Origin of the sequence: Haliscomenobacter sp., from assembly GCF_041740695.1 — a bacterium.
GTDB lineage: Bacteria > Bacteroidota > Bacteroidia > Chitinophagales > Saprospiraceae > Haliscomenobacter.
Genome location: NZ_JBGSLK010000020.1, coordinates 1 through 57671 on the forward strand (window position 1 = coordinate 1; position 57671 = coordinate 57671).

The window sequence follows — 57671 nt, forward strand, 5'->3', positions numbered from 1 at the left end:
TGAGAAGGTTGAGGCTGCCGCAGCGGCTCGGTCACCGAGCGGAGCCGAGGTGCAAAGTCGCTGCGGTAGCCTCAACCTTCTCAACCTCCCTCAACCATTTATCTAACCATACTATCCACAATCAATTCCGCCAAATCATACACCATCACGTCATCCTGCTTGTCTTTGGCTTTGACCCCATCTTGTATCATGGTCAGGCAGAAAGGGCAATTGGCGGCAATCACGCCCGCTCCGGTAGCCAGGGCTTCTTCGGCCCGCTCCAGGTTGATGCGTTTTTCACCGGGTTCGTCTTCCTTGAACATCTGAGCACCGCCCGCTCCACAGCACAACCCATTGGTTTTGCAACGTTTCATTTCCACCAACTGGGCATCCAGGGAAGCCAATACGCTGCGCGGTGCTTCGTACACCCCATTCACTCGCCCCATGTAACAGGAATCGTGGTAGGTGATTTTTTTACCCTTAAAAGTTCCCCCCTCCTGCATTTTGATCCGACCTGTGTTGATCAGTTCCTGCAAAAGTTGACTATGGTGCACCACTTCGTAGTTGCCCCCCAAAGCCGGGTATTCGTTCTTCAAGGTATTGAAACAGTGCGGACAAGCCGTCACTATTTTTTTGACATTATAGCCGTTCAGGGTTTGTACGTTTTGCAGGGCCAGCATCTGGAATACAAATTCGTTGCCCGCCCGCCGAGCGGGGTCGCCCGTACACATCTCTTCATTGCCCAGAATGGCAAAGGGCATCCCCACGGCATCCAAAATCTGGCAAAAAGCCTTGGTCACCTTCTGCGCCCGGGCATCAAAACTCCCCGCACAACCTACCCAAAACAATATTTCCGGCTCGCGGCCTTCGGCGGCCATCTCGGCCATAGTGTAAACCTTCATAATGATGAATTATGAATGATAAATGATGAATCCCACTTAGGCATTCATCATTCATCATTCATCATTTATAATTCTTGTTTCCACGCTTCCCGTTCAACCGACATCGCCCAAACGGCTCCGTTGTTTTCCATGCTGTTGAACATCGGCAGCCATTCCGAAGGACCTTCGGAGAGGCTGAGTATTTCGTAACGGCGCAATTTCAGGATGGGCTCCAAGGGATTGATCAGCACCGGGCAAGCTTCCACACAGGCATTACAAGTGGTGCAGGCGTGGATTTCCTCGCGGCTGATGTAGTCGAAAAGGCTACGGCCATCCTCGAAGTTGCCGGCACTGAGGGCTTGCGATTTGTCTTTGGCGTATTGCACATCTTTGCTGTCGAGCTTTTTGCCAATTTCGTCTGCACGGTCGCGAATGTCCATCACGATTTTGCGCGGCGAGAGTTTTTTACCCGTCAGGTTGGCCGGACAAACGGAGGTACAACGTCCACATTCGGTGCAGCTATACGCATCCAACACATTTTTCCAGGAAAGAGAAAAAACATCGTTGGCCCCAAATTCCAGGTTCTCCATGTTGACTTCAGCACCCGTATTTTCGACCGGTAAACCCAACATGTTTTTCACCTCATTCATCACCTCGGGCATGTTTTCCATTTCACCACGTGGTTGCAAATTGGCAAAGTAGGTGTTCGGAAAAGCCAAGATGACGTGCAAGTGTTTGGAAAAAGGCAGGTAATTCAAAAAGGCAAATACCACCAGGATATGCCCCCACCAACCGATGCGCTCCAACAAATGCAAGGTACCAGCACCCGTGCCATCCAATATTGGCGACAAAAACTGGCTCACCACAAATCCATATTCATTTTGATGGCGGGCCATATCGGCGCTGTTCATCAAAAAGATAAAGAAGATGAGGGCAAGCTCAAGAAAAAGGATGTAATTGGCGTCTTTAAACGGCCAACCTTTCATCTCTGGTTTGTGAAACCGCGGCAGGCGTAGGATGTTGCGCCGGGCCAAAAAAGCGATCGTCGCCACCAGAGCCAGTACCGATAAAATCTCAATAAAACTGATCACAAAAGTGTAAAAACCGCCCAGAAGCGGCCAAAACACCCGGTGTTGTCCAGTGATGCCATCTACAAAAATTTCGAGCAACTCCACCTGGGTAATCACAAAAGCCACATAAATAAAGAGGTGCAACACCGCAGGAATCATGCGGCTGAACATCTTTTTTTGGCCCAGAGCGATCAGCAGTACATTGCGCCAGCGTTCGGCGCTGTTGCCACTGATGGAATCGTCTTTACCCAGCTTGATGTTCCGGCGGATTTTGAGGAACTGCAAGGCAGCGTACCCCATGGAGGCTCCGGCTATCAACACAAAAAGGACTTGTTGTATCATCGATGTATGTTCTGTTGGCTCAAAATTAGCGAATTTTCGCTAAGTAAAGGAAATGAAATCCTGACATTTTTTTCCAAAATTCCCGACAGGATGAATTAATTTTGATGCAAAATAGGAACTGTAAGTGCGCGATCATAATTATTGGCACTTATTAAACATTTCTGCATGAAAATTCTGGAGCACAAGCAGATTGAGCAAAAGGTAAGCCGATTGGCGATCGAAATCCTGGAGCACAACATTGAGGAAGAAGGGCTTATTCTGGCGGGCGTCAACGGTCGGGGCATGGCTCTGGCGAAGATGCTGGCCGAACGGATCCAGAAGATCAGCAAGTTGCCGATTCTCCTCACCAATATTCGCCTCAATCCGGCAGCGCCAATGGAAAAACCGGTGGAAATCGATTTGCCAATTGCCGAGTTGGCAGGCAAAGCCATTATTGTGGTGGATGATGTGGCCAGTTCCGGGCGTACCTTATTGTACGCTTGCAAGCCCATTCTCGAAACCTTACCCAAAAAACTGGAAATCGCCGTATTGGTCGATCGCACCCATAAATCTTTTCCAGTTCGAGTCGATTACGTAGGCCTTTCTTTAGCGACTACGCTAAAGGAAAACATCCTGGTTGAAATCGGCGAGGGCGAAATGTCCGCTTTCCTGGAATAGTAGACTTTATGAACAAGACTTTATGAACAGAACTTCTAGTGAAATATCCAAGTTCTATTTTCGTTTTTTGACAAAACTTTCCATGAATATGTACTTCAAGAACATTTTAATTACCCTGATTTTCCTGGCTTTTGCTGGAGTGAATTTTGCCCAATCCAGCGCGATCACCTTAAAGGCAGAGAAAAAAACGGCTGCTCCGGGCACCAAGGTTTGTATCAACATCAGCGCGGATAATTTCATCAAGATGTTGTCTACCCAATACACTCTGCGTTGGGATCCCAAAGTACTGGAATACACCGGGGTGCAGGGCTTTAAATTGCCCTTCTTGACCAAGGACAATTTTGGGACAATTGGCATAAAAAAAGGGTTCCTGACCGTGGTTTGGATTGAAAATAACCTCAAAGGTGCTGATTTGGCCAATGGCGCAGCGATGTATCAGGTTTGTTTTACGGTCAAAGGTAAAGCGGGCAGCACCAGCAGCATTGCTTTTTCTCCTACACCTACTCCATACGAGGCGGTCAACAGCAAGGAGCAGTTGGCGAAGGTTTCGGTGGTGAATGGATCGGTAAGTGTAAAATAAATAGGTTAACTTTCACGGATTAAGTCTGTTACGCTGGTTTTCCGGAAATCACCAAAGCGACATTTTTAAGCACAAAGGACACAGAGGCAGCACAAAGGGCACAAAGACCGTCAACGTCTAACTTTGTGTCCTTTGTGCTGCCTCTGTGTCCTTTGTGAAAATATGTCGCTTCAGTCTTCTAACCTCAGTGAAACTACCACACAAACCAAAAACAAAAACAATGTCATCCTTTGCACCTCTTCACGTACAAGTTGAGAACAGCTTTCAGCATCATTTTTCGCGTAAACCCCTGGTAGTCAGCTCCCCTGGCCGGGTCAATCTCATTGGTGAACACACCGATTACAACGATGGGTTTGTCTTACCAGCCGCAATCGACAAAGCTGCATACATCGCCATCTCCCCCAGTGGAAGCACCCATGGCAAATGGATTTCCCTGGATTTCTCCGAATTTGTGACCATTGATTTTCAAAACATCACCATCAATTCCGTCGGCTGGGCCAATTACATCCTGGGCGTAGTGGATCAGGCTCAGAAATTGGGCAAACCCATTCCTGCTTTTGATTGTGTGGTTGTTGGTGATGTACCGATCGGTTCAGGCATGTCTTCCTCCGCCGCACTGGAATCGGCGGTGATTTTTGCGCTGAATGAACTGTACGACTTGGGTTTGAGCCGTTGGAAAATGGCGCTTTTGGCCCAGCGCGCCGAAAACGAGTTCATCGGGGTGAAGTGTGGCATCATGGACATGTTTGCCAGTCTGCACGGCAAAGTTAACCACGTCATTCGCCTGGATTGTCGCGATTTGAGTTTTGAATACTTCCCCATCGAATTGGGTGACTATAAAATTGTATTGTTTGATACCGGAGTCAAACACTCTCTGGCCGATTCAGCTTACAACACCCGTCGGTCGGAGTGTGAAACCGGGTTGCGTTTTTTCCAAAAACACTACAACCCGAATTTCAAGGCACTGCGCGATGTACCCATTGCGATGGTACAAGCCAATCGCAGCCGTCTGCCCAAAGAAGTTTACGATCGCTGTCTTTATGTTACCGAAGAAATCCAGCGCACCCTGGCCGCTTGTGAAGACCTAAAAAATGGAGACCTAGCCGCCTTTGGCCTCAAAATGTATGCCACCCACGAGGGCTTGCGCCACTTGTACCAGGTGAGTTGCCCTGAACTGGATTTTCTGGCGGATGCCACGCGGGATGAATCCAGCGTATTGGGCGCACGCATGATGGGCGGCGGCTTTGGCGGTTGTACGATCAATATTGTACACCAGGATGCCATTGAAGGCTTGAATGAACGTTTGGCCAAAGCCTACCAGGAGGCGATGGGGCACAAATTGGGAATGTACATGGTGGTGACTGGCGATGGCGCAAAAGTTCAAGCATAAAGCGGCGGACATCATTCAATAGTGTGAAAAATTTCCTATTTTTCGTTTTTTGATTGATGTCAAAACCACTTCGTCATGGCCAAAGCCCAAAACAAAAAGAGCGCCACAGGGAAAAGCAAAAAGAAAAAACCAGAAACCGTTCCTTACCATAAAAGACCGGATAAACTAGAAACCAAAAAATGGCAAATTGCCCTGCGCCGCCAGTTTGCTGAAACGCAAAGCTATTTCATTGTCAATGAAGGCGATCACCCCGTTTATAGCGACTTTCAGGTGTCCAACCCCACCTACGAAAGCACCTACAAAGTCGCCATTCGCAGCAAGGACATTGGTTTGAATTTCTGCTCTTGTCCCGATTTCAAAACCAGCAACCTCGGCACTTGCAAACACATCGAATGGACATTCCGCCACCTCCACAATAAACGAGGCACTAAAAAATACTTCAAAACGCCGCCTGCTCGTGCTTATTCCTCGGTATATCTGCATTACGATGACCAGCGCAGCATTCGCCTGCGGATTGGCACTGAAGCGCAGACGGAACTAGAAGCGCTGGCCAAAAACTACTTTGACGAGCACGGCGTAATGTACCCAAATGCTTATCTGGATTTTGAACACTTCCTGGAAAAAGCCCGCGCTATTCAGCCTGATTTGCGTTGTTATGAGGATGCCCTGGAATACATTTTGAAACAAAGAGAAGATCAAAGTCGTGAACGCCGGGTAGCAGAAATTGCGCAACACAGCGAAGCGTATTTCAAAAACCTACTCAAAGTTGAACTTTTCCCTTATCAAAAGGAAGGAGTGCTTTTTGCCTCCAAAACCGGACGTTGCCTGATCGCCGATGAAATGGGTTTGGGCAAAACCGTTCAAGCCCTTGGTGCAGCCGAATTGCTCCGACAAGAACACCGCATCGGCAGCGCTTTGATCGTTTGCCCAACTTCGCTCAAGTACCAGTGGAAAACTGAAATTGAAAAATTCACGGGTGCCAGCGCCCTGGTCATCGAAGGTTTGCAGCACAAGCGCAAAGCACAGTACGAAAACGACCAGAGTTTTTTCAAAATCATTACGTACAATGTTGTAGTGCAGGATGCCCGCCTTATCAATAGCATCCTCGCCCCCGATTTGATCATCCTGGACGAAGCGCAACGCATCAAAAACTGGAACACCAAAATTTCCCGCGCCGTCAAGTCACTCAACATCCGTTACCGTTTTGTGCTCACGGGCACGCCACTGGAGAATAAAATTGAAGAGTTGTATTCCATCGTGCAGTTTGTGGATCCCTATGCACTCGGGCCGCTGTACAGCTTTTTGGAACGCCATCAGGTCAAAACCGAAAATGGCCGGGTAGTGGGTTATCAGGATTTGGGCGCTGTCAACCGGGCTTTGCAACCCGTAATGGTGCGTCGCCTTAAAAAAGACGTGCTCAAACAATTGCCCGAACGGATGGACAAAAATCTCTTTGTGCCCATGACCAAAGAGCAAAATGACATGCACCGGGCCTATGCCGATGAAGTGGCCAAATTGGTGGCCAAGTGGCAACGTTTCCATTTTTTGAACGAACAAGACCGGCGACGCCTTTTGACTTTTATGAACCTGATGAAAATGTGCTGCGCCAGCACCTTTGTGGTCGATCAAAAAACCCGGCACGATACCAAGATTGATGAATTGATGTGCATCCTGGAAGAAGCACTGGTAGATGATGAGGTAAAAGTAGTGGTCTTCAGCCAGTGGGAACGCATGACCCGTCTGGTCGCTCAGGAACTCCAGGAGCGCGAAATTCCTTTTGAAAGCCTGCACGGCGGCATCAGTAGTGAAGAACGAGGCAAGATGCTGATCCGCTTCAACGATACGCCCGAATGCCGGGTCTTTTTGTCCACCGATGCGGGCGGAGTGGGACTCAATCTGCAATCGGCTTCCTTGCTCATCAATCTGGATGTGCCCTGGAATCCAGCGGTGCTGGAGCAACGCATTGGTCGCATTTACCGCATGGGCCAGGAACGGCGGGTGAATGTCATCAACCTGGTCTCGATTGCTACCTTGGAGCACCGCTTGCTCGATACCCTTAAGTTTAAAGCCTCCATGGCTGCCGGGGTACTGGACAATGGGGAAGAAAACATCTTCCTCGGTGAAGACCGCTTCAAGGAATTTATGAACTCAGTCGAAAACCTCACCCAGCGCATCGATGCCGAAGCAGAAGTGGACGCCATCAGCCCGGTGGAGGATACGGAGGAATTGATCGGCGCGGGTAAAGTGGAGGAGCAGCCAGTGCCGGAATATGAAGACAATACTGAATTGTTAGAAGAAGAAAGTGCTACTCCTGTTGCTACACCAAGCCAAAAGGAAGAGCCCAAGCGCAGCAGTTCCAGCAATAATCCAAAAGAAAGTAGTCCTAAAACAAGTCCAAGCCCACAACGCCAATCAGCGGCTGGAGGTGGTGGAGGGAATGGCGGTAATACTCCAGGAAATGGCGCCAGTGCCGGAGAGCTGGCCCCTCCCTCCTCCCCACAAGCATTGGTCAGCATGGGCGTCAGTTTTTTAAGCGGCTTGAGTCAAACCCTCGCCAGCCCTGAAAAAACCGCAGAATTGGTGAATTCATTGGTGCAAAAAGACGAAGCAACGGGGCAAACCTTTTTGAAAATTCCAGTGCAAAATCAGGAAGTGGTGAGCAATGCCTTGCAAGTATTGGGGGCGCTGTTTGGGGGATTGGGTAAGTAATTTTTCAAAAATTAACAATAACCTATGCACAATCGTCCTTACGACATTATTCTTTGGGGTGCGTCCGGCTTTACCGGACGGCTGGTTGCCGAATATCTGGGACGACAGTACCAAGGCCAAGATTTACGTTGGGCGGTAGCCGGGCGGAATGAGGAAAAATTGAAAAGTGTCCTCAACGAATTAGGTCTACCCCATATCCCAATCATCCTGGCCGATGGTTTTGACAAAAACTCCTTGTTGGCCATGACCACCCAAGGCCAGGTCATTTGCACCACCGTCGGGCCTTATTCCCAATACGGTAGCTTGCTGGTAGAAGCCTGTGTAGAAACGGGCACCCATTACTGCGACCTTTGCGGCGAAGCGGGCTGGGTGCGCCAAATGATCGATCGACATCACATCGAGGCAGCGCAAAAACAGCTCAAAATTGTGCATTGCTGCGGTTTCGACTCCATCCCTTCGGATATGGGGGTTTATTTTTTGCAAAAAAATATCCACGAACAATACGGCCAATACGCCCGCCACATCGGTATGCGTTTGAAAGCAGCCAAAGGAGGTCTGAGCGGAGGTACTTTTTACAGCATGCTAGGCATTTTGCAACAAGCCCGCAAGGATCGGGCTTATGCACGTAGCATTGCCCGCCCCTACACGCTGAATCCTGATCCAGAATTCCCAGGACCTGATGTGGCTGACTTACAAAAGGTCGTTTACGATCCGGTAGCCAAATCCTGGATTGCGCCCTTCATCATGGCGAGCATCAATACCCGGGTCGTGCGCCGCAGTCACGCTTTGCTGGGTTTTCCGTACGGCCTCAACTTCACTTACGAAGAAGCGATGCTGAGTGGACGAGGACTCAAAGGGCGATTCAATGCATGGATGATTCTCCTGGGCCTGGGTTTAGTCATGGCTGCCAAACCCGGTAGCCTACTCTACAAACTCCTGCTGAGTCGCATGCCCAAACCAGGGGAAGGCCCCAGTCCCGCTGCTCGTGAAGCTGGATTCTTTTATTTCCTACTCTTTGGCCAGTTGCCAGATGGGCAGATTGTGACCGCCAGCGTCAAAGGCGATCGGGACCCTGGTTATGGTTCTACCTCCAAAATGCTGGCCGAATGTGCGGTGTGTTTGGCCAAAGATGGAGCTACTTTACCTGAAAATTTTGGCCTATTGACCCCATCTACCGCGATGGGCGACGTACTGTTGGAACGATTGGTAAAAAACGCCGGCTTGAGTTTTGAGTTGAAATAAATGCCCAACCCAATGACGAATAAAAAGCAAATCGTATTGACCTCAGATACCAAAGGGCTTTGGATGCGCTTTTTGTCTAAAGTTGTTCCCTTTTGCTTGGCGGTGGTACTCTTCTTTTACCTACAACTCAGCTCTGGTGAGCCGATCCTTTCGCCCTTCAACTGGGGCAAGGTGACGACTATCCTCCAGGTTTTGCTTTGTTGTATCGCCATCAGCATTTTGTTTTTCCCAGATTACCCTTTGCGTTGGGACAATACGGTCGTTTTTGATTTTGAACAAAAAGCAATCAGCATTTACAAAAGCCGGGATATCCGCCTGGATCAAGACATTTTGGATTTCCCTGAAGAACATACCATCATTAGCAACCCAAGCCACATCTATTCCAAGCAGTACGAAAGCTTCCTGTTTGAGCCTTTTTACCTGATCCGGGTATCCAGTGAGGGAAAGGACATTCCTCTGGTGTCGATCCAGAACCCGATGGAATACACCCAATTGATCGATCGCCTTTACCACGAAATGGACCTACCTTTAGGAACGATAAAAAAATAACTACCCCATTTTCACTTTGCTCTTTTGCCCTTATTCATCCTATCTTTTTCGTTAAATAGGCTTGCTATTCGCCTCAAAAGATAGTTGACTAAGCTCAAAATAGCTGCGTTTAAATGTGCCATTTATTTCTTCATCGTTCCTTAAAATGACACTTCTTTCTGGGTCTCATTTTTCCCTTTACTTTTTCCGATCCAGCCCAGATGAGTGTGGTCAAAACTGTCAAAATATTTCAGACCATAACCCGCCACCCGGTCAAAACTGCTGTGCGCCATAAAGATTAGGCCAATCTGGGTAAAAAAGTCGTTATGCAGGTACAAACCCAGCAGGATTACCAACGCCATGACGCCCTTGTGGTGCATAAAATTGTAGCCAATCGCGCCCCATTTGGGGTTGATCAAATACAAGAAAAAAGCTAGGTCGGGTAAAAAAAATAGGCCCAGGTACAAACCCCAGCCGCCTTGCAGGTACTGAAAATAAACAACTGAAAACAACAGCAACAAAGCGAATTCTTCTCCTTTCAACAAATTTTTCATCGCACTCGATTTTTGTGTGTTAATTGAATGACACAAAGATGGAGGGGATTGGGGGGAGTCCGCTTGACATAAATCAAGAAAGTGAAAAGTGAAAAATAAATAGTGTGCTCTTCACTTTTCACTCTTCACTTTTCACTCTTCACTTTTCACTCTTCACTCTTCACTCCTTAATGTCTCCCACACAAACACCGCCCAACACTCTCAGTCTCCTCATGCAGCAGCGGCTCGTATTGCGCATTTTTGTTTAACTCCCAGAAAAATTTGCTGCGCTTCTTCGGCTGATTGCCCACCTCGTTCATCGACTCGGCATCGTACAAGCGGCCATTGACCATCGTGTAGCGGATGAATTCGGTATTTTGAATGCTCTCCAGCGGATTTTTGTCCAACACCAACAAGTCGGCCAGTTTGCCCACTTCCAGGGAGCCGATGTGATCATCCAAACCCAGGCTGAGCGCCGGATTGATGGTGGCGGTTTTCAGCGCCTGGTGGTTGCTCATGCCGCCTTGGGCCATCATCCAGGTTTCCCAGTGGGCACCGAGTCCGTTGAGTTGACCGTGTGCGCCCATGTTGACTTTCACGCCGACATCCATCAGTTTTTTCAACTGCTGGGAGATCAGGATATGCCCTTTTTCGTATTCCTCTTCGGGAATCATGGTGCGGTAGCGGCTGCGGGTGTCAATCACACTGCGCGGTGTGTAAGTCAGCAAGCGTTGTTTTTCCCAAACGTTGCTGTGCTGGTACCAGTAATATTCGCCAGTGACCGCGCCATAGGCCACGATCAAGGTAGGCGTGTAGGCCGTATTGGACTGTTTCCAAAGCTGGATCACGTCGTTGTGCAGCACGTGGATGGGCAGGTTGTGCTCCAGGGTGGTGTGCCCGTCCAGGATCATCGACAAGTTGTGGTAAAAGAAAGAGCCACCTTCGGGCACTACTTCCATTTCCAGTTCCCGGGCTGCTTGCAGGATCATTTGGCGTTGTTCCCGGCGCGGTTGGTTGTAACTTTTTACCGAAAAAGCCCCAAACACTTTGGTGCGGCGAATGGCACTACGCGCATCTTCCAGATTGTTGACCACCGCTTTAAAATTGCCTTCTGCTCCGTAGAGGATGGTCCCGGTAGAGAATACCCGCGGCCCGGCAATCGCACCCGTTTTTTGTAGTTCACTCATCGCAAAAACCCATTCGGTGTTCGCCGATGGGTCGTGTACGGTAGTGACGCCGTAAGCCAGGTTCACGTAATAAGGCCAGTATTTTTGTGGCGTCAAACCCGAGTTAAAATGGCCAGGGTGAGCGTGGGCGTCAATCATCCCCGGCATGATCGTTTTGCCCGCACAATTGATGATCTTGGCGTCTTTAGGAATGGTTACCGCCGATGTAGTTCCCACTGCTTTGATGATGTTGCCTTCCACCAAAATTGTCCCTTTTTCAATTACCTGCTCCCCTTTCATCGTGATGATGCGGGCGTTGGTGAAGGCAATCACTCCGGTAGGTTTGTCCATGGCCACTTTTAAACCAATATCTATGCCTTTTTCAGGCATTTTGAAGCTAGAATCCGGTTTACCCGCGATGAATTCAAAGCGGTCTTCCAGTGGAATATTGAAGTATTGGTTGCCGAGGGTATAGGACAAGGACTTGCTATCCGCGCTCCAATGCAGGTTGATGCCCGCGTCTTTGGCCACTTGTCTGACGGGAAAATCAGCCGTGCTGCTGCCCAGGTTGAGCGTCGTTCCGGAATGAGGAAAAGCGGCGATGTACACCTTGTGCAAATCCACAAAAGCGATCCATTTTTCATCTGGCGAGAGGGTGAATTGGCTGCCGTAAGTACTGCGCACATGAATCCGTTCGTCGGAACCATCCAATTTGCAGCTGGCCATCATGGTGCCCGCGTTGTAATAGAGGCGATCACCTTTGAGGTTGAAACGGGGATCTTCGCCCTGAGCTTTTACAAAAGTAGCGGGGCCACCGCTGGCCTTTATCACATAGATGCCTGGTTTGGCGGTATTGGCTGGGCCCATGGCGGAACTGGAACCGTCTTTTCGAAACACCAGCATTTGGCCATCGTTTGAATAGGCCGGATTGCGGTAATTGCCTGGATCGGAACTCAACTTGCTGGGGGTATTCCCGTCCAATTGCAGGCGTTGCAGGGTGCCAGAAGTGCTGTCATTGTGGGTCACAAAAACCAGCGACTTGCCATCTGGCGAAAAGGTGGGTTCGAATTCAAAATCCGAGCCTTTGGTCAAACGTTGCGGAGTGCCCGAGGGCAGGTCTTTTTTCCACAGGTAACCGACCGCGTTGAACACCACATATTTGCCATTCGGGGCGGTCACCGCGTTGCGGATGACTTTAGCGTCAAAGTTGGCGGGATTCAGGGCCTGTTTGAACCGAACCGCATCGTATATCCGTTGGTTGACTTTACAAGTGAAAGGAATCTCCACCGACTGATTGAAGCCATTCACATCCACTTTATTGATTTTCCCATTGGCCCAAACGATGATGGACTGGTCATCGGGCGACCAGGCAAAACCAGGATAACAACCAAAGATGGTCCAGGATTCCTGTTGGTCTTTGGACAACTTGTGGTAAATCGGCCATTCACGGCCAGTTTCCAGATTGCGGATGTACAACACCGATTGGGTGCGCACCCGCCGTACATAAGCCAGTAATTTTCCATTGCGCGATACTTGTGGGCGCACCGCGCCGCCTGCACCACCGGTGATGGTTTCCATTTTACCAGTTTCCCGATCGAATTGTTTGATCGCAAAAATCTGGTTGTTGGGGTCTTTGTTGTATTGAAAAAAACCTCCTGGGTAAATGTCTTCACTGTAGTACACGTAGCGGCCATCAGGGGAAGCACTGGGCTCGTTGAGGTCTTGCTGGTCGTTTTTGCGGGGGGTGAGCTGAATGCCCTTGCCGCCACTCAGGTGGTACATCCACAACTCGCCAGCGCCCAGGGAGCGCGAAGAGGTGAAGTGTTTGCGGGTGATGATGTATTCGCCATCGGGAGTCCACACACTATTGTTGACCAGTCGGAAGTCTTCTTTGGTGATCTGGCGGGCATTTTTGCCGTCATGATCCATCACCCAGGCATTGTCGCCGCCACCGGCATCGGAGGTGAAGAGGATTTTTTTGCCATCGGGGCTAAAACGGGGCTGCACTTCAAAGGCGTGGCCAGGGCGCAGCACTCGTGCTTCGCCTCCCTGGATGGGTAAGATGTAGATGTCGCCCAGGAGGTCAAAAGCAATTTCTTTGCCATCGGGGGAAACATCGAGGTTCATCCAGGTGCCTTCGTTGGTGCTGAAGGAAACGGTTTTGTAGGTGCCAGGCGGGTTGTTGACGTCCCATTTTTTGGCGTCCTGCGCGTGGGTAGTTGAAAGCTTGAGGGCAAACAAGATCAAGGCCCCGAGCACTGTATAAATTTTCATACAATCTGGCTTATTTGGTTTTGTAGTGATGAGTCGTAAACTTACAAATTATGCAGTTTTAACCTAAGAGCTTGTCTGAATTTTAGTGTAATTCTTGAATTTGTCTATTTTTGTAACAACATATATCATTCATAAGCATTTCTAATTCTTCCAATGCAATACCAAAAAATCACCTCAGAAGCAACCACCATCGAATTCCACAACAACTGGATGGGAGAAGAAACCGTAATTGTCAAAGGGCAGGTTGTTTCCAAAAAATCCTCGGTTTGGGGCATCGATCATTCATTCACCGTCCTGGAAAAAGGTAAAAAGGTAAAATTCGTCCTGACGACCAAGGTAGACGCCAATATGCAAGTTTTGCTGGATTTGCGCCGCAATGACAAGCTGGTGGTTAGTGACCTGCGCGTTGGGTATGGATTTATGCCAAAAAACACCAACAAAGCCAAACAACTGGGGGTTCAAAAGCTCAAAAATTATCAACTCAACGAAGCCCTGGAAGATTTAGAAAAAGCGCTGAAAGAAAATGATGAAGACCCTGAGATTTATTTCCACATGGCCTGCGCCTACTCGGTGCTGGAAAAGCCGCTGGAGGGTTTTGAAAGCTTGAAAAAAGCAGTGGCGAACAACTTACAGAATACCGAGATGATCCTCAACCACGATATGTTGGCGTATTTGCGCCTGCACGATGCCTTTGATGGATTTTTTGAGAGTGGGTTTAAGAAGTATGATAAGGCATTGTTGAAGGGGTAAAACAATGAAAAAGGCAGCACAAAGAACCCAAGCGAAGCGTCGTCAACGTCTAACTTTGTGCCCTTTGTGCCCTCTTTATTTTTCTTTGTGCTAAATAAAATGCCGCTTTAGAAAACTTTGAGGTACTGCCTACCCCGCCCGATGCCCCCGCATCGCAAAATACAACACGTACAAATAACAAGGCAGCATCGTCACCATAAAGGCCATCTGGAAGCCCATACTCTTCGACAACTCCCCGTAAATCAAAGGAATGATCGCACCGCCTGCAATACCCATGATCATGATGGCCGAACCAATCTTGGTGAACTTACCCAAGCCATTGATGCCCAATGGGAAAATAGCTGGCCACATCGGAGCGTTGGCTAATCCCAGCAGCGCAATAAACGTCACGGAGGTTTGCCCCTTAGTCAAAAATGCGGCAACAGTAAACACAACCCCCAAAATGGCGGCGTACTTCAAGCTGCTTTCCTGAGAGATGTATTTTGGAATGGCGATGATACCAATGATGTACCCTGCCAACATAGCAATCAGGGTGAATGAAGTGAAGTATTTGGCTTGATCCAGGGAGAAGCCCAGGTTTTTGCCATAAGTACCAATCACATCCCCTGCCATCACTTCCGCGCCCACGTAGGTGAAAATACAGAGTGCCCCGAGGAGCAAGTGTGGGTACTGGAATACGCTGGTTTTGCTAGCGCTTTTGGCATCAGTAACTTCTTCACCATCCATGTCGATATCAGGCAACGCTGATCTGCGAATCCAGAGGGCCAAGATCACCAGAATTACCGCCATGACTGCATAAGGCATGATCACCCTTTGGGCCAATTCGTCCAGCAGGGCAGCTTTTTGCAATTCGTCTTGGGCTGCGACTACATCTGCTTCGAGCTTGGAGGCGTTTTTTAGCACAATTGCGCCCAGAATAAGTGGACTAAGTGCTCCCGCTATCTTATTACAAATCCCCATGAAGCTGATGCGTTGCGCCGCACTTTCAATGGGGCCAATGATGCTGATGTAGGGATTGGAAGCCGTTTGTAAGAGCGACAACCCTGCACCTTGTACGAACAACCCAGTGAGAAACAAAGTAAAACTACGGGCATTGGCGGCAGGAATAAAAATCAGCGATCCCACTGCCATGACCAGGAGTCCAAGCGCCATCCCGTTTTTAAAACCGGTGCGTTGCAAAATGCCGGAGGAGGGAATGGCCAGAAAAAAGTAAGCCATGTAAAAGGCCGAGGTGACAAAAAAGGCTTGAGTATCTGTCTTCAGCTCACAAGCCAGCTTGAGAAACGGAATCAGGGTTCCATTGAGCCAGGTGACAAATCCAAAGATGAAGAACAGTACCCCAATGATCAGCATTGACGTGAAGTAATTGCCTGCTTTCTGAGTAGTGCTTGAACTCATACGTTTTAAAAGGTTAGGTGAGGAATAGCTCCGAAGGTAGTAAAAAAAATTTCACAGTAGAACAAATCCCCTTTGGTCTGCACCAGATTTTCACAATTTTATCATCTCAAAGGGGTGACAAAAATCAGCCCCCTCTATTTTGGGCACGGGTACTTTTACAAGCAGTTTAACAATCAGAAAACAGTCATCAATGACGGCGAATACCACCCTAAGATCAAGTGCCGGAAAAGTACGTGTAGACCAGCACACCCAATGTTACCATTGCAGTGAGCCTCTACCCAGCGCCCCCATCCCATTTGATGAAAAAAACTTTTGTTGTGAAGGTTGCCGTACCGTATACGAAATCCTGAATACCAATGGCTTGTGCCAATATTACAGCATCGACGAAACCGCCGGGATCAGCCTGCGCGGCAAACGTAAAGAAGAATATGCTTTTTTGGACGACCCCGAAGTACTCAAAAGGCTGGTGCAATTCAGCGATGGCAAAACGAGCCGGATCACCTTGTTTTTGCCCCAAATTCATTGCGCTTCCTGCATTTGGTTGTTGGAAAACCTGTACAAACTGACCGATGGCATTCATACCTCACAAGTCAATTTTTTGAAGCGAGAGTTGCACCTCGTTTTTTCCGAAACACAAACCAGCCTGCGCAAAATCGCCGAAACCCTGGCCAGCATAGGCTATGCTCCAGCCATCAACCTCGGAAGCCTGGATGAAAATACCCGCCCAGTCATCAACCGTGGGTTTGCTTATAAAATTGGCGTAGCTGGCTTTGCTTTTGGCAACATCATGCTACTAAGTTTTCCCGAATACCTGGGATTGAATCAGCTCACAGAAACCGGTTTTGTCAAATATTTTGGCCTGCTCAATATCCTCTTGTCACTCCCCGTGATCTTTTTCAGCGCCCAAGATTATTTTCGCTCCGCTTATCAAAGTTTAAAACGGGCGCAACTCAACATCGATGTACCCCTGGCCCTCGGGGCTGCCGTACTTTTTTTACGCAGTGTGTATGAGATCCTGAGCCATACCGGAGCGGGCTACATGGATAGCCTGGCGGGTTTGATTTTTTTCTTGCTGATTGGCAAATGGTTTCAGCAGCGCACTTATCACCACATCTCTTTTGAACGCGACTACAAGTCCTATTTCCCCATTTCGGCCCGCAAAAAAGTGGGCCAAACCGAGCAATCCGTTGCCCTCGACAAACTGGACGCTGGCGACATCATCTACGTCCGCAACGGAGAATTGATCCCTGCCGACGCCATCATCCTGCGAGGAGAAGCCAACATCGACTATAGTTTTGTGACGGGTGAAGCCGAACCAGTACGCATTCCGGCTGGGGAAAAAGTATTCGCAGGTGGCCGTCAAATGGGCGGGGTGGTTGAGTTGGGTTTGAGCAAAAAAGTCAGCCAAAGTTACCTCACCCAGCTTTGGAATGAAGATGCGTTCAACAAAAAACAGGAAAGTCAGGCGAGCGTACTGGCCAACAAGGTGAGTAGGTATTTTACCACCGCTATTTTATTGGTTGGTTTTGGCACTTTGATTTATTGGTTGCCCCGCGATACGGGTATTGCCATCAATGCTTTTACAGCTGTATTGATTGTAGCTTGTCCTTGCGCCGGGGCACTGGCAGTACCCTTTACGCTCGGCAACGCATTACGCATTTTGGGGCGCTACAATTTTTTCCTCAAAAATACCAATGCCATTGAAGCCCTTTACCGCATTGATACCATTGTGGTGGATAAAACGGGGACAATTACTTCTGGGCAATCCAGCACCGTGCAGTTTGTAGGTGAACCATTGACTGCTACGGAAAAACAATTGATCATAGTATTAAGTGGTCAGAACAATCACCCGGCTAGCAAACTCATCCATGTAGAGTTGTCCAAAGAAATCAATGAAGAGACGAACTACCCGATTGGTGATTTCCAGGAAACGATTGGTAAGGGTGTTGAGGCTTTGGTCGGGCACCGCAAAATCAAACTGGGTTCTCGAAACTTTATGGACGAAGCACTCCTGAATCCAAATTTGGACGGTGAAGGAGTTTACGTCCAAATCAATAATGAGGTAAAGGGATACTTCGTATTGGAGCACTTCTTACGGCCCCAGGCCATCGAAACGCTGCAGTATTTCCAAAGCCTCGGCGAAGTCTATTTGTTAAGCGGCGACAATGATCGGGAAGCTGAATTGTTGGCGCCCATTTTTAAAGAGCGCGGCAACATGCATTTCCGCCAAAGCCCCAAAGACAAACTTCAATTCATTCAAGAACTCCAAAACGAAGGCCACCGGGTACTCATGCTGGGTGATGGACTCAACGACGCCGGGGCGCTCCGCCAGGCGGATGCAGGTATCGCCATCACCGAGGATACCGCCAATTTTACGCCGGCTTCCGATGCGATTCTGAGTGCCGATCGTTTTCACCGTTTGCCTGCTTATATCGATTATGCGCGTAAGAGTGTGGTCTTGGTATTTGGGGCGTATAGTCTGGCCCTTTTGTACAATATCGTAGGATTGAGTTTCGCCGTTCAGGGTGCCTTGTCGCCTGTAGTTGCCGCCATTTTGATGCCGTTGAGCTCGATTACGATTGTTATTTTTGGGACGATTGCGAGCAATTGGTTGGCGGCGAGGGTATTGAGTAAATAGTTGAGAAGCTTGAATTACGAGCTCCGGTCACTGAGCGGAGCCGAAGTGCCGGAGATCGTAATTCAAGCTTCTCAACTATTTTTTCCCACCCACTATCTCCTTTCCAAGAAATATTACTATTTTTGAACAATCTTTCATTTTTAGGGGCATACATCTACTTACCATTCCATTTGTTTTACTGGATTTTACTGATTCCGGCGTGTTGAACGACCCGGAAAATCACAATTCATTGTCCCATGAACAACCGATTAAAAAATGGAAAGCCCCTACTTTCCCCCATTTTTCAATTACCAATTGTTGTCCTGGCCCTGCTTTTGTCGGGCTACCTCTCCCCTATTTTTGCACAGGAAGCTCCGGTAAAAAAGGGTTTGATTCGTTTCCGCGAGTGGCAATATGCGCTGGGCGTAAGCCTCGGCACCAAGGGCGCAGGAGCAGACATAGCCTTTCGGGTGCGGCCTTCCTGGCACCTGCGGGCAGGTTTGAATTATCTGCAAGGCAGTTTTGGTCAACAAGCGTTTGATTTGGGCAATTTTGGCCTAAGCGACAATACCTGGCTGTTTGCTGGGAAAATCCGTCAGCATTCCGCAGAAATCATGGTTGATTATGCGGTGCTGCATGAGCAAGTAAGAGCAGTAGTTGGATTAGCCATCCACCCTGGCAATCGCATCAATGGAACTTTTATACTGCGAGACTCTGTCCAGTTCAACGAAGTAAAAATTGCCCCGGAAGAAATGGGCCAAATTGACGCCAGCCTTCGTTATGGACGTTTTGCATCGCCTTATCTGGGGGTAGGTTTGGGCCGGATGGTGCCTTGGCGGCGTTTAAGCGTGGGTTTGGATGCAGGCGCTTATTTTCGGGGCAAACCCAGCACCGATCTTCAGGCTACTGGCTTGCTTGAAACAAATGAAAACAACCGCCAAAGCCTACAAAACAACCTGCAGAACAAGCGCATTTGGCCCGCCGTGAACCTCCGCGTTGGCGTGCGATTTTTATAAAAAAAGACCATCCCTCCCATGAAATACCGCAATTTTTACATCCTATTGCTCAGCTTATTTTGCTGCAGCGCTTGTGAAAAAGCCCTGGATCAGCTCAAAGACGATACGTTGGACGGCCTCCAATTCGAGGTAAGTACCGGGGTATTGCACCAACCCCTGACCCTACAAATCCTGGATGAACTGACTGGCGAGCCCGCGGATGGCGTTAATTTGGAACTAATCAGCAGCGATTTTTCGAATTTGTACTCCAACAGCGGCAGCAAAACCTTACAAATCCAAGGAGGGCTCCTCACCCTGGGTACGCTCAAACGGGAAGCGCCCAGCGAAAGTGCACCACGCAAAGTACGTTTCCGCTTTCAGGGCTCTGGTTATTTAACCGTGGAAGAAGAATACCTGCTCAACGATACCTTGGGGCAACTGGCGACGGTTTGGATGCGCCCAATGCGGGCCTCGGCACATATAGATGTGTTGGAAAAAACCCTGTCCTCAGAACGCAATTCCAGCCTGACTTTTAGTACACCCAATCAACAAGCCAGCTTGCGCATCGACCCTTATGTGGAGTTCCGGGAAGGCCAGGCCAGCATTACTGGCACCTTGGCCCTCAAACTTATGGCGATGCCCGGCACCCCAGCGAATAAAAACTACCTGGAGTCCACTTTGATTCGGGCACCATTCCGCAAAGCCGATGGTAGTTTGGGCAAACTCAACCTCAATCCGGTTAGTTTGATTGATTTTCAGGTAAAGTCCGGTAGTGAGTCAGCCGATCGTTTGAGTTTCCCGGCCCAATTGAGCATTCCGATCAGTCCTGATTTATACAATCCATTGACGCAGGCTAAAATCAAAACGGGGGATTTGATTCCCGCGTTTTGGCAAAATCCAGATGAGGGAATCTGGCAAGCCAAAGCCTTTGCCACAGTTAGCAACCGCAATGGCAAACTGGAAGCCAGCATGCCTCTGGTCTACACAGGTCGCTGGGCACTGGGTTTTATGGAACTGTGGCCGGAAGAAAAAATTTCGGAACTTTGTCAGGTTTTTATCCAGGTACAAGCCGATATGCCCGATACGCTGAAGGGGGTGTATTATCGCGGGACTACTCCAGTCCGGTATCTCTACACGAGCAAAGCCAATCTGAATTTCATGCAGGTTTTTCCCAGTTGCCGCTCGGGTCAAGGTTTTGATATGGACGCTCTGGTGCGCAGCGTACGGGAGCAAACCCGGAGTTATTTTCTACAACAAGACAGCACAGTTTTTGCTGACGTGAATTTCCAACCGCAGGTCAGTGTATTTGTCATTCAACCCTTGCCTATTTGTTCAGAATACAGTTTTCAAGAAAAAAACAATATTCCCATTTCGGTTAACGCCGATGAGGCAACCGAAGGCTGGTTGTACTACCAAATTGGCAGCAGTAGCGGGTATCGCTTTATGCGTTTGAACAAAGGCATCAATAATATACAGGTAGCCTATCCACGAAATCCTTTGTTCACACCGGGTGGTTTTTATGGCACCCAGGCCCAGTTTATTTTTTATTACGAAGAAGGCTGTCAGTTGCGCAGCAGCACCCGCAGTTTTCCCGTTTGTGAAGTGCTCAACCAGGGAGCTTTGTTGCGCGTACGCCCGAGCAGTAGCAGCATTTTATCTAGCGTTGACCTGAGTCTGAATGCCGCTTGTGGGGGCACTTACCAGCCTGCCATCCGCCCTACCCTACCCATTTTTTACCGCAGTGCTTGCAACACGGGAATGGAAATGCCTTATAAAAAACTGGGCGACCTCAACGCTGGGACTTTGCTAGCCAATTTACCGCTACGGTTGGGTGAGCGCTACGATTTTAAAATCCAATACGGCCGGGAATTGCAAGAATTTCAAAGTATTCGGCTGAGTGCGGACTCGCTGGGCTTTGGGAAATTTTACACGATGAGTAAAAATGGGCGGATCAGGGTGCATTTTGGGGAGCTGGAGTTGCCAAAGGGCATTTGTAGCTTAGTGAAGTAAAGCTTTTTGTTAAAAATAAAGTAACAAGAATTTTTTAACTGAGTAAAATATTTTTCAAGCATTTAATTTCAAGTGCAATATCTTGCGCTTTGTAGCGAAATTTCGCTAATGATCAACCCATAGCACCATGCTTGAACAATACATCAGTTCCCGAAACCTCCACTTCATGCTCCATGAAGTGCTTGATGTCACCCAGCTCCAAAAAATCGAACACTTTGAGGCATACGATCGTGAGGCCATTGACATGACGCTTGAAGCCGCCAAACAAATTAGCGACCAATACCTCTTTCCTTTTTACCGCGTCATGGACAAGGAGAAAGCACGTTACGAAGACGGCGTAGTACATGTACATCCCTGTATGAAGCCCGCCATTCAGGCACTGGCCGAAGGGGGTTGGATCAATGCCCACGAAGATTTTGAGGCCGGTGGCCAGCAGATGCCTTATACCGTGCTCAATGCGGCTACGCTCATTTTTCACGCGGCCAATGCCAATATTGCCTGTAATGCTTTTCTTACCACCGGGGCAGCCAATTTGATTCGCACTTTTGGGTCAGCCGCGTTGAACGAAACGTATATTCCCCAACTCTACAGCGGCCAATGGCAAGGTACCATGGCGATGACTGAACCGCAAGCGGGAAGTTCCTTATCCGACCTCAGTTCCAGCGCTGAACCCGTCAACGATGGCGAATATTATACAATCAAGGGCCAAAAAATCTACATTTCCGGTGGCGACCACAATGCAGTGGACAATGTAGTGCACCTGCTCCTCGCCAGGATCAAAGGGGCACCAGCAGGCACCAAGGGTATTTCTTTGTTTGTTGTGCCTAAATACCGCCCGGAAAATGGGCAATTGGTTTTCAACGATGTCACAACCGCGGGCATTTATGGCAAAATGGGCCAAAAGGGTTACGTTGCTGCGCATTTGATGTTGGGTGAACAGCAAGACGATTGTCGGGGTTATCTGGTAGGTCAGCCCAATCAAGGGTTGCGCTACATGTTCCAGATGATGAACGAAGCCCGCATTGGCACCGGAATGGTAGCTGCGGCAACCGCTTCCGCAGCCTTTTATGCTTCCTTGAAATATGCCCATGAACGCCCGCAGGGCCGTCATCCTTCCAACAAAGACAGTAGCCAGCCACCAGTGTTGATCATTGAGCACGCGGATGTGCGGCGGATGCTCTTGTTTCAGAAAGCTATTACAGAAGGCAGCATTGCGCTACTTTTACAATGCAGCTTGTACGGCGATCTCGCTCATCGTGCTCAGGGTGAGGAAGCCAGCAATGCCCATTTGTTGCTGGAGTTGTTGACTCCTATCGCCAAATCTTACCCTTCCGAGATGGGAGTACAATCGGTCAGTCAAGGGATGCAGGTATTGGGTGGTGCGGGTTACACCGATGATTTTCCGCTGGAGCAGCACTACCGCGACATCCGGGTCAACTCCATTTACGAAGGCACGACCACCATCCACGGCATGGACCTGCTGGGCCGCAAACTGACCATGGAAAATGGTAAAGGACTGCAATTGCTGAGCCAAGAAATGCAAAGTGTGATTGAAGCAGCACTGCCCAGCGCAAGGTTGAAACCCTATGCTGAACAACTCATGAAAACCGGGGCTAGTTTGCAAGAAACTACCCTGAATCTGTTCCAATTGGCCCGTACAGAAAGCCCAGAGGTTTTTCTGGCCGATGCCACCTTGTACCTCGAATATTTCAGCACCATGATCATCGCCTGGATGTGGTTGAAACAAGCGGTTGCCGCAGAAAAAGGGCTGGCGCAAAACCCTGCTCAGGGAGATAAAAATTTCTATGAGGGCAAGCTTCAGGCCTTTAGTTTCTTTTTTGAGTATGAATTGCCGAAAATGGTGGGTATGAAGATCCGTTTGAACAGTCAGGTGAGGGTGACCATGGATACCACCCCCGATATGTTGGTGTAGGGGCGACCCTATGTGGTCGCCCCTGGGCGGCCACGTAGGCGGGCGGCCACAAAGGGCCGCCCGTACGAGGAGTGCATATTAATCCGGATGGGCGGCCACATAGGGCCGCCCCAACGATGGTCGCCCACACCAATCACCAATGCAAACTCAGGGCCAAAATCAAATTCCTTCCCGGTGCCACAATCCCCGAACTATACGGCCGATACCGCTGATCTGTGAGATTTTCCACCCCGGCCGTGAGCGTAAACCGTTCCGAAAGCGGATAGAGTGCCTTAAAATTGAAGGTATACCAACTCGGAGAGTAAGGTTTACCGTTTTTGTCGATGGCATAAATATAATCGGTAGCTCTGCCTTCTTCTGATAGTTTCTCGTAACTCACCTCACCACTGTATTGGGCATAAAACTGCAAATTGAGTCCACTTGCGGTGAAATTCAAGCGAGAAATACCAAACCAAGGTGCCGCATGCCGTGAGGGGCTTTTTTCGCCATTGTCCAATTCTTCTTCACCATCCTGCAGGTTAAACTGGGAGGAAAAAGACAGACCTTTGGCAATTTTCAATTCCAAACCCGCCTGCAAACCGATTACGTTGGCCACCGCTGCATTTTGAATGGCCTGCACCTGGCTTAGCATTCCATTGTAATCGATTTGGCTTTGTCCATTGAGGGTGTAATCCCGTCGGACCATGGCATTTTCCAAAGTGGTGTAAAAGCCGGTTAGGTCAATTTTCAGGGCCTCTCCAAAAACTTTGGCTATACCCAACTCGAAATTGTAGGCGTATTCTGCTTTGAGGTCAGGATTGGGGATAACCACCGAGCCTGGCGTAGAATCAAATACTTTTCCTACATCATCCACATTTGGAGAACGGAAACCCGTAGAAGCATTGGCCCGAATGCTCAAGTCCTCATTGGGGTTAATCACAAACCCGAGGCTACCTGTCAAAGCTGAATTGTCCAGTTTTGCGGTGGAAAAGGGAAAGGGATAAAAAGCCAGGTTGTTGCTAAAATCTGCGTCCAAGGCGAAGTTGTTGTAGCGCAGCCCTCCCTGGAGTACAAATTTTTCACCAGCTTTCCATTGATAATTCAAGTAAGCCGCATAGGAAGACCAAGTGGATTGTGGATACCGAGAAGGGCCAACAACCGACTTATTGTTAGAAACATCTACATTGGTACCTGATGATTCGACATCGTCAATCACCCCTTCCAGGCCATAGTACAATTGGCCACTGGTGCCCAGGGTTTTGGTAAAATCCAGGTTTAGTGAAGAGGCCTGCACTTTTTCCACCCGAATGCGCCGCTCGGTACGGTTCAAATCCCGATCTACCCGACTTTCTTCAAAAAACTGGTGAGCAAGGCGAATGGTCATTTGATCGTACAGCCCATCCTTGGCCGAATGGCTGATGTTGAGGTGGTTCATCGCCCACACCTGCGGGCCATAATAAAATTCACCACTGCGGGGCAGACCATTGCGCAGGCGAATGTGCCGATCATAACGGGAATAATCCGAAGTCGATGAATAGTGGAACGCGTATTGAAAATCCCAATTTTCGGAAGGTTTAAAGCGCACTTTTTGCATCAAGTTGATTTGGGTGTAGCTCGTGGGCCGCTGTACGAGTGGGTCATCGTTGGTCACTACGATATCGGTGGTGCCTTGCCTTTGTACATAAAATGGTCGTAGGTATTCATCAGGCCCAAAACGGCCCATGCGCAGGTCGCCGTAGTCAAAACTGGAAAAACTGCTTACCAGTGCCCATTTTTTCCAACCTACATTCACATCAAAATGAGCGGTTTTTTCCTTGTTCGCCGAGGAAAACCGACTCGTGGCCTTGCCCGTAATGAGCGTATTTTCATCAGTAGCCAGTTTGGGACTTAAGGTTTCAAAACTCATCACCCCTCCAATGGCATCGCTGCCATAAATGATCGAACCCGGGCCAAAAAACACCTCGGTGCGCTCAGTGGCAAAGGGATCCAATGAAATCACGTTTTGTAAATTGCCACTGCGGAAAATGGCGGTGTTCATCCGCACGCCGTCCACGGCATACAACAAACGATTGGTAGAAAAACCCCGAATCATGGGGCTACCCCCACCCTGCTGGCTTTTTTGGATAAAAACCTCGCCAGAAGCCCCGAGCAAATCGGCAGCGGTTTGAGGATTTTGTAAGGCTACCTCCCGACTCGTAATGGTGCTCACCTTGGAAGGGATGTCGCGCTGATTTTGGTTCCAGCGACTGGCCGAGATGACCACCTGATCGAGTGAAATCCGGGTGGAGTTGAGAACAATCAGGTAGTTTGCCTGCGTTAATTCGGTAAAACTTGTCGCAAGTGTTTTGTAGCCGAAATAGCGGATTTCAATTTTTTCAGCCCCAGCTAAGGCAGCAATGTCACACTGTCCCTTGGCATTGGTGGTCAGTAGTATTTTAGGATTGTTGCTCGAAAGGGTGGCATTTTCCAGTGGCAGCTTACTTTCGCCGTCTTGTATGGTGATCACCTGTGCAGAAACAAAAGATAGGGCCCAAAAGGCTATACAAGTAAAGAATAGTCTTTTCATGTTGATTGGTGTAAACAGTTCCATCAAATAAAATTAGGTTCAGGTACAACACCGTGCCTGAACGAAATCTAAACTAAAAACATGGAGGGTTTACACCAGTTTGGGTGGTGGAGAAGGCGGCGGTTGTTTCCAGGATTGATGACCGTTTTTTACTTTCCAATTTTGACTTTGGGCAAAATCATCCAGAGAGTGAGAAAGGAATGACTTCAAGGCATCTGGAATAGTATAATAAATGGATTTAAAATACTGGAAGAGTTGATCTTGGGCCTTTTGTTGTTGAGGATCACTAGTGAAGGCTTTTTGGGCAAGGTCGTCCAAATGCCGGTTCAGCAGGGTTTCTTCCTGATCCCACCAACACCAGTAGACCATGGAATCGCCTTGCTTCTTTTGTTCCAGCACATCGTACATTTGGTTTTGAAACTCAAATTCCTTGGCATGTTCCCACCGTAGTAAAGTATCAACCTGCCCTTCAGTAAATGCCAAACGCACCAAACGTTCCCTGCTCATCCCTTGCATCATTGCCTGTTTCACTTCCTTTTTGACCCTCAACTTTTGAAAGTGTAACCAGGTGTAAGTACCCAGTACAGGCAGGCTCAAACAAGCCAAAAGGAATATGCCAGACAGTTTTTTCAAGCTTGTATTTTAGCCAAAATCAATAAAACCAGTGGTGTAAAGCAAATATAAACGATTGTATACAAAGCGTGCTTTTTATTTCAAAACACAGCTTTCCACTTTTCATTTTTCACTTTTCACTTCCCCAGGTATTCGATTGGGATAATCCGTAATGATCCCGTCTACCCCCATCTCGATCAGTTTTTGCATTGCGCTGGTTTCATTGACTGTCCAAGGGATCACTTGCATACCCATAGTGTGAGCCTTTTGAACAACTTCAGCCGAAAGCAAGGCGAAGTAAGGACTATAGATATTGGGCGTAAAGCCAAGTTCTTGCACATTGGCTTCCATCCCACGGCGGTTTTCCACCAATAAAGCCAGGGTCATTTTAGGTGCAATAGCCCTAACTTCGCGCAATACCCGAGGATCAAAGGATTGGATGCAGCAGGAGTTGGTGATACCAAGATTTTGGATTTCATGAAGCACCAACTTGACAAATTCGGCTGGAGGGGGCGTTCTTTTTCCATCCCAATCAGGCTGGCTTTTGATTTCAATGTTGTAGCTCGGCAGGCTTCGTTTGTTTTTGGCACAGTAGTTTTGTACCGCTTGTACAACTTCTTTCAGGAGCGGTTTATGCGCGGCCATCGCTTGTTGTTCAGGGAAACGTTCATTTCCTCTCCGGCCACAGTCGTATTGGGCTATTTCCGCATAGGGTAGCTGATACAGCAATAGTTTACTTTCGTCTTCTGCTTTGACCGCTGTGCCAGCAGGGGTAGAACAAATAGCGGCCGACATCCAGGGCTCATGTGAGATCAACACCTGTTTGTCGGCCGACACAGCAAGGTCCAGTTCCAAAGTTTGAATACTCGGAAATTCCAATGCCTTTAAAAAAGCTGGCAATGTATTTTCAGGGGCCAAACCTCGTGCACCGCGGTGGCCTTGCCAATCAAATGTATTTTGTATTTTTGTATTGCTCACTGCGCTTTTTGAGGAATGACAAGCTGAGCAACAAAATAGGAAGATTGTGAATAGGAAGGGAAAGGAAAGGGTGGAACTTTGTTCTAGCACATTTTTCATACCTTGTTTTTTGCATACAAGGATATAAAAAATTTAAAGGGAGTAATCAATGTTCATTAAAAAAATCAAAACAAAAGTCATTCAGTACATCAGGTAACGTGTTGTCAAGATACAGTGTAGATGGGGACTGGTTTTGTAAGGGTCGATTTAAAGTAGTGGAGCAATAATATCCACCACTACAATCCCCTTTTTGCACCATTGGTACGGGTGTTTGTTAGTAGCAAAGACTTTCATAGAACTAAATTGTAGTAAAGTGTTCAGTGCCAAATATTCAGCATGTTCTTCAGTGTTCAAAGTGCGACATAAAGATAAGACTACTTTTTATTTAAAAATCAAGATTTTTAAATAAAATTAAATCGAGAAAAAAGCGTCTTAAATTCATACATTTTATCATCAAATATCAGATTTTCAATGCTTTATTGAACACAAATTCCACTTGAAAAGTTAAAATTTAAGCAATAAAAAGCCAAAATGAATTATCATAAATGCGTCATATATGTCAAAAAAACTGTTTTTGGGTTGTTAGAACATTTTTTTGATCTCCACTTTGATTTCAAGGATAGCATTTCCGCTCAAGCCAGAGGTTCCACACACTGCGCCATCCTCCGCTGAAACCATCGAACTTCTCCCCTGCAATTTAGCCCAGTACTGCACTTTAAACAGACTAGCCTGGGCCCCCAACAAGGAAATTTGAAAACCAATTACTTTACGTCTGGCGTCTTCTGTACCTGCAAAAGCACCATTTTGCACAAAGGCGGTCGCACCCAACTTTTGAATAAACAGGCGGTATTGAATGCCGATATTGCTGCTTTCAGGTTCCACTTTGAGCTCCAGGCCCAACAATCGATTGCTGGCAAAAGCATCTTTGGTCCATTGCCCCTCTTGCAGCACCACGCTGGACTCCCGATTGAAAAAAGCCTTACCACTTATGTTCAGGTCTCCCAATGGAGTCGTTCCGCTATTTTTTGCTATTTGCACTGCTTTGAGTGCATTGATGCGGCCATACCCGTAAAGCTGGCTATGTCCTTGAACATCGTAACTGCCGCCACTTGAGTCAATTTTATCACAAGCAGATTTGATGAGGGTTTTCACTTGGCTTGCACTCAACTCTGGATTGGCTGATAGCATCAGTGCAACTACTCCGGCTACACCGGGGCAAGCGCTCGAGGTACCGCCAAAAGTAGCGGTGTAATTGCCTTCTTTATCTCCAATGGTGTTTTCTGCATTGTTGACTCCAACGTTGTAGCCTCTCCCCCCCATCCGATCCGTGGTCCAAATACCTGGAGTCAGGGGGCGGGTAGGTTCAAGATTCGGTGCAAAAATATCATTGCTCGGGAAGGCGCACCAGATGGCTTTCCCAAAGTCGCTGTACACGCTGCGTCTGCCTCGGTCGTTGCAGGCTGCGACCGCAATAATCGGTGCATAAGCCCCATAACCATCCAGGTCAACACTTTCGTTGCCATTACCCGCCGCCCACACGATGACACAACCTTTTCCTTTACGTCCTTTTTTTAGCGCATAATCGATGGCCAAACGCGCACTGTCCGGCAGCGGAAAATTAATCAAGTGCATGGGATCATTGGGGTTGCTCCAGTCACCATCCGCGGGTCCCCAACTACAGGAAATCACGTCGGCACCGTTGTCGGCAGCCCAGGCAAAGGCTTTTGCCTCCGCCATGGAGCCTAGTCCACCCGAACGGATGGGCATTAATTTCGCCTCCGGCGCTACTCCTGTCGCTTTGCCAACACCCGCGGCACAGGCCACTCCTGCACAAGCAGTACCATGGTTGTCACCAAAGCCACGTGGGCGTGGGTCATCTGTATTGCGAATGGTATCACGAGGAGCGACCACTTTTCCTGTCTGGTTGAATTCGGGGTGATCGATGTCTATCCCATCGTCGATTACGGCAATAGTAGTGCCTAGCCCACGACTTATCTTCCAGGCGTCCTCAGCATACACGTTTTGTTCGATGGTACTGCCGTTGATTTTGGTATTGATCAGGTGCCACTGCATGGGGTGAATGGACTTAGAGCGTTTTTCTTGTACCAACTCGGGATGGCAATACTCCATCTCCGGCAACTCGATCAAAGTTTCGGCGATTTTAAAAATATCTAAACCCGTGCCTTCGGGTGCTTTGGCGAAATAAGCATTGGTAGCAAAAGTGAGTTTTTCGGCAATCTCCAATTGCTGCTCTTTTAGAATGGCTTCACAACGTTCGGGAGAAATTTCGTCTTTAAATTTGACGAAAAAATTTTCAGTATATACATATATGGTACCTGTCTGGGCATCTTTCAATACCCGTCCGGCAAAACGAATGCTCGGTTCTTCTTTGAAGAGCCGACGAATCGTGTTGCGCAAGGCTTTGACCAAAGAGCGCTTGGCTTCCAAAATTTTGTACACCACAACATCTGCTTCTGGGAAAGCCGCCACTGGTGATAAAGCGGAAGCAGCTTCCCGGGAAGCTTCCGATAGCTTGACATCTGCCAAAGATTTGCCTGTTTGAGTACGCACCACCACGAGGTCGGTGGCTTCAACCAATTGAACGAGCTGGCCGTCGCGGCCTCCGTAACGAATAGAATACATTGTGTTTGGGTTTTAGGAGCACTTAAGCCCCGGGTATTAGTTCAAATTTGAGCCTTGCGTTTTCGGTAGCTGTAAAGTTTTGGACGACAATACCAATGCTTGTATCAATAAGGCAATGATCACCAAAATGGCCATTTCAAAGTAAGAGGAGGAAATGTTACCCAGCATAATCCGTTTGGATTGGCTACGCAAAACTTGCCCTTCGGTCGTTTGAATCTCGGAGAGCTCGGTCAACACAGCAAATGCCTTTGCGGTGCTTGCTTCGCTCGTTTCGATCAAATTGGCCTGAACCAGTCCGTGGCGTTTCGTTTGAGCCATCACTTGGGCATCAATTGCCGTCATGTTGGCCAGGATAGCCTTAAAACGTTGATACGTGGCTGCTTCTTCTGTGGTGAGATGGGTTTTTTCATATTTATCGATGATGGTGTTCAATTTCTGTTGGTACTGATCAAAATCATATTTGTCCGTCGCAGGGTGATTGCCCAGCAAACTGGCCTGGAAAAGTTCACTTTTTTGCTGCAATTGATCGTACAACTGAAACAGGTAACTCTCCGCCATTAATCGATCCTCGTACATGGAAGAGAAGGATTTGTCCAAGCGGCGGATTTGGGATCTTTCAACCAGGTTGTTCCACATCACCAATCCCAATACCAACGCGAGCAATACTGATGCGGTGGCTTTTTGCCGAATGCCATAGGTCCATTTCATATTCATCCCCTTTTTACAAGCAAGATTGTTCACAGGGAAAGTTACAACTCTTTTTTGTGGGAAAAAAGCAAATTTTGGTCAATCAAGCATCGAAATGCGTTAAATACCTGCTGGAACCGGAACAAAATCGCGACTACCTTGTATTCATATTTAGCATCGTGTTGGATCTTATTGATTTCCAACATTTTTGATAATCAAAACATTACGCATGAACAAAGGTTTTTTGATCGACATGGATGGAGTTATTTATGGTGGAAATCACCTGATTCCTGGGGCCGACAAGTTCATCGAAGCATTGCAGAAACGCAACATTCCTTTCCTCTTTTTGACCAATAACAGTCAACGCACACCGCGTGACGTCGTGAATAAACTTACTGGCCTTGGCATCGAGGTTGAAGAAGACAATGTATTCACCAGCGCCATTGCAACGGGCTGGTTTTTGGCGCGAATGAAACCGGCAGGAACTGCCTATGTGCTAGGTGAAGGTGGCTTGATCAACAGTTTGCATGAACATGGTTATGCCCTGGTCACCCAAAATCCCGATTTTGTAGTGGTAGGTGAAGGACGCAACTTTACACTGGAAATGGTCAACCACGCGGTGGACATGATTCTGGATGGAGCCAAACTGATCGCCACCAACCTGGATCCTTCGCCCAAAACCATGGGTTGGACAAACCTGGGCATCAAATCTGTAGTAGCCATGATTGAAGAGGCGACGGGTGTCAAAGCTTTTTCGGTGGGCAAACCCAGCCCAGTCATGATGCGAGTAGCCCGCAAAAAACTGGGCCTCCAAACGGGAAACACCACTATCATTGGCGACACCATGGATACCGATATTCTGGGTGGTATTCAAATGGGGTATCGTACCATCCTCACCCTTTCTGGGGTATCCAAAAGAGCCGATTTGAAATCCTACGCTTTTGCGCCTGACCTAATCGTTGACACCGTAGGTGAACTCGACCTGGATGAATGGCTGGAAGGGCCAAGCTCTTTTTTGCATGGGCAGGCTGGGATGAATGGGAAGTTGATGGTGCAAAATTAATTTCCAATAAAAAAAGTTTCTGGTCTTGTCCGATTCTTTAACCGCTGTTCGTCAACAGGGCATGTTGATTAATTTTTTAACTTTAAACCAAAAAAAATGGAAAAGTACATGCTCCTGTTTCGCAACACTACGGCAACTGAATCTGCTTATCAAGAAATGTCGCCCGAAGCTATGCAGGCTGAGTTGGACAAATGGAACAGCTGGATTGGGGGCATTGCCGCTCAAGGCAAACTGGTAGGCGCCGAAGCGTTGGAACAAGAAGGCAAGGTCGTTTCTGGTTCCAAACACGTGGTAACCGACGGCCCTTTTGTTGAAAGCAAGGAGTTGGTCAGCGGATACCTCGTTTTGCAAGCTTCCAGTTTCGAAGAAGCCATCGAGTTGTCGAAAGGCTGCCCCATTTACGAGATCGAAGGACGAGTGGAAGTTCGGGCCATTCAGGTTTTTAATCAAGCCTGAGTATATGGCTGATCAGCCGGTCCACAGTACTGTTGAGCATCTTTTCCGACACGAGTCGGGAAAGATGCTTGCGGTATTGACCAAATTATTTGGCTTGAGCCAGGTCGAAATTGCCGAAGACATTGTACAAGAGACCCTGATTGCTGCGCTGGAAAGCTGGAAGCTCAAAGGGTTGCCCAGTGATCCCCGAGCCTGGTTGTACCGCGCTGCCAAAAACCGTACCATTGATTACCTGCGCCGCGAGCGCAATTTTTGGGAGCGTATTGCTCCGGCCATCCGCCAGGAGGAATCCGACCCTGAAGCTAGCCATTGGCTAGATGCCTATTTTTTGGACACCGAAATTGAAGATGCGCAGTTGCGCATGCTCTTTGCGGCTTGTCATCCAGCGATTCCATTGGAATCGCAGTTGGCCTTGATGCTGCGTACTTTGTGTGGCTTGAGTACGGAGGAAATTGCCGCTGCTTTTTTGCTGCCCAGTGATTCCATTGGCAAACGTTTGTACCGCGCTAAAGAAAAAATCCGTCAGGAAAAGTTATCGCTGGAAGTTCCGGCTGGTGCTGATATTCTTCCCCGTTTGGATGCCGTGTTGCACGCCGTCTATTTGTTGTTCAACGAGGGTTACAAATCTGCTTCGGACGATGCGGTCGTGCGCCGCGAACTGTGTGCCGAAGCCATTCGCCTGGGGGCTTTGTTAGCACGTCATCCGCTGAGTAATTTGCCCAAAACCCACGCCCTATTGGCCTTACTGTGTTTCCATTCAGCCCGCCTGGATACCCGCCTCAATGCCGAGGGAGAGATTGTACTGCTGGAGTACCAGGATCGCAGCCGCTGGAATCGGCAATTGATTGCCTTGGCTTACGAGCATTTTAAACAATCCAGCTGTGGTGAAGCAATCAGTGCTTACCATTTGGAGGCGGCCATTGCTTCCTACCATGCGGTGGCACAGAGTTTTGCCCAAACCAATTGGCAAGCCATCTATTATTGCTACAACTTGCTGATGAAAGTGCAGCCCTCCCCTATCGTAGCCCTCAATCGCGCCATTGCCTTGGGTTATGCCGATGGACCTAAAGCGGGTATTGAAGCTTTGTCAAAAATTGAGGGGATGGAAAAGCAGTATTTGTGGCATACCGCCTTGGGCGATTTTTATCAAAAACAGGGAGATAAATCCGCAGCTTTGACTGCCTATCAAAAGGCATTAACATTGGTCACCTTACCCGCCGAAAACAAAGTCATCCAGGATAAAATCAACAACTGTATGGATTAAGGGACCTTACATATCCAACATATCCCGCTCCCGGAAGTCCAGCAAAATAATCTTGATTGCCCGTTTGGCAATGTTTTTACCCAACATCCGCGTCAGGAAGGTCCGCCAGGCCCACAGGCAGATGCTTTTAAAAAAAGAAGGCTGATTTGCTGTTTTTTCCTTTTTGCCATAAAATTGCCTCATCAAATGGTCCACATCTTTGTGCACAGGCTTGTTGTAATGGTCATCAGGAGGGGTATTCAAGGCAAAAATATAGTCCAATACTGTTTTGAACCTTTGGCCCAATAAAGGATCTAGTCTAAAAATCTCGCTTGGACGAATCTTCAACTTGACGGGTTCGGGCAAATATGGCTCGTGGTACTCACTGTTGGCCATGTTGGCGATGCCCATATCCGGAATAATAGGGTAAAACCCCGGGCCACCCAGGTCGTTGGGTACAAAAAAGCGTTCATGCCGAGGATCGCGGCCATCACTTTTCCAATCGCTGAACACCTTAGCTGTTTCCAGTTTATCCAGTGAAATGGTGAAATGTTTGCGCAGGAACTTTTGGCAATTGTAACGCCCCAGATGAAAATCGTGCTCGCGAAATTCCCGGCTAAAAAAACCGCCGAAGCCATCCAGTGCGCCACAGGCAATTGGATACGGATCGTCATTCTTTTTGGGAAAAATCATCCGGCGAGTTGCATCACCTGACAAACCCCGCATCAAATCACTTTCTTTCACCATCGCCTGCGCCCGAATGGCCCCAAAAATATTGGGAATCAAGTCGAGTAGAGAGGTGGGTTTTTTGTATTTTTTGGTTTTGTCTTCGGCAAAATTGGGGAAGGGATCGATCATGATGATGGCGTAAGGGTTGCCTTCGGCCTGGCATTTTTCTTCAACCGCCTCGATGATTTCGCCAAAAGGTTCGTTGTTGATGGTGCCTCCATCTATCGCTACCAGGTTGAAAGGATCACTATCTGCCGTAATATCGATCGCTTGTTCCAACTTGGGGTTCTTGTGCAAACCAAACATGCGGTAGATCATCGCCTTGATGTAATCCAGGTGGATGTTATCCAGTGCGCGGGCCCGCAAACCCAGTGGAAAGGCACCTGTTGCTTTGGCACATTCCAACAACAATTTTCGGTCGTTTTCTTCCTCCGGTTGGAAGGGAACCACATGAGGTGGACGGTACTGCCCAGGAGTGCGACTCACCATAAAATGAGCGATGCCCTTGTGCACGTACATCCGGTGAGCGGGTTGGTATTTGGCATCGGAAGCGCTGAACACATCTTTTGCACCCTCCTGTTCCAGTTTTTTAAGCTCTTCCCGAATTTTGGTGTCAAAAAAATTAACCGCTACGGGTACACCTCGCAGGCTGGTGATGGTAAGGATGATCTGTAAGTTGGCGGAGATGTATTCGGGCAAGTCCTGGATTTGAGCCAGGACGCCTGCATTGTCAGCAATGGCATCGATGGGGTCGGAATTGAGTAAAGATTGCACTTCGTTGTTGGCCAGGATGTCTCCGGTTTGTAACATCTGCTCAATGGTGGGTAAACCTTGCGCGTCGTTGAGGTTGACCCAGGAGTCGTAAAGTTTATTGTGCTTTTTCTCCGGATTGTATTCGTTGATGGGTTTGATGCCTTCAAACATGGCCAGAGCCGCAATAGCGGCGGTCATCCCCCCAGCCGAAGCACCGCCGATCACTTCGATGACCACATCATGCATCGGCACCGAAAAATCGTACATGGGACTTTCCTCCCCAACTTCTTCGTTGAGCTTCTTGGCGCGATCCCATTTTTCGAGGGTTTCCAACAGGTAATCAACTACCCCAGCAGTATAGGCTCCAGCCGAAACGGCACCAGCCATGGCGATACCAATTTTGAAGATTTTGCGCTTTTGCATTAGTTCAATATGCTAATGTGTTAATTTGCTAAGTTGCTAATGTCGGCTTTATTAGCACATTAGCAAATTGTCACATTAGCACATTAAAGTTATCTTACTAAAAATACAATTCCGATCCCGGGGCCGCCCATTCCCGAGCGGGGATCAGTCTGAAAGGTAGGCTTTATTCGCCAACTTAAATCCTCACTGATGTCAAAATTTTGTAAATGAGCATCGACAAAAGCTTCGATGGCCACTAACCCATAAACTGCTACTATTCCGGCAAGTGATGCTTGGCGATTTTTATCATAGGAATCGCGGTTCGATCGCAGGCCATTCACCCCAAGGTTGAAAGAAGTGAATTCGTGCGTTTTGTCTTGTAGCTCCAGCTCCAAGGCTGTTTTTAGACGCTGGTATAGGTCATTATTGGAGTAAAACACATAAGCAATGCCTCCTAATGCCCCCACAGCAATGGGTGCCTTCCACCAACGGCCATTGTAGACCTGCCCTGCGCCGGGTAAGACCAACGAATAAAGCAGCGCTTTTTTCGGCACAGGCAGTCGGTTTTTCCGAGCCAGCTTGACGCTGTCCATAAAGATCATTTGCACTTTTTCCTGCGGAGGAGTAGCCGCAGGAAGGGTATCCTTTTGTTGGGCAAAAAGGGAACTAGAAAATACCGTCAACACCACAATGAACAGAGCCTTCATAATACAGTCAGTTTGCTTAGGGCGATAAAAAATAAGTGCTCATTTTGCCAGAGGATTAGATAAGTAAACGTTTCATTTCAAGTGTTTTATCTAATCCTCTGGCTCAGGAAAAATGAGCGCTTATTTTTGCCCCACTAGTTAGAGTAGGCAAAAGGCCAAAATGCTTCTTGTGGAAATGTTAATGGTTTTCTTCTAGGCGGTCCAGGATGTCCAGAAGTTCATTCAAGGCTTTGGTATTGGCAAAAGGGATCACGACTTGACCTTTACCTTCAGCATTCACTTTAAGTTGTACGGAACCAATCCCGAAAGTGGCACGAATTTTTTTGCGAACTGCTTGGTATTCTTCGGGCAAATCCTTTGACTTTCCCGCGCTTTTTTTTGTTTTTGGAGCATTTATTGAGTCCCGTAATGTCTCCAGCGCTTTGACAGAAAGACCATTTTCAATCGTTTCCTGTAATAAAAACAATTCGGTTGAAGGAAACTCAATTCCAGCCAATACCTTACCGTGCCCCAGGGTAATTAAACCATCTCTCAGAGCAGCTTTAGTAGCATTTTGGAGATTTATCAACCTTAAAAAATTGGTAATCGAAGGTCGATTGACGCCTAGTCTTTCTGATAATTGCTCATGGGTCAGATGAAATTCCGAAATTAGTCGAGCATAAGAGTTGGCAAGTTCCATTGGGTTAAGATCCTGACGCTTGATGTTTTCCAGAATAGCCATTTCCAGCATCAAAGTGTCATCAGCTTTCAGGATGTATGCTGGAATTTCAGTCAATTCAGCCAATTTGGAAGCTCTAAATCGCCGCTCCCCGGAAATGATTTGATATTTTTTTGGTTCTAGACGACGTACTGTAATGGGTTGGATGATCCCATGGGTCTTTATGGAATCAGCTAGTTCATTTAGTTCAACTTCTGTAAAATCCTTACGCGGCTGATTGATATTGCCTTCAATTTGCTCAATTGGAATCATTAAGAAATTAGCCATTAATTCATTGACTAATTCATCTTGATTAAGCTCAATTGCCTCTTCCAATTTATCAGCAGAAAAAACTGCCCGTAACCCTGCACCCAAATTATCCCGGGTGACCTTTTTCCCAGGTTCATTCCGAACTACTTTCTTAGCCATGTCCTTAATTCATTAATCCGCTACGGGTTCGTTAATCGTTTTGTTTACACTCAAATCGCCATTGCGCACCAGGAATTCCTGGGCTAGGTTCAGGTAATTGATGGCTCCTTTGCTGCCCGCATTCAGTAACACTACAGGCATGTGCATGTTGGGGGCTTCGCCAATCCGGGCGTTGCGGTGGATGATGGTATCAAAAACCCGCTCTTTGAAGATGTCTCGTACCTCTTTGACCACTACATTGGCCAAACGTAGGCGGGGATCGTACATAGTCAACACAATCCCTTCAATGGCCAAACTGGGGTTGAGGGTGCGTTTGACCAGGTTGATGCTGTCTTGCAATTTGGACAAACCCTCCAGCGCAAAAAACTCACATTGTACTGGAATCAGCACCGAATCAGCTGCGCAAAGTGCGTTGACGGTCACCATTCCCAGGGAAGGCAAACAATCGATGAAGATGTAGTCGTAATATCCACGAAGTTGCTCCACCACTTTTTTCATAAAAAACTCCCGATTGGGACGGCCTACCAGTTCTATTTCTGCTCCAACCAGGTTGATATCGGAAGGCAAGAGGTGCAAATTGGGGGTATCGGTTTCATAAATGGCGTCCATGGGATCCATACCATTGATCAAACAATCGTAGAGAGAGGCTTCGGCTTCACCTGGCAAAATACCTACCCCCGAAGAGGCATTGGCCTGCGGATCAGAGTCGATCAACAATACCTTTTTTTCTAGTATAGCCAAACTTGCCGCCAGGTTGATGGCGGTGGTGGTTTTACCCACTCCACCTTTTTGATTGGCAATGGTGATTACTTTTCCCATAAACTTTCAATTGTACAGCTTTCATTAAGCGGCAGCAAAATTAACTCTTTTCCTTTAGCAGCAAAAGCTTTTTGTGCGGAAGCATGATCGATTTTGATGTAACCGAAGGTATCGTAGTGGCAGCCGATGATTTTAGGGCAGTCGATGAAGTCGGATGCGAGGATGGCGTCTTCAATACCCATGGTGAAATTATCGCCGATGGGGAAGATAGCAAAATCTAGTTTGGGGCAAATCATCGGGAGGAGTTTCATGTCCCAGGTCAGAGCGGTATCCCCAGCGTGGTAGAAGGTCCCCTCCGCATTGGAAATCACAAAACCGCCGGGATTTCCGGCGTAAGTGCCGTCGGGCAGTACACTGGAATGAACGGCATTGACAATTTTGAGCTTGCCAAAATCAAAATTCCAGCTGCCGCCCAGGTTCATCGGGTGGCCTTTGATGCCTTTCGCCTGATAGTAGGTAACAATTTCGTAATTGGAAACGATAGTGGCATCACAACGTTTGGCAATGGTTTCGGCATCAGCTACGTGATCGCCGTGCCCGTGGGTAAGCAGGATGTAATCGGCTTGAATGCTGTTGACAAGGGTTGCAGCCTGATCGGCTTGCAGTGGATTGGGAGAAATGAAGGGGTCAAAAAGTAGTTTTTTGCCCACAGTTTCGACCAGAAAACAAGACTGGCCGTAGTAGGTGATCTGCATGGTTGATTTGGTTTGAGGATTTGGAGGCTTAAAGAAACACTTTCTTTGGGTGGTTTCAAATGCTCAAACGCAAAATTTCAACTCTTAGGTGTATCTTTGGTGTCTTAGGTTTCTTAGGTGGTGAAAGCATAACCTGCTTCGCAGGTATTTTATTTTCACAACCTAAGAAACATAAGACACCAAAGATGCACTTCAGTATTAAAACGGAACGACTACCTGTAATCTGGATTGAAACCCATGTGACTTCTTCATTTGCATGTAAAACTCGAACATCGGTGACAACTCAGGGAATTCCTTTTTCACCATTTTGCCCATTTTGGCCTCATCATCACTGCCTTCACCCAGAAATTCTTCTAGCAACTGCTGGATGGGGTCTTTGATGGAAGGATAACTCACCGTGCGGTAATCTTTCACTTTGGCCAATTTAGCCGCAGACTTGATGGCCTGATCTAAGCCACCCAATTTGTCTACCAGTCCGATCTTGCGGGCATCTACCCCGCTCCATACCCGGCCTTGGGCAATCTCATTGACTGCTTCGGTGCTCATTTTGCGGCCATCAGCTACCCGCTTGAGGAAGAGCGCGTACATCTCTTCCGTGGAGGCTTGAGCCCGGCGGGCTTCTTCTGGCGACATGTCCTGCATCACATTGAGGCCGAGGGCGAATGGGCCGGTTTTCACCGAGTCCATGGTAATGCCCAGTTTATTGGCCATCATTTTTTCGATGCTGGGGACTATGCGGAACACCCCGATTGAACCCGTAATGGTGTTGGGTTCCGCGAAAATCGAATCGGCCATACAGGCAATGTAATAACCGCCAGAAGCAGCAACATCCCCCATGGAAACGACCAAAGGTTTGCCGGCTTCTTTGGCTTTGGTCAGCGCGTACCAGATGTTTTCGGAAGCCAGGGCGCTACCTCCACCCGAGTTGACGCGGAGTACAATGGCTTTTATTTTTTCATCATCGAGCATTTTTTCGATGGCCTTTACGTAACGTGTGTCTCCAATCGAGCCATTGCTGCCTTTGCCATCCAGTACAGTGCCTTCGGCGTAAAGCACTGCAATTTTGCTATTGGCTTTGTAATTGCTTTTCGCGGGACGAGCCTGATCGTATTGATTGATGTTGACAAATTTTACGTCTTCATCTTTGTCCAAGCCTAGTTTTTTCTTGATTTGCTCCATCAATTCCTGGCGATACATCACTTTGTCGAACAAGCCGTATTGAACTGCTTTTTCTGGGGTATCTGCCAGGCCCTGGTTGATGATACTGCGCAATTCAGCGCTGGATTTTTTGCGGGTTTTGGCTAAATCACTCAGGAAAACATCGTAAAAGTCACCCAAAAATTCTCGGTACTGGAGTTTGTTTTCGGGGCTGAATTTTTCCAAACGATAGGGCTCGGTAGCTCCTTTGAACTTCCCAGCGTAATAAATCTGCATGTTGATGCCCAAATTGTCCAACATCCGTTTGTAGAACATCGCTTGCACCGCGAAACCATTGATTTCTACATAACCGCTGGGGTTGATGTAAGTTTCGTCGGCCACCGATGCTACATAATAACTGCCCCGGGTAAAAAATTTGCCGTGGGCAACTACAAATTTGCCTTTTTTCTTAAAATCTTCAATGGATTGACGCACTGTGCGGGCCGAAGCGAAGCCATTAAAAGCAGCCATTTCAGGTTCCAAAAGGATACCTTTGATGTTGTCGTCATCGGCGGCACGGCGGATGGCAGCAGCCACATCGTGCGTACTTAAAACCTTGGTTTTTTTGAGGTCGGAAAAAGAAACCGACTCCACGTTATTGGTCAGTTCAGGGGTAAGCTGATCAAAGGTGAGGCGAAGTACTGAGTTGGGGCCTACGGGTTCGGTTTTTTCGGCACTGCTGGCAATTGCACCAACAATGGCAATACCGACGAAAAACAACACACCTAAAGCCACTAATACCCCCAAGCAGGAGGCAAAAAACATCTTGAAAAATTGTCCCATAGTTTAATGTTTTGCGAACTGGCGAAAAATAGCTAAAATGGACGTAGGTTAACCTTTTTTTAGATGAAATGCACCAAAACCGGGAAGATGGATTGCTTTCCTTACAATTAATTAAAGTGGTTTTTGTTGGTCATCCCTCATTAAATTCTATTTTTACCCCGTTCATACACAAAATACCCGCAGTGACCAGCATAGACTTAAAACCACTCAAAGATTTTCAGGAGACCAAAGATGGTTTGCCTTATATCCATCGCGACATTAGTTGGCTTTCGTTCAATTACCGCGTTTTGCAGGAGGCCATGGATCCCAGTGTGCCTCTGTTTGAACGTTTGAAGTTCCTGGCCATTTATTCTTCAAACCTCGACGAATATTTCAAGGTGCGCATGTCTTACCATCGGCATTTGGCCCGGGTGGGCAAAAGCACCAAGCAAGAACTGGAGTACGACCCCAAATCGGCCATTAAGGAAATTCGGCGAATCGTCAACTTACAACAGGAAGTTTTTAGTAAGGTTTTTGATGAAATGATCATTCCCGAATTGAAGGATCATAAAATTTTCCTGCTGCGCCGTTTGGATCTCAACGAGGAACAACAACAGTTTGTCGAAGCCTACTTCAAAGACAACATGTTGCCCTTCGTACAACCCGTGTTGTTGCACCAAAAACGCATCCGCCCTTTTTTGAACAATGCGGCCTTGTACCTCACCCTTTGGCTCAAACCCATCGAAAACCCCGATGCGCCCGACGAGTATGCCCTGGTAAAAATGCCTTCGGATCAGTTGCCGCGTTTCATCCACCTGCCTCCTTCGGCACCAGGCCGGAACGATATAATTTTGCTTGACGACATTGTACGGCACAGTGTGTCCTGGATGTTTCCGGGGTATGCCATTGAAGATACCTTTTCAATCAAGTTGACCCGGGATGCCGAATTGTACATCGATGATGAATTTTCGGGTGATCTGGTGCAAAAAATCCGCAGCAGCCTCAACAAACGCCAGGTGGGGTCTACTTCACGTTTTGTTTACGACCGGCAGATACCTCTAACCATGCTCGACGTCCTTAAAGAGGTATTTGCCCTGGAAAAATACGACACGCTCAGGGAAGGTCGTTACCACAACAATTTCGACTTTTTTAAGTTTCCCGACTTTGGGATGAATCACTTAAAAAATCCGGTTTTACCCACCCTAGAGTGTAAGCTGCTAGAAGATACAGAGCATGACTTGTTTGGCAAAATTGCGGAAAAAGACCGGCTGCTCAACTTCCCTTACCAGTCCTATGCCGCGGTCATTCGATTTTTTGAAGATGCGGCCAAAGACCCCTTGGTTACCCACATCAAACTCACCCAATACCGGGTGGCAAAAAACTCCCAAATCCTGCAAGCCTTGATGGACGCCGTTGAAAATGGCAAACAGGTTTCGATTTTTATTGAGGTAAAAGCACGTTTTGACGAAGAAGCGAACTTGGGCTGGGGTGAAAAGTTAAAAAAAGCGGGCGTGCACGTCAATTACAGTTTTCCCGGCGTAAAAGTACACGCCAAGTTGGCCTTGGTGCGGCGCATGGAAAGCGGTGGCCCTGCCTTTTATGCCTATTTGTCAACCGGGAATTTTCATGAAGGCACCGCCAAAGTGTACAGTGATTTTGGCCTGTTCACCAAAGATACCCGTCTCACTTCTGAGGTGGCCCGGATCTTCACCTACCTGGAAACAGTAAAAGTGCCTCAGCAAGAATTCAAACATTTTTTGGTCGGCCAGTTCAACCTTCGTTCGGGTATTGAACAACTAATCGACTACGAGATTGCCCAGGCCAAAAAAGGAAAACCAGCCAGCATCATCATTAAAATCAACAGCATCCAGGATCGGCCCATGATCAAAAAATTGTATGAAGCCAGTCGGGCGGGTGTAAAAATTGACATGATCGTAAGGGGCATCTGCTCATTGGTTCCTGGAGTCAAAGGATTCAGTGAAAACATCAAGGCGATCAGCATTGTGGATCGCTACCTGGAGCATGCCCGGGTGTTTATCTTTCATCACGGTGGCGAGCAAAAAGTTTATCTGTCTTCTGCTGATTGGATGACCCGCAATTTGAGTTTCCGCGTGGAAACGGCTTTTCCAATTTATGATCCTGAAGTAAAACGCGACATTTTGGACTACATCAACGTCCAACTGAGCGACAACGTGAAGGCGAGAGTATTGGACAAAAACCTGTCAAACGAACGCAATAAAGTGGAAGGAGATTTCCCTTGTCGCTCTCAGGTGGATACGTATTATATGGCTAAGCGGAAGCTTGAAGAAAGTGAAAAGTGAAAAGTGAAAAGTGAAAAGTGAAAAGTGAAAAGTGAAAAGTGAAAAGTGAAAAGTGAAAAGTGAAAAGTGAAAAAAATGCACTAATCATTCATATCCAAATTTTTAAGCAACAAAATGCCTCAAAACAGTTAAAAAACAAGTAGTGTACGTGCTTTTCACTTTTCACTTTTCACTCCTTAATTCTTCTCCGGACGCAAACCCCGAACAACCTTCCCAGCCTGCCACATTTCGCTGTCGCGCAGCGTAGCAAGTTCTTCTTCCAGTTTTTCGCGGTAATCCGTCTGGCTATTGGAGTCGATAGAACGCTGGGCTTCTTCGCCGGCAGCTACACTATCGTACAATTCTTTGAAGACAGGTGCGGTAGCATCGCGGAATTTCTGCCACCAGTCCAGCGCACCACGTTGAGCAGTGGTCGAACAGTTGGCGTACATCCAGTCCATGCCGTTTTCAGCAACCAATGGCATCAGCGATTGAGTCAATTCTTCAACCGTTTCGTTGAATGCTTCAGATGGGCTGTGGCCACGTTTGCGCAGTTCATCGTATTGTGCAGCGAAGATACCCTGGATGGCACCCATCAAGGTACCACGCTCGCCCGTAAGGTCGGAGTATACCTCGTTTTGGAAGGTCGTTTCGAACAAGTAACCGGAACCAATGCCAATACCCATTGCTACAACCCGATCCTTGGCGCGGCCAGTAGCATCCTGGTGGATGGCATAGCTGGAGTTCAAACCACGGCCTTCCAGGAACAAACGGCGCAAGCTGGTACCAGAACCTTTCGGCGCAGCCAGGATTACATCGATATCGTCAGAAGGAATGATGCCCGTACGCTCTTTGTAAGTGATCCCAAAACCATGAGAAAAGTACAGGGCTTTTCCAGGAGTCAGGTATTTTTTCAAAGTAGGCCAAATGGCGATCTGAGCTGCATCAGACAGTAGGTATTGAATGATGGTACCACGTTCAGCAGCTTCTTCGATGCTGAAAAGGGTTTCACCAGGTACAAAACCATCGGCAATTGCTTTGTCCCAGGTTTTGGAAGGGTAACGTTGACCTACAATCACGTTAAAACCATTGTCGCGCAGGTTCAGCGCCTGACCAGGACCTTGCACACCATAACCAATGATGGCAATGGTTTCGTCTTTCAATACTTCCAGAGCCTTTTCGAGCGGGAACTCTTCGCGGGTAACCACGTTTTCTTCTACGCCGCCAAAGTTGAGCTTTGCCATAAGATATTTGTGTTTATAATGAGTTTTCAAAAAAGGATGGGCGCAAAGATAGAATAAATGCACTCTTTACAAAGTATGGAAAAAATTGGGGTTTTACAATTTCAAAAGTCTGAGCGCATGTCTAAAAAGTCAGGCCCCTTTATGCATGGCCTCGATGAACAAATCGAGTTTGTACGAATCCAGATAGCGCAAATCCACCAATTTGGACTGTTGCAATCGCTTTAAGATGAAAGGTCGGAGCAATTTCAGCCCCCACCCTACCCCATTGAGCAGTTTCCAACGGGCAATTTTGTCATAGGTTTGGGTCAAGCGCGTTTCAACCCTTTTTCCACGCTGCTGCAATTGCGCCAGGTTGTGGATCGCCATTTGGGTTTTGGACAAAAAAACTGCCGTGCTCTCCAATCCCAGATGCAATAGAGGATTGTTCAAATGTAGGATTTCGATGTTCTTTTTGGCCAATTCCATCCCGAACAGAGTGTCCTCGTGCCCGTAGGTGCGCAAACTTTCGTCAAAGGTGATGCTGGCAAAGATGGATTTGGGGATCAAAAAATTGTTGGTCATAAAAGAATGGTAGGGATTTTTTTGGCGCTCCAAAAAATCTTGTTGTTCCCGCTGCCGACCATAATGCCAGTGCAGGAGGTATTGCGGGTCTGAGGGCGGTTTGGGCAGGTAGCTGCGTCCACCGTACAACAAACGTTGTGGGTGGAAGGCAGATACATAAGTTTGTAAATAATGAGGCATTACTACCCCGGAATCGCAGTCCATGTACAACAGGTAATCGTATTGGGCCATTTCAACCAGGCGATTGCGGATAGCAGCCCGACCAATGTTTTGGGGCAGTTCCTCATAGCGGACATTGGTTTTTTGAATCAAAACCCCATTTATTGCCTTAAATTTTTCATCCGAAGCATCATCCAGTAAACAAATCTCGTACAATTCACCCAGCCCTTCGGCCTGTCGGTGCAATTCCGTCACCAAATAAGTGACATCGTAGTTGTAAATCGGTATAAGGATGGAGAGCAAGTTGAAATATTTAGGGTTGAAAAGTTGAAGTGTTCGGATACGCAAGTTTCGGAATTCTCTTTAAAAATTTGTGGCTAAAGCAGGATAAATTTTGTCACCCCATCTCTTCAACTTTTCAACCCTAAACTCGTCAACTTTCCCTTAACTTTGCGGAGTTGAAAAAAAACGCCTTTCAATTAAAACTGAAACTTCAGAAAGTTTGTTATATTTGTATGACGCAAAAAATTACTTCCCGATTTTTTTGAGGCTTTTGAATAGGAAGCTCACTTGAAATGAACCGTTCGACTTCCTATTCAAAACCCAAATCGGGAAGTTGATTTTTCTGCTTTACTTTGCAAACAAGTTCAACACACGCTCATGTCATCCACCGCAACATTGGATACTTTACTCAAGGATCCCTCATTAACCAAACCGCTCCGCGACATCGCCGAAAAAGTGGCTCAACACCAACGCCTCAGCCCCGCCGAAGGTATTTTACTGTTTGAAGAGGCCGAGTTGGGTTATTTGGGGGTTCTGGCCAATTTTGTCCGCGAACAAAAACAAGGTGACCATACTTATTTTAACCGCAACTTCCACATTGAGCCAACCAACCTCTGCGTGTACACCTGCAAGTTTTGCTCCTATTCCCGGCTGATCAAACAGCGCCACGAGGGTTGGGAATACACCGCTGAGCAAATGTTGGACATCGTATACAAATACGACAATGAGCCCGTTACAGAAGTACACATCGTCGGTGGGGTCTTGCCCCAATACGATTTGCCCTTTTATGTAGACTTGTTCAAACGCATCAAGGCGCATCGGCCCGAGTTGCACGTCAAGGCGCTTACCCCCGTGGAATACCACTACATCTTCAAAAAAGCCAAAGTCAGTTATGAAGATGGTATGAAGATGATTGCCGATTCAGGGGTTGATTCATTGCCTGGTGGCGGCGCCGAAATTTTCCACCCGGAAATTCGCGAGCAGATCGCCGCCGACAAGTGTACGGGCGAACAATGGCTGCGGATGCACGAAATCTGGCACGAGCTGGGACGCAAATCCAATGCCACCATGCTCTACGGCCACATCGAAAATTACAGCCACCGCATCCATCACCTGGATGAATTGCGCAAACTACAAGATAAAACGGGGGGCTTCCAAACCTTCATCCCGCTCAAATTCCGCAATCAGGACAATGAAATGTCCCATATCCCGGAAGTGAGCACCATTGAAGACTTGCGGAATTACGCCGTAAGTCGCATTTACCTCGACAATTTTGGCCACATCAAAGCCTACTGGCCCATGATCAGCCGAAATGTGGCACAAATGGCCCTCTCTTTCGGTGTGGACGACATCGATGGCACCATTGATGATACCACCAAAATTTATTCGATGGCTGGTTCCGAAGAACAAACCCCGGCGATGAGTACGCAGGAATTGGTGAAACTCATTCGTAGTGTTGGCCGTCGCCCCATCGAACGGGATACCTTATACAACGTAATTCAGGACTACAGCGATGTTGTTTTTGAAGAAGACAAACAATTTCGTGGCTACCTGGATTTGCCAGTAGTCAACAACTAATGATGGTTGAGGAAGTTGAGAGGGTTGAGGGAGGTTGAGGCTCCGCGAGCGTCTTTGACAAGGACGCGTCTAAGTTACTTGCGGTAGCCTCAACCTCCCTCAACCCTCTCAACCCTCTCAACTAAAAAACAGGCATGAAAAGCATCTATATCATCCGACACGGCGAAACTGACCTCAATCGCAATGGCATTGTACAAGGCAGCGGTGTAGATACCCATTTGAATGAATTGGGACAGCAACAGGCCCAGGCATTTCATCAACGTTATGCCGATTTGCCCTTTGAAGTGGTACTTACTTCGGCCTTGCGTCGTACCCACCAAACTGTGCAGGGTTTTATTGAATCCGGGATCCCTTGGGAACAATGGGCGGAAATCAACGAAATCAGCTGGGGCATTCACGAGGGGCAACAGAACACCCCTCAAATGCACGAAGAGTACACAACCTTGGTCAGGCACTGGAAAGCGGAAAATTACGACGCCAGAATTGACGGCGGAGAAAGTGCCCAAGAATTGGCCAAGCGGATGCACCATTTTGTGGAACAGCTCAGGAGCCGCCCAGAAAAACAGATTTTGGTATGTAGCCACGGTCGGGCCATGCGTTGCCTGATGTGTGTTCTCAAGGGCAAACCGCTGTACCAGATGGATCACTTCAAACACGCCAATACCGGCTTGTATAAGTTGAGCTACGATGGTACAAGCTTTCATTTTGAACTGGAAAATGACCTAAGTCACCTGGAAAACATTCCCAGTCTTTAGACAAGCTCTTAGGCTTTATCAACATAAACATGAACGAAAAAATTCGGGTTACCGCAGTTAGTTATTTGAATACCAAGCCGCTGCTTTATGGATTGTTCAAAAGTCCGGTGGCGGCGGAGTTGGACTTGCAGCTGGACATTCCTTCCGTTTGTGCAGAAAAACTGCGGAGTGGGCAAGCGGATTTGGGCTTGGTTCCGGTAGCCATTCTGCCCGAATTGACTCAGGCTTATATTGTTTCTGATTATTGCATTGGTGCCGAGGGTGCGGTCAAAACGGTGTGTATCTACGCTGAAAAACCACTGGAAGAACTCAAGACCATTTACCTGGATTACCATTCGCGCACTTCGGTGGAGTTGGCGCGGATTTTGGTGCGTGAATATTGGAAGGTGGGGGCAGAGTTGCTGCCAGCCAAACCCGGCTTTGAAAGCAAAATCCAGGGAGATACGGGTGCCTTGCTCATTGGCGACCGCACGATGGGCCTTGATTTAAAATACCCTTATGTGTATGACCTGGGTGAAGCCTGGCTGCAACACACGGGCTTGCCCTTTGTATTTGCGGCCTGGGTCAGCACCAAGCCGCTCGATCCAGCCTTTATTCAACGGTTCAATGCAGCGCTAAAAACCGGACTCGACTACATTCCCGAGCTGATTTACCTACTGCCCAGCCAGCCCGATTTTGACCTGAATACCTACTTTACCAAATACATCAGTTATCCCTTAACCGAGGGCAAAAAAGAGGCTTTACGTTTGTTTTTGGAAAAAATCAATCCAGAAGCGCAAAACCACATTCAGTTTTTTCAGGAAGAAGTGCCAGTAGTAGCGGCTGCACGCTGGTGATTGTCGCCACCCTACCGTTTCAGTAGCTTCTCTAAAACCAAAAAAGGCCTAACTTCGTTCTTACACCCAGAGAGAAGCGACAATTCGTACCTCGTCATTCGTACTTCGTCATTCCTTTAGATTAACATCAATCATCAATGAAGAACAAACTTTTTGCCCTGAGTTTGGGTTTCCTATTCTTCGCGAGCGCTTGTCAAAATCAAGCCCGCATCAACGCACAAACCAAGGATATGAAAACAGATAAGATTGCCACCACCGATAAAGAATCCATTACGCTGGCTGGTGGTTGCTTTTGGTGTGTAGAGGCGATTTACCAGGATGTGGAAGGGGTTTATTCCACGGTATCAGGTTATTCTGGCGGCTCCGACATCGATGCCAATTACAAGGCAGTTTGCTCCGGAATGACTGGCCACGCCGAGGTCGTACAGGTGACTTTTAATCCCAACATCATTGCACTGGAAGACATCCTGCGCATTTTTTGGAGTACCCACGATCCTACGACCCTCAATCGCCAAGGCGCGGATGTAGGGCCCCAGTACCGCTCGGCCATTTTTTACCAAGATGACCGTCAAAAAACGATCGCGGAAAAGTCAATCAAAGAGGTTGCTTCTACATTGTGGGATGACCCGATTGTGACTACCCTTGAGCCGCTGCTTGATTTTTATCCTGCTGAGGATTACCATCAGGATTATTACACTTTGGTGGGAAGTCGGAATTCCTATTGCACTTTTGTGATTACGCCAAAGGTGACGAAGTTTCGCAAGGAGTTTGCGGATAAGTTGAAGAAGAAGAATTAGTGAATCACAGCGTGGCTTTTTTTAGCACAAAGAAAAAAACAAGGGACACTAAGGATACAAAGCTAAGCGTCGACGGCGCTTGGCTTTGTGTCCTTAGTAATGCCCTTCAGGTCAAACGCGAAAAACGCAGGTTTGACTTGGGAAAATCAATACCCATCAGGAATTGGACAATTGCCCAATTGATCATTCCTGCGCTCAGGGTTCGCCAACCGATTCCTGTAAATGCAGGGGGCAAGGGGGACTCAAAAACGGTAATCACCATGCCAATGAGGAGTGAGGCGACTGCGGCCCACTGGTACAGTCTAAGTTTGGCAAAAATGGGGGTCTGTGGTTCGCCCCGGTAAGCTTCTTCTACAAAACGCCCAAGTCCGTTCAGCATCAAATACAACCCAATCAGCAGTGACATGGAAGCTCCGCTGTACCACAAACGGAATTGTAGACCACCGACGAGTGCCAGCCAAATCATGGCATACAACTGGGTAGGATGCAAAGCTATTCCTTTCAGGTTGGAAATGAAACAAACCCGGGAGCGGGGATGCACATAATGGATGCCCAGATGCTCACTAGAAGGTGATCCATGGCAACAGCCATTGACCAGACAGCGCATGCGCCCAATGGCTTGTACCCAGGGCATGAATACGGCAAATACCCCCAGCATCATCCATACGTTCAGTCCCATCCACTGAATGACCAGAATAGCCAGGAATACCCCTACCATTGAGCCGTACCAGCCAAATGGGCGTTTCAGTTTGTCAGAACCTTCAATGAATTGCCCCCATAGACCGGCACAAACGGTCAAAAATACGCTTACGACTACAAGACCAAAAGCATATTCCTCGCCTGCCAAAATGCTACCTGCCACGGTACCCACAAAAGCTCCAAAGCCAACGTAAAAGCCATGATTGATGACCCGCACGGGCCCAAAAACCCATTCTTGCCAGGAGTTGGCCACTTTTTCTGCCGAACGGCGCAAAAAGGACCATATGGATGGAGCATAAAAAGCGAAGGCAAAACCTACCGCACCACTCAACAAATGCGCAAGAGGATCGCGGCTGTTGAGCAATAACCCCAAGGTCAGTAGTCCAGATAATACCGTTATTGCTGATCGAAATGCGGGTAAAAATGTACGATAAAGTGCTGTCGCCACCCAAATCCAAAACCAGGATACGGACAATCCCGCATGTAGCCAAAATGTGCCCTCAATCGTGGTGGTATGGCCAAGCCCAATCACTGGCAACATAAAAGCCAAATAAATCACCGCCATTCCACCCAACAAACCGCTGATAAAAAACTGCCGCAACTGTTGTTGTGTTCTTGCAAAAAGTGGTGCGGCAAAAAACCAAATTGCGGCTGCAATACCCACCGCCCAATGTACATTTGGGTTAAACTCCAGGCTTGAAAGAACCAGCAATGGTGTATAAGCAACGGCTTGGTTGGCCCACAAAACACTGGCATTCAACAATACCCAAGGCAGCAACAAACAGACATAGACCGAGGCAAAATGGCTTGCTGAAGGTTTGCCTGTTCCATTGGGTGGAATAGCCAGCCAGTACTGACGCGGTGCTGAGGGAAACCTTTTTAATAAATCAATCCGTTCGTACCCCCATACCAGTGCCATACAGCCCAAAGTGGCAATCGGACTGATCAGCCAAAACCCGATGGAGCTGCCAGCATAGATGGAAACACCAAAACACAGCAGTACAAAACCGGTATAAATGGGATGGGGCAGCAACTTGAAGGCACCATCTTGTACGAATTTTGGCGGTGGATAACCATTCATCGGCAAGCCTTGTCCAAAATGCCACAATGCGTACATCCCGGTAAATACCAATATGCCACCGCCGATGCTGAGCATTACCCCCCAAGTGGCAGATGCAACTGGCGGCAAAAACACCGCATGGCTGGCATTTTTTGCCCAAAGTAACAACCCGATGGGCAGTACAACCATAAAAATCAAGCTGTAGATCAACTTTCCGATGATGTCTTGGTTATTCGTTTTCATTTGAAGATGCGCATTTTGTAGATGTACAATAATAGGCCGACCAATAAGAGCCCCAATCCATATAGTGCAGACAATCCCAGGGATTTAACAAAAGGATGTGAGGTAAATGCTGCGGTCAAGGTAGCTTGAGATGGAAACCAGGCGGGCAAATAACGGATGAACTCCTGATGCTGTGCTCCGTCGTAAAATAACGGATTTTGTAGCCAACCTGCATCGATATTGGCCAACAAAACAATCAACAACATCCCTTCTAATTCACCACGAATCAACACACCGGATAGGATGCCATAACTACCATACACCATCCCCGCTGAAAAAATTCCGAGTAGTGTTCCGACAAGGTTTTGCGGCGTGAAAAACAGGTGTAATGCAGCACCTATGTAGAGGGCTAGCAGTCCTACCGTAAAAAACAACACCGTAAACAACGCAATAAAAATCTCCCAGGAGCGGTAACCAGTCAGAACCATACGACGGTGTACCTCGGCATTTTTTTGTACCAGGTTCAGCCCCAGAAAGGAGGCCAAAAAACCTACAGCAGCAACCCCGATGAAGATCAGGGACTCGTCGCGTGCGGGAACTTCTATGTAGGTTTCTTCTGATACGGTTGCCAATTTGAATGGCGTAATGCGTGTGCTGGTGGTAAAATCCACCACCCAAAAAAACAAAGAAGGAATGACGAGTAGCAATACGAGGGTGATTCGCCGCCTGATGAGTTGAACCAAGGTGATTTCCGTAATACTCCAGATGCGCTTCCATTTCATGACAGCAATCCATTTTGAAGGTGAAGAATATGGTCAAATCGCTGCTGGTCATTGATGAAATGAGAAACGACAAGTATGCTCTGTCCCCCTGCAACAATTGCCTCCGCATGATTCCAAAAACGGAGATAGGTCTCCCAATCAAAGCCATTGTAAGGCTCATCAAGTACCAGCAAATCGGGCTGATGGAGCAGCGCTAAAGCCAAATTGAGCTTTTGTTTGGTGCCGCCGCTCAATTGTTCGACTAGTTTGTGCAAATGTTGTTCAAACTGGAATTGCTGAAGCAGCAGCTCCATACTTTCTTGCCAGTGGGTGGGTGTCATTCCATAGCCCTTCGCCCAGCATTTGAAATGTTCCAATACCGTAAGTTGCCCAAATAACAATACTTCCTGTGGGCAATACCCCATGCTGGTTGGTCGCTTAATGCGGCCTGAATCGGGCTTGAGTATTCCGGTAATGATTTTCAATAGGGTACTTTTACCAGAGCCATTTTCACCAGTAATGCCAATCAATTGCCCCGTACTCATGGTAAAGGAAGCATCTACCAATATTTTTTGGCGACCAAAAGAGCGGGATACGTGTTCAACTTTTAGCACGATTGGCATGGCAGTAATTGTTTTTAAAATTTCACCAACTCGTGGATCACCCACCCGGTGTTTTCGACTTCATTGTTGACCAGCAAGGTTCCTTTGCTGCGCCATTTGGTTTCCTGGGCGCTTAAAAAATGCAGCGGAGTAAAGCGGTCAATCCCCGGCATCCAACGGATCAGGAGGTCTACAGTCTCCTTGATTTTATTGGTGTCTTCCAAGATAAAGGGTTCGCTCAGTACTAACTTTTTGTGGCGGTCGGGTAGTACAATGGCTACGTCGGAAATGCTGGCAACTGGTACACTGGCCTGGCCATCAAACACCCAACTACGGTGAGGGTTTCCCCGCAGTTCTATCCAGACCAACGGTGTATTCGCCTGGGTAAAACGCCCCCAGCGGAGCTCGTTGAAGTCCATTTTCCAGGGCGGGAGGGTCATTTCAAGGCATTCTACGTAGCCCCAACCAGAAAGGATAGGCTCATTTCCTATGCGGATGGTACATTGAGCCGCAGGTTGCATGCAATGCCAATCGAGGTAACCCTCTTCGGTGTCGTGGAGCCGCGTGCGGATGGGCGGGGCTGCGCTGTGCCATTCTCCGGAAAGGTCTAAACTAGCGTCATGCCAACGAATGGTTTTTTCCTCAATTTCTGGCTCCTGAACCGTTTTGAGTTTGCTCATATGGTGCCTTTCTCCAGCTCCATCCACATAAATGTAACTGACGTACCCGACTTTGAACGCCCGCCAATGGAGCAAGGCCGCATAACAGATCAGTACCCTGCCGTCCTCAGTAGTACAGTCGAAGTACCATTTTTTTAAATGAAAAGATGATTTTGTCTTCATGTCCAATTGATCAGTCGAATCCAAATTCAAGTAAAATTGTAGTAAAGTAAATGATATAAGTTACTGCCGGAACTGAGATATATACAATGTTAGCGATGCTAAGTAACGAGTAAACTGTATTTTGTGCCCAGAATCAACAAGGAAGGTCAATGGAAGAGATCATCAAAGAAATTGCAGAATTACTGGATATACAGGAGGTGGTGTTTTTACACAAGAAAACCCACGAAATTTTAGCTTATCCCATTGCGGATGGGCCTACGGATGAAGAGTTTGACTACATCGAGCAAGAGGTCATGGAAGTAATCAATGCTGATCCGGACAGTTACATCCGTTTTGACCCACTCAACTCGCGTGAATCATTTCAAATGATGGAAGATTTTGTAGAGACCATCAAAAATGTACGTTTAAGGGATCGCTTGATTGATGCGCTATCCATCAAAAAACCATTCCGCAGCTTTCGGAATGCCATTCAGAGCGAAGAAATAGAAGATGACTGGTACGCGTATAAGGATGCTTATTTGCAGATGTATGTGAGAGACAGGTTATAAACTTTAGGCTGTTTTTATCCCCGCCGCGCCCTCCAACCCCAATTCCGCAATGCTCTGCTCCCGCATTTCTACCTTGCGGATTTTCCCGGTAACCGTCATCGGAAAACCATCGGTAAAACGCACGTAGTGTGGGACTTTGTAGTGGGCAATCTGCCCCTGGCAATAAGCCTGCACTTCTTCAACACTCAGGGTTTCACCCTCTTTAACCCGAATCCAGGCCATCACCGCTTCCACGTATTTGGCATCCGGCACGCCGATAACCTGCACGTCGCTGATTTTGGGATGGGTGTACAAAAACTCCTCAATCTCGCGGGGATAGATGTTTTCTCCGCCTCGAATGATCATGTCTTTGATGCGGCCCACAATTTTGACGTAACCCTCTTCATCCATTGTCGCCAGATCGCCAGTGTGCATCCAGCGGGCTTTGTCGATGGCGTTTCGGGTGGAGGTTTCGTTGTTCCAATAGCCCAGCATCACGCTGTAGCCACGGGTACACAACTCGCCGGGAATCCCGCGTGGAACGCTGCGCCCGGTTTCGGGATCGATGATTTTGACTTCTAGGTGCGGGTGGATTTGGCCAACGGTACTGACTTGTTTTTCCAGCGGCGTTCCTACCCTTGTCTGGGTACTCACCGGGCTGGTTTCGGTCATGCCGTAGGCGATTTCCATTTCGGCTACGTGCATCAGGCTTTGCACTTTTTTCATCACTTCAATCGGGCAAGGCGAGCCCGCCATAATGCCCGTCCGTAAGCTAGTCAGATCGTATTGGGCAAAATCGGGCAAGTCCAATTCGGCAATAAACATGGTTGGGACGCCAAAAATTCCGGTAGCTTTTTCCCGTTCCACCGCAGCCAAAGTACTGGCTGGATCAAATCCTTCACTAGGGTAAATCATGGTTGCCCCATGCGTCACGCAGCCCAAATTACCCATTACCATGCCAAAGCAGTGGTAAAGTGGCACCGGAATGACCAGTCGATCCTTTTCGGTGAAATTCATCAACTCCGCTACAAAGTAGCCATTGTTCAAAATGTTGTGGTGGCTGAGCGTGGCACCTTTGGGGAAGCCCGTAGTGCCGGAAGTGTATTGTATATTGATGGGTTCGTCAAAAGCCAGGCTGCTTTGGCGTTGATTTAAAGCTTCATTTGAGCTTTTTTCAGCTTCCTGCAAAAAATCGTCCCAGCGCCACATGCCTGGTTTTTCGTCTTCGGCCATCCGAATGATGGTTTGCAAATGAGCAGCCTTTTCCGCTTTCAATTCTCCTTTTGGGCAATGTTGCAACTCCGGGGCCAAGGCAAAAAGCATCTCCGTAAAGTTGGAAGTCTTGAACTGATCAGCGATCACTACCGTACTGCATTCGGATTGGTTCAGTGCGTATTCCAATTCATGCAGGCGGTAACTAGGGTTGATGTTGACCAGAATGGCCCCAATTTTGGCCGTGGCAAATTGGGTGACTGTCCACTCGTAGCGGTTAGGTGACCAGATACCCACCCGATCGCCTTTTTGTACCCCCAGGGCTAAAAATGCCTTGGCACAGTCGTCTACTATTGCTTTGAACTGCTGGTAAGTGAAACGAATGTCCTGATGTTGTACGATTAGTGCATCGTTTTCAGGAAAACGAGCCGCAATATCGTCGAGCATGTCGCCAATGGTGATGCCGAGCAAGGGTTTGGTACTGGTACCGCTGAGGTAGCTGAGTTGAGTGGACATATCTATAAATTTGGAACAAACATTTAAATCAAGTTTTCCGGGTTTCGGAATATAAAATGTGAATATCTGGTATTTAAAGAAGAAAAACACCTAAAAATATCTTTCAAAAAAATATTGCTTCAAAATAGGAAGTTATAAAAAACAATTGTAGGTTTGACAATTAATGATCCCAAACATTCGGACAAGACACTATAAACACTTTTTAAAAGCTTTAAGGCCATTCGGTTCTTTTAAAGTTCAAGTTAAACTATTGCTTACAACTCATCATTTCCCTTTGAAATGGACTCAAGGGCAATGACTGGAATGCCTGATTGGTTTTAATTTTTTTGCTAAAAAATTCAATCGATTTCAAGTGTTTTTTCGGCAAAAAAATTCAATCGATTTCACGGCGGGGATTCACTGGAGGACAATGGGTTAAACCATGTTCAAGGCTGGTGATTTATATCCGCTTTTGATATATTTTCTCATTTAAATCCATTAACCCTATGATGCGACTAAACAAACTCGTTGTTCTAGTCTTGGCTATTTTTTGCTGCCACCTAACAGTAATTGCACAGCAGGTGACAGGTAAAGTTACAGCCAATGACGGGACTCCTTTGATTGGAGTGAATATTTCCGTCAAAGAGACCAATACAGGTACTATTTCAGAATCGGATGGAACATTCCAAATTGCTGCCGCTCCAGGCAATACTTTGGTTTTTAGTTACATCGGATTCGCAGCCTATGAAATTAAATTAGGCAATGAAAAAAAGTTGGATGTCACTTTGAAAGAAGACGCTCAGAGTTTGACTGAAGTAGTTGTAACCGCACTAGGGGTGCAAAGGGAATCCAAAAAATTGGGCTATTCTGTAACCGCGGTGAATACAGATCAGCTCACCCAAAACAGAACGACCAACGTGATGGAGTCGCTGGAAGGTCGGGTGGCCGGCCTGAATATTACCCCTCCGGCGGCTGGTGCAGGATCTAGTATGCAGATACGTTTACGCGGCCAAGCTGCGTTTGCGGGAGCAAACAATTCTCCCCTGATTGTCATCAATGGGCTTCCGATTGATCAGGGTGCGCGGGGTGTGAATGGTTTGGGAACCCCACGTGACCTCGGTGATAACTTGTCAAACATTAACCCGGATGACATAGAAAGTATGACCGTGTTGAAGGGCGCAACTGCCGCGGCCATTTATGGCGCCAGAGCAGCCAACGGTGCCATCATTATCACCACCAAATCTGGCCGAAAGAACCAGGGCATTGGTGTGGAATATAGCTCCAATTACTCGATCCAGCAACCACTCAATTTCTTTGACTTCCAGACGGAATACGGCCAAGGAACCGGAGGGAAAAGACCTACCAGTGGTGCCAATGCTGCCACTACTGGTCAGTTTGCCTGGGGTGAACGCTTGGATGGGGTACCCACCCCCATTTTTGATGGTACCTTGCAACCTTATTCAGCTAATCCAAACAACCTTTTCGACTTTTTGCAAACAGGAAAAGACTTCACCAATACGATTGCCATGTCTGGTGGTGGTGCCAATGGAAGCTTCAGGGCATCATTTTCCAACACGGAAGCTGAAGGGATCACTCCGAACAATGAGTACAAAAGGAAGATTGCCAATGTTGGGATCAATCACAACGTTACTAAAAAACTCAAACTGTTGTTGAACATCAACTACACCAATGAAACGCAGATTAACCCACCACAAATTGGTACACAGGGGCCAGGTGCAGTCAATTTCTTTACTCGGATGGCTACCTCCATTCCACTCTCGGCATATAAAAACAGTGCCATTGCTGCCAATGGAACGGAAACTCTGACTTCCGGTTTTCAGGGTACATTGTTAAACCCATACTATGCTTTAGCCGTCGGTCAACGTTATCAAACTCAGCGGGATCGCTTTTTGTCAACAGCTACCTTAAGGTATGATCTGACCGATTGGTTGTATGTACAGGGCAGGTATAATTATGACTTTGCGCTTAGTTTTACCGAGTCTCACGATCCGGGTGGGATAGGCACCAGCGTACCAACCAATGCGGATGGTACTTTTAAAGGGGGATACAATTTGTCCGAAAACAAGGGCACTGATGTGAATGCTGATTTCCTGGTCGGTGGTGGCAAAGAGTTTGGTAAATTTTCAGTGGATGCCAACGTTGGTGGAAACACCTGGAGGGTGAAAAACAATGGATTCAACCAAAGTTCGTCAAACTTTATTGTCCGTG

Annotated in this window: 44 protein-coding genes (1 of these 44 running past the window's edge); 21 read left to right on the forward strand and 23 right to left on the reverse strand. The window is 47.7% G+C overall.

Annotation, left to right across the window (positions count from 1 at the left end):
• Positions 1 to 98: 98 nt before the first annotated feature.
• Positions 99 to 881: a (Fe-S)-binding protein gene (locus ACEW9O_RS03560; protein ID WP_373548749.1), complete on the reverse strand. Its 783-nt coding sequence runs from the start codon at positions 879 to 881 to the stop codon at positions 99 to 101.
• A 65-nt stretch (positions 882 to 946) separates the two neighbouring features.
• A complete protein-coding gene (locus tag ACEW9O_RS03565) occupies positions 947 to 2272 on the reverse strand; it encodes a 4Fe-4S dicluster domain-containing protein (protein ID WP_373548750.1) in 1326 nt (441 codons plus the stop codon).
• A gap of 165 nt (positions 2273 to 2437) precedes the next feature.
• On the opposite strand from ACEW9O_RS03565, the gene ACEW9O_RS03570 reads away from it, so the two are divergent.
• The 6 genes from ACEW9O_RS03570 (at position 2438) to ACEW9O_RS03595 (ending at position 9399) form a co-directional block, all read left to right on the forward strand.
• Entirely contained in the window at positions 2438 to 2929 is a 492-nt protein-coding gene (locus tag ACEW9O_RS03570; RefSeq protein ID WP_373548751.1) for a phosphoribosyltransferase family protein, read from the forward strand.
• An 88-nt stretch (positions 2930 to 3017) separates the two neighbouring features.
• A complete protein-coding gene (locus ACEW9O_RS03575; protein ID WP_373548752.1) occupies positions 3018 to 3509 on the forward strand; it encodes a cohesin domain-containing protein in 492 nt (163 codons plus the stop codon).
• Between the two features lie 220 nt (positions 3510 to 3729).
• Complete coding sequence (gene galK, locus ACEW9O_RS03580) at positions 3730 to 4899, forward strand: galactokinase (protein ID WP_373548753.1); 1170 nt, start codon at positions 3730 to 3732, stop codon at positions 4897 to 4899.
• Between the two features lie 75 nt (positions 4900 to 4974).
• Entirely contained in the window at positions 4975 to 7608 is a 2634-nt protein-coding gene (locus ACEW9O_RS03585) for a DEAD/DEAH box helicase (RefSeq protein WP_373548754.1), read from the forward strand.
• A gap of 24 nt (positions 7609 to 7632) precedes the next feature.
• A complete protein-coding gene (locus ACEW9O_RS03590) occupies positions 7633 to 8850 on the forward strand; it encodes a trans-acting enoyl reductase family protein (protein WP_373548755.1) in 1218 nt (405 codons plus the stop codon).
• 12 nt (positions 8851 to 8862) lie between these two features.
• Positions 8863 to 9399 (forward strand): hypothetical protein, encoded by a 537-nt coding sequence (locus ACEW9O_RS03595; RefSeq protein ID WP_373548756.1) that lies wholly within the window; start codon positions 8863 to 8865, stop codon positions 9397 to 9399.
• 140 nt (positions 9400 to 9539) lie between these two features.
• Here ACEW9O_RS03595 and ACEW9O_RS03600 read toward each other — a convergent pair whose 3' ends face one another.
• A complete protein-coding gene (locus ACEW9O_RS03600) occupies positions 9540 to 9932 on the reverse strand; it encodes a DUF4260 domain-containing protein (RefSeq protein WP_373548757.1) in 393 nt (130 codons plus the stop codon).
• A 167-nt stretch (positions 9933 to 10099) separates the two neighbouring features.
• Positions 10100 to 13351: an amidohydrolase family protein gene (locus ACEW9O_RS03605; RefSeq protein ID WP_373548758.1), complete on the reverse strand. Its 3252-nt coding sequence runs from the start codon at positions 13349 to 13351 to the stop codon at positions 10100 to 10102.
• A 153-nt stretch (positions 13352 to 13504) separates the two neighbouring features.
• On the opposite strand from ACEW9O_RS03605, the gene ACEW9O_RS03610 reads away from it, so the two are divergent.
• Positions 13505 to 14101: a tetratricopeptide repeat protein gene (locus ACEW9O_RS03610; protein WP_373548759.1), complete on the forward strand. Its 597-nt coding sequence runs from the start codon at positions 13505 to 13507 to the stop codon at positions 14099 to 14101.
• Between the two features lie 129 nt (positions 14102 to 14230).
• On the opposite strand, the gene ACEW9O_RS03615 is transcribed toward ACEW9O_RS03610, so the two are convergent.
• The gene (locus ACEW9O_RS03615; protein ID WP_373548760.1) at positions 14231 to 15499 is read right to left on the reverse strand and encodes a sugar MFS transporter; all 1269 of its coding nucleotides are present in this window, start codon (positions 15497 to 15499) and stop codon (positions 14231 to 14233) included.
• A gap of 190 nt (positions 15500 to 15689) precedes the next feature.
• Here ACEW9O_RS03615 and ACEW9O_RS03620 point away from each other — a divergent pair, with 190 nt between their 5' ends.
• The 4 genes from ACEW9O_RS03620 to ACEW9O_RS03635 all read left to right on the forward strand — a co-directional run bounded on the left by ACEW9O_RS03620 (position 15690) and on the right by ACEW9O_RS03635 (position 23054).
• Positions 15690 to 18137: a heavy metal translocating P-type ATPase gene (locus tag ACEW9O_RS03620; protein ID WP_373548761.1), complete on the forward strand. Its 2448-nt coding sequence runs from the start codon at positions 15690 to 15692 to the stop codon at positions 18135 to 18137.
• Between the two features lie 236 nt (positions 18138 to 18373).
• Complete coding sequence (locus ACEW9O_RS03625) at positions 18374 to 19132, forward strand: hypothetical protein (protein WP_373548762.1); 759 nt, start codon at positions 18374 to 18376, stop codon at positions 19130 to 19132.
• Between the two features lie 18 nt (positions 19133 to 19150).
• Complete coding sequence (locus tag ACEW9O_RS03630) at positions 19151 to 21121, forward strand: hypothetical protein (protein ID WP_373548763.1); 1971 nt, start codon at positions 19151 to 19153, stop codon at positions 21119 to 21121.
• A 127-nt stretch (positions 21122 to 21248) separates the two neighbouring features.
• On the forward strand, positions 21249 to 23054 hold the full coding sequence (locus ACEW9O_RS03635; RefSeq protein ID WP_373548764.1) for an acyl-CoA dehydrogenase: 1806 nt from the start codon (positions 21249 to 21251) through the stop codon (positions 23052 to 23054).
• A 133-nt stretch (positions 23055 to 23187) separates the two neighbouring features.
• Here the strand turns inward: ACEW9O_RS03635 and ACEW9O_RS03640 are convergent, their stop codons facing one another.
• From ACEW9O_RS03640 to ACEW9O_RS03660, 5 genes are all read right to left on the reverse strand, one after another.
• Positions 23188 to 25599 (reverse strand): TonB-dependent receptor domain-containing protein, encoded by a 2412-nt coding sequence (locus ACEW9O_RS03640; RefSeq protein WP_373548765.1) that lies wholly within the window; start codon positions 25597 to 25599, stop codon positions 23188 to 23190.
• Positions 25600 to 25689: 90 nt separating this feature from the next.
• Positions 25690 to 26232 carry a hypothetical protein gene (locus tag ACEW9O_RS03645; protein WP_373548766.1) on the reverse strand — a complete coding sequence of 181 codons (543 nt, stop codon included), beginning with the start codon at positions 26230 to 26232 and terminating at the stop codon, positions 25690 to 25692.
• A gap of 102 nt (positions 26233 to 26334) precedes the next feature.
• Positions 26335 to 27288, reverse strand: coding sequence for a glycerophosphodiester phosphodiesterase (locus ACEW9O_RS03650; protein ID WP_373548767.1), 954 nt, complete (start codon positions 27286 to 27288; stop codon positions 26335 to 26337).
• Positions 27289 to 27810: 522 nt separating this feature from the next.
• Positions 27811 to 29871, reverse strand: a complete 2061-nt coding sequence (locus tag ACEW9O_RS03655) for a S8 family serine peptidase (protein WP_373548768.1) — start codon at positions 29869 to 29871, stop codon at positions 27811 to 27813.
• A gap of 36 nt (positions 29872 to 29907) precedes the next feature.
• The gene (locus ACEW9O_RS03660) at positions 29908 to 30579 is read right to left on the reverse strand and encodes an MCP four helix bundle domain-containing protein (protein WP_373548769.1); all 672 of its coding nucleotides are present in this window, start codon (positions 30577 to 30579) and stop codon (positions 29908 to 29910) included.
• Between the two features lie 208 nt (positions 30580 to 30787).
• On the opposite strand from ACEW9O_RS03660, the gene ACEW9O_RS03665 reads away from it, so the two are divergent.
• The 3 genes from ACEW9O_RS03665 (at position 30788) to ACEW9O_RS03675 (ending at position 33341) form a co-directional block, all read left to right on the forward strand.
• Positions 30788 to 31621: an HAD-IIA family hydrolase gene (locus ACEW9O_RS03665; protein ID WP_373548770.1), complete on the forward strand. Its 834-nt coding sequence runs from the start codon at positions 30788 to 30790 to the stop codon at positions 31619 to 31621.
• A 96-nt stretch (positions 31622 to 31717) separates the two neighbouring features.
• Entirely contained in the window at positions 31718 to 32077 is a 360-nt protein-coding gene (locus ACEW9O_RS03670) for a YciI family protein (RefSeq protein WP_373548771.1), read from the forward strand.
• A 4-nt stretch (positions 32078 to 32081) separates the two neighbouring features.
• Positions 32082 to 33341 carry an RNA polymerase sigma factor gene (locus ACEW9O_RS03675; RefSeq protein WP_373548772.1) on the forward strand — a complete coding sequence of 420 codons (1260 nt, stop codon included), beginning with the start codon at positions 32082 to 32084 and terminating at the stop codon, positions 33339 to 33341.
• Positions 33342 to 33347: 6 nt separating this feature from the next.
• Here the strand turns inward: ACEW9O_RS03675 and ACEW9O_RS03680 are convergent, their stop codons facing one another.
• From ACEW9O_RS03680 to sppA, 6 genes are all read right to left on the reverse strand, one after another.
• Positions 33348 to 35225, reverse strand: coding sequence for a hypothetical protein (locus ACEW9O_RS03680; protein WP_373548773.1), 1878 nt, complete (start codon positions 35223 to 35225; stop codon positions 33348 to 33350).
• 89 nt (positions 35226 to 35314) lie between these two features.
• Positions 35315 to 35911, reverse strand: coding sequence for a DUF5683 domain-containing protein (locus tag ACEW9O_RS03685; RefSeq protein WP_373548774.1), 597 nt, complete (start codon positions 35909 to 35911; stop codon positions 35315 to 35317).
• Positions 35912 to 36089: 178 nt separating this feature from the next.
• On the reverse strand, positions 36090 to 37037 hold the full coding sequence (locus ACEW9O_RS03690; RefSeq protein WP_373548775.1) for a ParB/RepB/Spo0J family partition protein: 948 nt from the start codon (positions 37035 to 37037) through the stop codon (positions 36090 to 36092).
• Positions 37038 to 37049: 12 nt separating this feature from the next.
• Positions 37050 to 37856: a ParA family protein gene (locus tag ACEW9O_RS03695; RefSeq protein WP_373548776.1), complete on the reverse strand. Its 807-nt coding sequence runs from the start codon at positions 37854 to 37856 to the stop codon at positions 37050 to 37052.
• Entirely contained in the window at positions 37844 to 38551 is a 708-nt protein-coding gene (locus ACEW9O_RS03700; RefSeq protein ID WP_373548777.1) for a metal-dependent hydrolase, read from the reverse strand. Before ACEW9O_RS03700 ends, ACEW9O_RS03695 begins: the two co-directional genes overlap by 13 nt.
• 198 nt (positions 38552 to 38749) lie before the next feature.
• Positions 38750 to 40531, reverse strand: coding sequence for a signal peptide peptidase SppA (gene sppA / locus ACEW9O_RS03705; protein WP_373548778.1), 1782 nt, complete (start codon positions 40529 to 40531; stop codon positions 38750 to 38752).
• Positions 40532 to 40713: 182 nt separating this feature from the next.
• Between sppA and ppk1 the strand changes: the two genes are divergently transcribed.
• Positions 40714 to 42831: a polyphosphate kinase 1 gene (gene ppk1 / locus ACEW9O_RS03710; protein ID WP_373548779.1), complete on the forward strand. Its 2118-nt coding sequence runs from the start codon at positions 40714 to 40716 to the stop codon at positions 42829 to 42831.
• A 176-nt stretch (positions 42832 to 43007) separates the two neighbouring features.
• Here the strand turns inward: ppk1 and ilvC are convergent, their stop codons facing one another.
• Positions 43008 to 44054 carry a ketol-acid reductoisomerase gene (gene ilvC, locus ACEW9O_RS03715; protein ID WP_373548780.1) on the reverse strand — a complete coding sequence of 349 codons (1047 nt, stop codon included), beginning with the start codon at positions 44052 to 44054 and terminating at the stop codon, positions 43008 to 43010.
• Between the two features lie 129 nt (positions 44055 to 44183).
• The gene (locus ACEW9O_RS03720) at positions 44184 to 45077 is read right to left on the reverse strand and encodes a glycosyltransferase family 2 protein (RefSeq protein WP_373548781.1); all 894 of its coding nucleotides are present in this window, start codon (positions 45075 to 45077) and stop codon (positions 44184 to 44186) included.
• 357 nt (positions 45078 to 45434) lie between these two features.
• Between ACEW9O_RS03720 and ACEW9O_RS03725 the strand changes: the two genes are divergently transcribed.
• The 4 genes from ACEW9O_RS03725 to msrA all read left to right on the forward strand — a co-directional run bounded on the left by ACEW9O_RS03725 (position 45435) and on the right by msrA (position 49022).
• Positions 45435 to 46634, forward strand: a complete 1200-nt coding sequence (locus ACEW9O_RS03725) for a CofH family radical SAM protein (RefSeq protein WP_373548782.1) — start codon at positions 45435 to 45437, stop codon at positions 46632 to 46634.
• Between the two features lie 134 nt (positions 46635 to 46768).
• Positions 46769 to 47389, forward strand: a complete 621-nt coding sequence (locus ACEW9O_RS03730) for a histidine phosphatase family protein (RefSeq protein WP_373548783.1) — start codon at positions 46769 to 46771, stop codon at positions 47387 to 47389.
• Positions 47390 to 47418: 29 nt separating this feature from the next.
• Positions 47419 to 48225, forward strand: a complete 807-nt coding sequence (locus ACEW9O_RS03735) for a menaquinone biosynthetic enzyme MqnA/MqnD family protein (RefSeq protein WP_373548784.1) — start codon at positions 47419 to 47421, stop codon at positions 48223 to 48225.
• A gap of 137 nt (positions 48226 to 48362) precedes the next feature.
• Positions 48363 to 49022, forward strand: a complete 660-nt coding sequence (gene msrA / locus ACEW9O_RS03740) for a peptide-methionine (S)-S-oxide reductase MsrA (protein WP_373548785.1) — start codon at positions 48363 to 48365, stop codon at positions 49020 to 49022.
• A gap of 106 nt (positions 49023 to 49128) precedes the next feature.
• On the opposite strand, the gene ACEW9O_RS03745 is transcribed toward msrA, so the two are convergent.
• From ACEW9O_RS03745 to ACEW9O_RS03760, 4 genes are read right to left on the reverse strand one after another with little or no spacing between them, the layout of a single operon-like run.
• The gene (locus ACEW9O_RS03745) at positions 49129 to 51024 is read right to left on the reverse strand and encodes a prolipoprotein diacylglyceryl transferase family protein (protein ID WP_373548786.1); all 1896 of its coding nucleotides are present in this window, start codon (positions 51022 to 51024) and stop codon (positions 49129 to 49131) included.
• Complete coding sequence (locus tag ACEW9O_RS03750) at positions 51021 to 51785, reverse strand: hypothetical protein (RefSeq protein WP_373548787.1); 765 nt, start codon at positions 51783 to 51785, stop codon at positions 51021 to 51023. Before ACEW9O_RS03750 ends, ACEW9O_RS03745 begins: the two co-directional genes overlap by 4 nt.
• The gene (locus tag ACEW9O_RS03755; RefSeq protein ID WP_373548788.1) at positions 51782 to 52387 is read right to left on the reverse strand and encodes an ABC transporter ATP-binding protein; all 606 of its coding nucleotides are present in this window, start codon (positions 52385 to 52387) and stop codon (positions 51782 to 51784) included. The genes ACEW9O_RS03750 and ACEW9O_RS03755 overlap by 4 nt, the downstream gene beginning before the upstream one ends.
• Before the next feature lie 14 nt (positions 52388 to 52401).
• The gene (locus tag ACEW9O_RS03760; protein ID WP_373548789.1) at positions 52402 to 53208 is read right to left on the reverse strand and encodes a hypothetical protein; all 807 of its coding nucleotides are present in this window, start codon (positions 53206 to 53208) and stop codon (positions 52402 to 52404) included.
• A 149-nt stretch (positions 53209 to 53357) separates the two neighbouring features.
• On the opposite strand from ACEW9O_RS03760, the gene ACEW9O_RS03765 reads away from it, so the two are divergent.
• Positions 53358 to 53756, forward strand: coding sequence for a UPF0158 family protein (locus ACEW9O_RS03765; RefSeq protein WP_373548790.1), 399 nt, complete (start codon positions 53358 to 53360; stop codon positions 53754 to 53756).
• Positions 53757 to 53759: 3 nt separating this feature from the next.
• On the opposite strand, the gene ACEW9O_RS03770 is transcribed toward ACEW9O_RS03765, so the two are convergent.
• Positions 53760 to 55463, reverse strand: coding sequence for an AMP-binding protein (locus ACEW9O_RS03770; RefSeq protein WP_373548791.1), 1704 nt, complete (start codon positions 55461 to 55463; stop codon positions 53760 to 53762).
• A gap of 485 nt (positions 55464 to 55948) precedes the next feature.
• Here ACEW9O_RS03770 and ACEW9O_RS03775 point away from each other — a divergent pair, with 485 nt between their 5' ends.
• A protein-coding gene (locus tag ACEW9O_RS03775) for a SusC/RagA family TonB-linked outer membrane protein (protein WP_373548792.1) crosses the window boundary here: on the forward strand, positions 55949 to 57671 show its 5' portion. The gene runs 1418 nt beyond the window's last position; only the first 1723 of its 3141 coding nucleotides appear in the window; it begins with the start codon at positions 55949 to 55951; its stop codon lies off the right edge, out of view.

What these genes read in the sequence shown, in the direction of transcription:
- ACEW9O_RS03560 (WP_373548749.1), bottom strand. Translation starts at nt 881, where the DNA reads ATGAAGGTTTACACTATGGCCGAGATGGCCGCCGAAGGCCGCGAGCCG.
- ACEW9O_RS03565 (WP_373548750.1), bottom strand. Translation starts at nt 2,272, where the DNA reads ATGATACAACAAGTCCTTTTTGTGTTGATAGCCGGAGCCTCCATGGGG.
- ACEW9O_RS03570 (WP_373548751.1), top strand. Translation starts at nt 2,438, where the DNA reads ATGAAAATTCTGGAGCACAAGCAGATTGAGCAAAAGGTAAGCCGATTG.
- ACEW9O_RS03575 (WP_373548752.1), top strand. Translation starts at nt 3,018, where the DNA reads ATGTACTTCAAGAACATTTTAATTACCCTGATTTTCCTGGCTTTTGCT.
- galK (WP_373548753.1), top strand. Translation starts at nt 3,730, where the DNA reads ATGTCATCCTTTGCACCTCTTCACGTACAAGTTGAGAACAGCTTTCAG.
- ACEW9O_RS03585 (WP_373548754.1), top strand. Translation starts at nt 4,975, where the DNA reads ATGGCCAAAGCCCAAAACAAAAAGAGCGCCACAGGGAAAAGCAAAAAG.
- ACEW9O_RS03590 (WP_373548755.1), top strand. Translation starts at nt 7,633, where the DNA reads ATGCACAATCGTCCTTACGACATTATTCTTTGGGGTGCGTCCGGCTTT.
- ACEW9O_RS03595 (WP_373548756.1), top strand. Translation starts at nt 8,863, where the DNA reads ATGACGAATAAAAAGCAAATCGTATTGACCTCAGATACCAAAGGGCTT.
- ACEW9O_RS03600 (WP_373548757.1), bottom strand. Translation starts at nt 9,932, where the DNA reads ATGAAAAATTTGTTGAAAGGAGAAGAATTCGCTTTGTTGCTGTTGTTT.
- ACEW9O_RS03605 (WP_373548758.1), bottom strand. Translation starts at nt 13,351, where the DNA reads ATGAAAATTTATACAGTGCTCGGGGCCTTGATCTTGTTTGCCCTCAAG.
- ACEW9O_RS03610 (WP_373548759.1), top strand. Translation starts at nt 13,505, where the DNA reads ATGCAATACCAAAAAATCACCTCAGAAGCAACCACCATCGAATTCCAC.
- ACEW9O_RS03615 (WP_373548760.1), bottom strand. Translation starts at nt 15,499, where the DNA reads ATGAGTTCAAGCACTACTCAGAAAGCAGGCAATTACTTCACGTCAATG.
- ACEW9O_RS03620 (WP_373548761.1), top strand. Translation starts at nt 15,690, where the DNA reads ATGACGGCGAATACCACCCTAAGATCAAGTGCCGGAAAAGTACGTGTA.
- ACEW9O_RS03625 (WP_373548762.1), top strand. Translation starts at nt 18,374, where the DNA reads ATGAACAACCGATTAAAAAATGGAAAGCCCCTACTTTCCCCCATTTTT.
- ACEW9O_RS03630 (WP_373548763.1), top strand. Translation starts at nt 19,151, where the DNA reads ATGAAATACCGCAATTTTTACATCCTATTGCTCAGCTTATTTTGCTGC.
- ACEW9O_RS03635 (WP_373548764.1), top strand. Translation starts at nt 21,249, where the DNA reads ATGCTTGAACAATACATCAGTTCCCGAAACCTCCACTTCATGCTCCAT.
- ACEW9O_RS03640 (WP_373548765.1), bottom strand. Translation starts at nt 25,599, where the DNA reads ATGAAAAGACTATTCTTTACTTGTATAGCCTTTTGGGCCCTATCTTTT.
- ACEW9O_RS03650 (WP_373548767.1), bottom strand. Translation starts at nt 27,288, where the DNA reads ATGAAAAATGTGCTAGAACAAAGTTCCACCCTTTCCTTTCCCTTCCTA.
- ACEW9O_RS03655 (WP_373548768.1), bottom strand. Translation starts at nt 29,871, where the DNA reads ATGTATTCTATTCGTTACGGAGGCCGCGACGGCCAGCTCGTTCAATTG.
- ACEW9O_RS03660 (WP_373548769.1), bottom strand. Translation starts at nt 30,579, where the DNA reads ATGAAATGGACCTATGGCATTCGGCAAAAAGCCACCGCATCAGTATTG.
- ACEW9O_RS03665 (WP_373548770.1), top strand. Translation starts at nt 30,788, where the DNA reads ATGAACAAAGGTTTTTTGATCGACATGGATGGAGTTATTTATGGTGGA.
- ACEW9O_RS03670 (WP_373548771.1), top strand. Translation starts at nt 31,718, where the DNA reads ATGGAAAAGTACATGCTCCTGTTTCGCAACACTACGGCAACTGAATCT.
- ACEW9O_RS03675 (WP_373548772.1), top strand. Translation starts at nt 32,082, where the DNA reads ATGGCTGATCAGCCGGTCCACAGTACTGTTGAGCATCTTTTCCGACAC.
- ACEW9O_RS03680 (WP_373548773.1), bottom strand. Translation starts at nt 35,225, where the DNA reads ATGCAAAAGCGCAAAATCTTCAAAATTGGTATCGCCATGGCTGGTGCC.
- ACEW9O_RS03685 (WP_373548774.1), bottom strand. Translation starts at nt 35,911, where the DNA reads ATGAAGGCTCTGTTCATTGTGGTGTTGACGGTATTTTCTAGTTCCCTT.
- ACEW9O_RS03690 (WP_373548775.1), bottom strand. Translation starts at nt 37,037, where the DNA reads ATGGCTAAGAAAGTAGTTCGGAATGAACCTGGGAAAAAGGTCACCCGG.
- ACEW9O_RS03695 (WP_373548776.1), bottom strand. Translation starts at nt 37,856, where the DNA reads ATGGGAAAAGTAATCACCATTGCCAATCAAAAAGGTGGAGTGGGTAAA.
- ACEW9O_RS03700 (WP_373548777.1), bottom strand. Translation starts at nt 38,551, where the DNA reads ATGCAGATCACCTACTACGGCCAGTCTTGTTTTCTGGTCGAAACTGTG.
- sppA (WP_373548778.1), bottom strand. Translation starts at nt 40,531, where the DNA reads ATGGGACAATTTTTCAAGATGTTTTTTGCCTCCTGCTTGGGGGTATTA.
- ilvC (WP_373548780.1), bottom strand. Translation starts at nt 44,054, where the DNA reads ATGGCAAAGCTCAACTTTGGCGGCGTAGAAGAAAACGTGGTTACCCGC.
- ACEW9O_RS03725 (WP_373548782.1), top strand. Translation starts at nt 45,435, where the DNA reads ATGTCATCCACCGCAACATTGGATACTTTACTCAAGGATCCCTCATTA.
- ACEW9O_RS03730 (WP_373548783.1), top strand. Translation starts at nt 46,769, where the DNA reads ATGAAAAGCATCTATATCATCCGACACGGCGAAACTGACCTCAATCGC.
- ACEW9O_RS03735 (WP_373548784.1), top strand. Translation starts at nt 47,419, where the DNA reads ATGAACGAAAAAATTCGGGTTACCGCAGTTAGTTATTTGAATACCAAG.
- msrA (WP_373548785.1), top strand. Translation starts at nt 48,363, where the DNA reads ATGAAGAACAAACTTTTTGCCCTGAGTTTGGGTTTCCTATTCTTCGCG.
- ACEW9O_RS03745 (WP_373548786.1), bottom strand. Translation starts at nt 51,024, where the DNA reads ATGAAAACGAATAACCAAGACATCATCGGAAAGTTGATCTACAGCTTG.
- ACEW9O_RS03750 (WP_373548787.1), bottom strand. Translation starts at nt 51,785, where the DNA reads ATGAAATGGAAGCGCATCTGGAGTATTACGGAAATCACCTTGGTTCAA.
- ACEW9O_RS03755 (WP_373548788.1), bottom strand. Translation starts at nt 52,387, where the DNA reads ATGCCAATCGTGCTAAAAGTTGAACACGTATCCCGCTCTTTTGGTCGC.
- ACEW9O_RS03760 (WP_373548789.1), bottom strand. Translation starts at nt 53,208, where the DNA reads ATGAAGACAAAATCATCTTTTCATTTAAAAAAATGGTACTTCGACTGT.
- ACEW9O_RS03765 (WP_373548790.1), top strand. Translation starts at nt 53,358, where the DNA reads ATGGAAGAGATCATCAAAGAAATTGCAGAATTACTGGATATACAGGAG.
- ACEW9O_RS03770 (WP_373548791.1), bottom strand. Translation starts at nt 55,463, where the DNA reads ATGTCCACTCAACTCAGCTACCTCAGCGGTACCAGTACCAAACCCTTG.